Raw genomic sequence first — 45478 nt, forward strand, 5'->3', positions numbered from 1 at the left:
CCGTTCATCTTTCGGACTTTGCCGATTCCGGTTGCTGGTCCGGATTTGGCATCATTGGGGCATTGATCCGTCGACAGGGCATGAGGCCATGAAACGTTCCCGCACCACCGCGCTGCTGCTGATGAGCGCCGCGCCGCTGCTGTTCACCGCCTGCCAGAAGGAGCCGGAGGTGAAGGTGCAGGAAGGCCTGTACACCTCGGTCGAGGCCTGCACCGAGGCCACCGGCGATCCGTCGTCGTGCCGCAATGCCTTCGCCGAAGCGCAGAAGCAGGCCGCCGATGCGGCGCCGAAGTACGCCAGCAGGGAAGCCTGCGAGAAGGACTACAAGCCGGAGCAGTGCGTGCAGCAGCACACCTCGGCCGGAACCTCGTTCATCGGCCCGATGATGATGGGCTTCTTCATGTCGCAGATGCTGAGCAACCGCGGAGGCCTGGCACCGCAGGCACCGGCATCGGCGCCGGCCTACCAGGACAAGAATGCGGGTTGGGCGCGCCCGGCACCGGGTGGCACTGGTGGCCTGAACACCGCCAGCGGCATCGGCGCGGGCAAGGCCGGCCTGGCCCCGGTCACCAGCGAACCGAACCGTGCGGTCACTGCCAGCCGTGGTGGCTTCGGCAACACCAGCGCGCGCCGCAGCAGCAGCGGCAGCTACGGCGGCTGATCGACCCATGCAGCGCATCCGGATTGCCGAGCGTGCCCAATGGCGGGCGCGCGCGGAAGAGGCGGGTTTCCGCTTCCACACCATCGACGGCCAGCCGTACTGGGACGAAAGCGCGTACTACGCGTTCACCCTGCGCCAGATCGAGCAGGACATCGAAGACCCCAGCGCCGAGCTGCACCAGATGGCGCTGGACCTGGTCGGCGATGTCATCGCCAGCGAACGGCTGATGGACCAGCTGGCGATTCCGTCGCATTACCGCGACTGGATCGCCGACAGCTGGCGCCAGCGCCAGCCGCATCTGTACGGTCGCCTGGACCTGGCCTACGACGGTACTGGCCCGGCCAAGCTGTACGAACTGAACTACGACACGCCGACCTCGCTGTTCGAGGCCAGCTTCTTCCAATGGCAGTGGCTGGAAGACCAGCGCAACGCCGGTCGCCTGCCGCAGCACGCCGACCAGTTCAACGCGATTCACGAAGCGCTGGTCGAGCGTTTCGGCGAACTGGCCACGCAGCTGCCACCGCCGCTGTACTTCAGTGCCGTGGGCAGCTCCGAAGAAGACCGCGGCACCGTCGACTATCTGCGCGACTGTGCATCGCAGGCCGGCCTGCATGGCCAGGCCATCGCCATCGAGGACATTGGCCTGTCCGAGGACGGCCGCTTCACCGCGCTGGACGATTCGGTGATCGGCACGCTGTTCAAGCTGTACCCGCTGGAAGACCTCATGGCCGAGGAATTCGGCCGCGCGCTGCCCGGCTCGGGCGTGCAGCTGCTGGAGCCGGCGTGGAAGGCGGTGTTGAGCAACAAGGGCATCCTGCCGCTGCTGTGGCAGCGCAACGTGGGCCATCCGAACCTGCTGGAAGCGCATTTCGATGACGGCAGCACGCTGGCCTCGGGCTGGGTGCGCAAGCCGCTGTTCTCGCGCGAAGGCGCCAACATCGAGATGCACCTGGCCGATGGCAGCACCCAGCGCAGCGACGGCCCCTACGATGGCCCGGCGATCATCCAGCGCGCCCATCCGCTCACCCGCTTCGAAGGTGGTTACCCGCTGATCGGCAGCTGGGTGGTCGGCGACCACGCCTGTGGCATCGGCGTCCGCGAGGACGACAGCGCGATCACCCGCGACAGTGCGCGCTTCGTGCCGCACGCGATCGTCGATGAGGCGCCGACGCGGATCTACGTCTGATGTCTGTGCCGCCGCGGCGCCATTGCGATGATGGCCGTGCCCTGTTCCGCTATGCCGACCGGGTGGCGGTGCGCTGCCATCGCTGCGATACGCCGGGCTGGGTGACAGGCCCCTCCAACGCGCGGCGCTTCCGTTGTCTGGGGTGCAGCGAAGCCTTGGACGGCGGGTGTGGCTGTAACCGCTGTGGTGCCGGTGACTGGGTGGGGCCGGTGCGCTACAGCGGTTACCGGCCGTGTGGTTATCGCGGCCACCAGTGGGTACGCATCGAGGTGCGTCGTGCCCATGCCACGATGCCGTTGCGGACCATGGCTGCGGACTGCAGCCAATGTGGCCGTAGCAACGATGTGGAGGTCACACTGTCGCAATGGCATGGCAACGACGCTATCGACCCGAACTTCGGTCTGCCGTTGCGGCTGGTGGAAAAGACCGCTGCCGGTCTGCTGTGGGCATACAACGCCGAACACCTGCAGGCACTGCACGATTACGCCACGGCCACGCTGCGCGAGGGCAGCGGCCATCATCGTTCGATGTTCTCGTGCCTGCCGCAGTGGATGAAGCTGGCCCGCAACCGGGTGTTGCTGCAGCGCGCGGTGGAGCGGTTGCAGCGGCGATTGCTGCAGGGGTAGTGCCGGCCGCTGACCGGCAACCGTTTCTGGTAGATGCCGACCCTGGTCGGCGCTGTGGGTTTCGTGCCAACCAAGGTTGGCACCTACCAAAGCGATGCACCGGTTGTTGCAGGGGGTAGTGCCGGCCGCTGGCCGGCAATCGTTCCTGGTATCAGAGCAACCCTTCGCGCTTCACCGCCAGATAGCGCTCCACCAGTGCACCGGGCAGGGCGTCGGCGGTCACGTCCAGAACCATCACCTTCTCGCTGCGCAGCGCTTCATGCGCTTTCGCGCGCTGCTGCAGGTACAGCGCCGCGGCGCCGGCCTGGGCCGCGTCCTCCAGCGACTGCACCTCATCATCGAGGACAGCATCCAGTTCGCGCTCGCGCAGGCTGGCCACGCACACCAGGTGGCGTTTCTGCAGCAGGCGCACCGCCGCCAGCAGGTCTTCGATGTCCTCGTCGCGCACGTTGCTGACCAGCATCACCAGCGCACGCCGGCGCTGGCGCAGCGACACCTCGGTGGCGGCGGCCAGGTAGTCGGTGGCCACCGCGCGCGGCTGCAGGTCGTAGCTGGCACGCAGCAGGTGCTCGACCGTGCCCATGCCACGCTGCGGTGCCACCCAGCGGCGCTCGCCACCGGTGGCGAACAGGCCGGCAGCATCGCCCTGGCGCAGCGCCAGGTAGGCCACCACCAGCGAGGCATTCAATGCATGATCGAAGTGCGAGAGCCCGCCTTCGCTGGCCAGCATGCGGCGGCCACTGTCGAGCATCAGCAGCAGCTGCTGGTTCTTCTCGTCCTGGTACTCGCGCGAGACCAGCTTGCGCGCACGCGCGGTGGCCTTCCAGTCCAGCTGGCGCAGGCTGTCGCCGATGCGGTACTCGCGCATCTGGTGGAAGTCGGTGCCTTCACCGCGGCGGCGCTTCACGTGTGCACCGACCAACCGCGAGGCCTGGTCGGCACTGAACAGGGCGAAGCGGGTGAGCGGTACGAAGTTCGGATAGACCCGCACGTCCAGCGCGGGAGGCAGCGTGCGTTGCTGCCACCACAGCCGCCACGGCGAGCGCATGCGCAGGTGCACGCCGTCGAAGCGGAAGCGCCCGCGCTGCAGCGGCTGCAGGTGGTAGTGCAGGGTGGAGGCGCTGCCGGGCTTCAGGCGCACGCGCTGCGGCAGCGATTCCAGCGGCCAGCCGCCGGGGACCAGGTCGAACACCTGCACCGTCATCGATGCGTCCGCCTGCAGCCGCAGCGCGGCCTCGCGGCGCACGCCCAGTGCCAGCGCTTCGGGCAGCTCACGCTGGATCTGCGGCGATGGACGCCGCGTCTGCCGCCACAGATCCATCAACGCTGGCACGGCAATCGCCACCGCGGCCAGCGCCCAGCTCCAGCGCGGCAGCAGGCCGCCCAGCACCAGGCCACCCAGGGCGGCCCAGGCCAGCAGCAGCGCCAGCAGCAGCGGGGCCGGCCTCATCGGCGCGGTGCTTCCACCTTGGCCAGCAGTGCACCCAGCACGTCGTCGGCGTCCTGGCCTTCGATCTGCAGTTCCGGTGCCAGCGCGATGCGATGGCGCAGCGCGGGGCGCGCGATGTCGCGCACGTCGTCGGGGGTGACGAAGTCACGGCCGGCCAACACCGCCTGCGCGCGCGAGGCACGTACCAGCGCGATGCTGCCACGCGGGCCAGCGCCGACCGCGATACCCGGCCACTGCCTCGTGGCCGCCACAATCCGCACCGCGTAGTCGATCACTTCGTCATCGACGGTGATCGCCGCCGTGGCGCGCTGCAGTTCCAGCAGCTCACCGGCGCCGAGCACGCGCGGCACCTGGCTCAGGTCGAAATCGCTGGCGGCGCGGCCGCTGGTGATCGCGGTCACCATGCGCTTCTCGTCCTCCAGCTGCGGGTAGTCGATCAGCACCTTCAGCAGGAAGCGGTCCAGCTGCGCTTCCGGCAGCGGGTAGGTGCCTTCCTGTTCCAGCGGGTTCTGCGTGGCCAGCGCCATGAACGGCGGCGCCAGCGTGAAGGCCTTGCCTTCGATGGTCACCTGGCCTTCCTGCATCACTTCCAGCAGCGCCGACTGGGTCTTGGCCGGTGCGCGGTTGATCTCGTCGGCCAGCAGCAGGTTGGTGAACACCGGGCCGCGACGGATCTTGAAGCTCTCGCTCTTCGGGTCGTACACCGCGTGGCCGCTGACGTCGCTGGGCATCAGGTCGGGGGTGAACTGCACGCGGCCGTAATCCAGTTCCAGGGCCTGGGCCAGCGCGCGCACCAGCAGGGTCTTGCCCAGCCCGGGCACGCCCTCGATCAGCACGTGGCCACCGGCCAGCAGGGCCACCAGGATCTGGTCCAGCACATCAGCCTGGCCGATGAAGGCGTGGCCGACGGCATCGCGGATGGCATCGACGCGTTCGATCAGGCGGGCGTTGGCGGCCGCCGGCAGCTCGGGGACTTCGGTCATAGCAGGGATCTCATCTGGAGCAGCAAGCGGATGCGCTCGCGCAGGGCGGAGGAATCGTGCGGCGGAGGGGGCGTGAGCGCGCTGGCAACGCGGCCTTGCGGCCACTTCAGCAGCTCGGCGATGGCCTGATCGCGCGGCGCGCCATCGAGTGCGGCGGCAACCGGTGCGCGCAGGCGCAGGCGGTGCAGGAACAGGGCGAGTACGGCCTCGTACAGGCGCGCGCCGTGGCCGAAACGCAGCAGCAGTTCACCACTGGCGCGCACGTGCTCCAGCAGCGAACGGCGTTCCAGAACCGGCGACGGCAGCAGGCTGCCGAAGCGCTGCGAGCGGCCCCACAGCCAACCCAGCAGGGCCAGCAGCAACGGTGCCCACAGCGGCCAGCCCTGATAGAACATGCGCGACCACAGCGACGGCGGGCGGCTGGCATAGACCAGCCAGACCGCACCCTTGCCGTAGTTCGGATCGAGCAGGTAGCGGGTCAGGTCGCGATGCGACGCGTCGTGCAGGCCGTCGCTGGCCTTGCCCCCTGCGGAGGCCAGGCGCGCCGCAGGTGAGTCCACCTCGCTGCGCATGAACTCCATGTCGGCCAGCACGCTCACCTTGCCCTGGCCCTGGCGCAGGCGCGCGAACACCAGGTCGCGATCCGTGCCCCAGCGACGTTCGGCCTGCGCACTGGCGGCAAAACCCAGGGTGAAGCGGCGGCCACCGCAGAATTCGACGTGGCCAGGATCGTCGTCGACATGGAACGGCTGGCAGTCGCTGCGCTGGAACAGGCTGTCCACGCCCAGCCGGTCCAGCAAGGGGCCCTGCGTGCTGCCGGCATCGTCCTCGGCCGGCGGCGGTGTACGTACCAGCAGGTGGCCGCCACCGTCGACCCAGTCCAGCAGCGCGCTGGCAACGGGCGGCGGCAGTTCGCTGCTGTCCTGCAGCAGCACCACCGTATCGTTCGGCCCCAGTGCCATCTGCTGCAGTTCCAGCCGTGGCCGCGAGTGCACGTCAATGCCATCGGCGCGCAGCGCCTGGCCGAGTACGTACAGCGGGTTGTAGGTGGCTTCGCCCTGTGGCGGCAGCCGGATCGTCTCGGTCACCCGTTCGTGCGTGCGCAGGTAGAGGATGGTCAGCGGTACACCGAACAGCACCAATGCACCGAGCAGCAGCGACCAGAACAGGCGCGGACTCATGCCTGCCACCCGTACTGCTGGCGCAGGGTATCGACCAATGCATCGAAATCGGCGCGGCTGGGCAGGCGGCCACCGTAGGCGGCGTACTGCCACATGCGCACGATGCGCGCGAACAGGTCACGATCGGTGGCATCAGGCATGCGCCGCGACGCGCGCAGGCATTGCGCTTCGGTGGCACCGGGTGGAAGCGCGATACCGCTGCGCTCGCCCACCGTGCGCACACTGGCGCGGTACAGCAGGGCCAGCGCCTGCCGCGGCCGGCCCTGGTCCCAGAGCAGGCCAGCCTGGGTGGCCACGTCCGGCGGCAGCACCACCGGCAACTCCACCTGTTCCTCCAGCACCTCCGGTGCAGCGTCGGCCTTGCGCCGGCCACTGCCACGCAGCCATGGCAGCCACAGCCGCGCGGTCAGCAGCAGCACCAGCAGCAGGATGCCGAGCAGGCCCCACAGCCCCCATTCGGCCAGCCGTGCCAGCCAGGCGATGCCGTCCCTGCGCGCTTTGCGTTCACCTTTGCTGTTGGTGTCACGCTGCAGCTGCTTGTCTTCCTTCTTTTTTTCCTCGGCCTGCTCGATCGGCTTCCAGCGGGTGACCTCGCGGGTCGGGCGCTGCAGCGGGTCCTCATAGGCACGGTTAACCGCTTGACGGAAACCGGCGGTGTCCACCGGCGTGCCGCCGAAGATCGTTGCCGGCGTGTTGGCCGGGTCGATGGTCGGTGCTTCGTTGCCTTCCTCGGCGTCGATGCCATGGTCGTTGGGCTTGCCCATTGCGCGCCGGGGCTCGGCATCTGCGTCCTGCGCGTGCACCGGGGCGGAGACCAGTGGCAGTGCCAGGCACAGCAGCAGCGCCAGCGTCGATGCCGCCGGCAGCAGGCGATCGCGCAGGCGGCGCAGGGCGATTTCGACGTCCCAGGCTTCCATCTGCGTACGCCGGTTCAAGTACAGGCCAAAGCCCGCACCGACGAAGAACGGGCCGATCAGCGCCGAGGCCAGCCAGCAGGCCAGATTGAAACCGAAGCGTGCCCATGCCGGCGTGTCCTTGCCGATCATGTCCCACGCCGCACGCCAGGATTCGGACATCAGGTCCAGTGGCATGAACATGAACACTGCACCGATGGCACCAGATACCAGCACCGCTTCGAACGCCATGCAGGTCACAGTCAGCACTGTCGCCGCACCTGCGGCGCCGGCAGCCACCGCACGGCGGCGTGGACCGCGCTGACCCGGTGCGTTGCCTTCCAGCAGGTTCACCGGCAGGCACAGGCTGCGCAGCACGCTGAAGCGACGCCAGCCCAGGTAGCCCCAGGAACCAGTGTTGCCCCAGTGGCGCTGCGCACGCAGGGCCGAAAGTGTGCTGACCGGTTCGCCGAAGATGCCGCGCGACAGCACATACAGCGGCGCACGCTCGAACAGTGGCTTGCACCACCACATCGCCAGCCAGGCCCAGCCGAAGGCATCCAGCCACCATCCCAGCGCGTTGAAGATCACGAACAACGGAGCACTGGCCAGCAGCCAGCTGCCCCACACGGCGCGCGCATGGCGGCGGGCGAGGGCACTGCCCAGCTCCATCGCTTCCCAGCCGCTGCGTGCACGCAGCACCACGTCCAGACGGTCAATGCGCATGGCCGCCTCCACGCCCGCCACGCCACAGCCACAGCAGCACGCCGGCCCAGAGCACTCCGGCGACGCCGAACTTGGTCCATGCGGGGACTTCGGCGATCGACGACCAGAACGCTTCGATGAAGGCTGCGACCAGCAGCATGAACGCCACGCCCAGGCACAGCCGCGCACCGATGCGGCCACCGTCGACCAGCGCGTCCAGGCGGCTGCGCCGACCCGGTGCCAGCAGCTTCATGCCCAGCTGCAGGCCGGCACCGCCGGCGATCACGATCGCGGTCAGCTCGAACGCGCCATGGCCGGCCACGAAGCGCCAGAATGGTCCGCCGTGCCCGATGTGCTGCAGGTGGCCGGCCACCGCACCGATGGTGACGCCGTTGAACAGCAGCACCAGCAGCGTACCCAGCCCGGCCAGCAGGCCGCTGGCGAAGGTGCGCAGGGCAATGCTGATGTTGTTGAGGATGTAGTGGCCGAACATCATCCAGTCGGTACCGCTGTCGCGGCCCAGTCGTTCGGCGGCAGGGTCGTACATGCGCTCCATCGCGGCGATCTGGCGGTTGTCCATCAGCGTGTGGATCAGGTCCGGGTAGACCTGCACAAGCATGAAGCAGGCGATTGCCGGCAGCGCGAACATCGCCAGCGCCACCCACATGCTGCGTGCCTGGCTGCGCACGAGCAGCGGGAAGTCGGCCACCAGGAATTCCAGCGCGGCGCGCCAGCGCGTCGGCCGTGTGCGGTACAGCACGCTGTGGCCCTGCTGCATCAGCTGCTGCAGGCGCTGGACCAGCTGCGGGCTGTAACCGCGCTCGCGGGCCAGCGCCAGCTGCTGGCACAGGCGCCGGTAGCGCTGCGGGACGGCGGTATCGTCCAGTGCCAGGCCGCTGGCCTTGCGGCGCGCGCGGCGCGAGGCGCCGGCACGCAGCAGCAGCCACTGTTCCAGTTCCTGCCATTCCTGCTGGTAGCGGGCGACGAACTGTTCCTGTTTCATCGCCGCCCCAGCAGCCAGTTGGCCATGGCGTACAGGCGCAGCACGGCGACCTGGCCGTGGGTACCGGTCAGGGGCTCGGCAATGCCGGCCAGCTCCTGCTGGCGGGCCGCCGACAGCCGTGGCGCGCGCTCGGCGAAGGCCATCAGCGCGGCCTGTTCCTCCGGCCGCAGTGGCTGCGGCGGAGCCAGCACGCTGTCGATGGTAGGTGGCGGCGGCAGGTACAGCACAGGCGCGTGCACCACCACGGTGCCGGCCACCAGGTCGCCGAGGCGGCGGCCGTGCGGATCGAACAGGCTGCTGACCAGGCCCAGTGCATAGCCGAACGGCAGCATGTCCACCGTGCGCAGCAGGTTGCGGGTGATCGCCGCCATCCAGCCCACGGGCGCGCCATCGCGGGACAGCACGCGCAGGCCCAGCGCGCGCTTGCCCAGGGTACGGCCCCACAGCGCCTCGCACACGATCGGGTAGACCCAGTAGACCAGGAACATCAGCACCAGGTTGAGGCCGGAGCCGAATTCGTCCAGCACCGCCAGCGGAATCGCCATCAGCACCAGTACCGCGATGCGCACGCCAAGATCGACCAGCCAGGCCATGGCCCGCGGCAGCGGTCCGGCTACCGGCAACTGAAGCAGCACACCCTCCGGCGTCACCACCTCACGGTAGGTATCGAGCATCGGTGCGGCCATCAGCGCGGTGGCCTTCGTTGTGGGCGCCGGAGTCCTCTCCGGCTGGCAACCACAGGCATGGGGGTCTCGACAGGTCCTGGTCGGGCCCAGACTTTAGCAGAGCCGCGCGGCAGCGTTGGCTGCTCAGCCCCAGTATTCGTCCTTCAGCCGCACGTAGTGGTCGGCCGAGTAGTGCAGCGACTCGATCTCCTTGTCGCTCAGCGCGCGTGCCGGCCGGGCAGGGTTGCCGACCCACAGCTCGCCTTCGCCCACCACCTTGCCGGGGCCGATCACCGCACCGGCGCCGACGAAGCCATGGCGCTCCACGCGGGCACCGTCGAGGATGCAGGCGCCCATGCCGATCAGGCTGTAATCGCCGATCGTGCAGGCGTGGATGATGCAGCCGTGGCCGACGGTCACGCCTTCGCCGATCAGGGTCGGGTAGCCGGCCTTGTTGTACGGGCTGTGGTGGCTGACGTGGATGATGGTGCCGTCCTGCACGTTGGTGCGTGCACCGATGCGTACGTAATTGACGTCACCGCGGATGACCGTGCCCGGCCACACCGACACGTCGTCGCCCAGTTCCACGTCGCCGATGATCGTGCACGACGGGTCGATGTACACGCGCTCGCCGAGGATGGGCATCTTGTCGCGGAAGGGGCGCAGCGGGTTCATCGGGGTCTCCGGAAATCAGGGCGTTCGCGACGATGATACCCGTGTGGTAGTGCCGGCCGCTGGCCGGCAACCGCGCGGCACGCCTGGATTTCCGTGGTTGCCGGCCAGCGGCCGGCACTACCAGCGGCAGGTGCGGCTCTTCACGCAGGCGCGTGCTCGGCCAGCATCTGCCGGAACAGCTCATCCAGCCACGCAGCATCACCTCGTCCGGCGGGCAGCTGTGGCGCCTGCGCAGTCCGGATGGCCAGTTCACGATCGATGTAGTCGCTGATCGCCGCAATGCGTGGCCCGGCGGCGACCTCGGCGCTGGCCCGTTTGACCGCCAGCAAGGCATCGATGACTTCACGCACCGCACCGTCTGGCAGCAGCCGGTCCAGCAGATCCTCGAAGGCCATCGGCGGGGGTGTCTGTTCGTGCTCTATCCACTGGCAGGCCAGCAGTGGGCGCAGCACGTACAGGTACTTCTTGGTGCGCACCGTTTCGCCACGCAGGTAGCCGCGATGGTTCGAGCGCGCCATGTTGAAGTAGTGCCACCACGTGCCCAGCGGCGAATGGAACGCTTTCGCTGCTTCCCACAACTGTGACACCGCCGCCTGATCCTGCTGGTAGACGATCGGCGAGCGCAGCCACTCGATCAGGGTCGGATTGGATTTTGAAACCAGTCGCAGTGCCTTGCGCAGGTCCCAGCCGCTCACGTCGAGCTCATCGTCGATCGGCAGTTCGATCACATCGCGCTGCGCTTCGCCGGGACCGGTGCTCTCGTTGACGCTGAGATACCACGGCTGGCGATGCACGTAGATGAAGCGCGCGTCGTAGTCGCTGTCGGGCGAGGAAAAGCCCCAGCCGCGGCTGCCCGACTCGCAGGCCAGCAGCACGCGTACGTCGTAGCGCTGTTCGATGTCAGCCAGGGTGGAAAGGATGGCGGCGCGCTTGTCCGGCGCGATCGGGTGGATGTCGTCCATGCAGTTGTGTTCGTAATGTCGAGCGTGCTCGACTGTAACGCAAGTGCGCACCGGTAGTGCCGGCCGCTGGCCGGCAAGCTCACGGGCGCACTTGGAATTCTGCGGTTGCCGGCCAGCGGCCGGCACTACCGGCTAGGGCTCGTAGCTGTAGCCCATGCCGTACACCGAACGGATCGGCTCGCCTTCCATGCCGGCGTCGGCCAGCTTGCGGCGCAGGTTGCGCACATGGCTGTCGACGGTGCGGTCGACCACCACGCGATGGTCCAGGTACAGCCGGTCGAGCAGTTCATCGCGCGCCCAGATCCGGCCCGGGGTGGCCAGCAGCGTGCGCAGCAGGCGGTACTCCACCGGCGTCAGGTCCAGGCCCTTGCCGTTCCAGGTGGCGCGTGCGGCCGGCTCGTCGATGTGCAGGCCACCGTTGGCGCGCGCACCCGGGTCCGGGCGGTAGCGGCGCAGCACCGCCATCACCCGCGCGACCACTTCGCGCGGACTGAACGGCTTGCAGATGTAGTCGTCGGCGCCGATCTCCAGGCCCAGCAGGCGGTCGATCTCTTCCACCCGTGCGGTGACCATGATGACCGGTACATCGCTGCTGGCACGCAGTTCGCGGCACAGGTCCACGCCGTCGCGCTGCGGCAGCATCAGGTCCAGCAGCACCAGATCGGGCTGGTAGCGCACGAACGCGTCGATCACCTGGCCACCGTCGTCCACCCACTCGCTGGCCATGCCGGCGGCGGCCAGGTAGTCGCGCAGTACCGAGGCCAGGCGTGGCTCGTCCTCGACGATCAGGATCTTCGTGGACGTGGCGGGCGACGTGCTCATGCAGGCTCCGGCAGGGTGATGACCACGCGCAGCCCGCCCAGCGGCGAGGGCGCGGCGTGGATGACGCCGTGGTGGGCGAGGATGATGTTGTGGCTGATGGCCAGGCCCAGCCCGCTGCCGCCACTGGCGCGGTTGCGCGAACTTTCCACGCGGTAGAAACGTTCGAACAGCAGTGCACACTTGTCGGCCGGAACGCCCGGCGCGGTGTCTTCCACGACCAGCTGCACGCCGGCAGGCACGCGTGCTGCCTGCACGCGTACGCGGCCACCGGCATGGGTGTAGCGCAGTGCGTTTTCCAGCAGGTTGGCCAGCACCTGCTGCAGGCGCCGTTCGTCACCGGACACCTGCAACGGCGTGGCGGGCAGGTCTTCTTCCAACGCCAGGCCTGCATTGGCGAAGCGTACGCGCATGCCATTGAGTTCGCTGCGCAGCAGCGCCACCAGGTCCAGTGGCGCGAAGCGGTACGCCAGGCCACCGGACTGGGTCATCGACAGGTCGTGCAGGTCGTCGATCAGCTTGCCCAGCTGGCGGATCTCGCCCTGCAGGCCCACCAGGTTGGCCCGGTCCAGCGGACGGATGCCATCTTCGATCGCCTCCAGCTCGGCGCGCACCACGGCCAATGGCGTGCGCAGCTCATGCGAGATGTCGGCAATGAAGGCGCGGCGGTTGCGTTCGGTGTCGTCCAGCGCCTGCGCCATCCGGTTGAAGTCGTTGACCAGCGCGTCCAGCTCATCGTCACTGGTGCGCTCGATGCGGGTGGCGTAGTCACCGGCGGCCAACCGGTGGGTGGCAGCGGCCAGCTTGGCAAGGCGCTGGCGCAGCGCACGCGATACCAGCCAGGCCAGCAGTACCGTCACCAGCAGTAGCGCGATGCCGATCACCCACCAGGCGCGCACCTGGGTGTTGTAGAAATTCAGGTCGTTGGTGGCGATGACGGTCTGGAACGGCACCATGCCCAGCCAACCGACGGTCTGCCCGTCCACCTGCACCGCATGCGGCTCGTCATCGCTGGTGGCGTCGGGGTTGCCGGCCACGAAACGGTGCTGCGCGTCGAACAGGCCCAGGCGCGACGGCACGCCGGTCTGGTCGGACAGCGACGGCACCGGTCCTTCGTGCCCATGGGCCAGGTCCGGGCGCAGCAGCCGCGCCCAGCGGTCGCCATCACCGTGCAGATGCTCCCAGCCACCGTGCTCGCGGTACTCGCGCTGCAGGTGTGGCATCAGCCGCTGCATGCGCAGGTCGCCCTGGTCGTTGAGGTAGTCCAGGAAGCCGGTCTGGAAGGCCACGCGGCTGGCAATACCGTTCACTGCCAGCACCAGCAGGCAGGCGGTGAAGATCGCGAGGAAGGTCTTCGCGGTCAGGCCGAATTTGAGTTGGAACTTCGCCATCGCGAAGGCCATTAGCGGCGCATGCGGCGCCGAAAGCAAGCGCCAGCTGAGCCCGTCGCACAATCTCCATATTCTCTGCACAGTTTCACGGCAGCGTGCACGGGTCAACGCAAGGCCCCCACGCCCCCCCATGTCCTTCCTGCGCCCGCTGTCCCGTTCCCCGCGTCCCCTGCTGTTGCCCCTGCTGCTGGCCCTGGCGGCCTGTTCGGCGGGCAGGACCGATGCCCCGGCCATGCCCGAAGTGGGCGTCATCATCGCCAGCGCGCAGCCGCTGGCACTCCAGCAGACCTTGCCCGGCCGTGCCGTGCCGTTCGAGATCTCCGAGGTGCGGCCGCAGGTCGGCGGCCTGATCCGCCAGCGGTTGTTCACCGAAGGCCAGCAGGTCAAGGCAGGGCAGCTGCTGTACCAGGTCGACCCGGCACCGTACCAGGCGGCCTTCGATACCGCCCGCGGGCAGCTGGCGCAGGCCGAGGCCACCGTGTTGTCGGCACAGCCGAAGGCCGAGCGCACCCGCGCGCTGGTGAGCATGGATGCAGCCAGCAAGCAGGACGCCGACGATGCCACCTCGGCGTTGAAGCAGGCGCAGGCCAACGTGATTGCCGCGCGCGCTGCATTGCAGGCTGCCCGCATCAACCTCGACTACACCCGGGTGACCGCCCCCATCGACGGCCGCATCGGCACCTCCAGCGTCACCGCCGGCGCGCTGGTCGCGGCCGGCCAGGATACGGCGCTGACCACCATCCAGCGGCTGGACCCGGTGTACCTGGATGTCACCCAGTCCAGCACGCAGATGCTGGCGCTGCGCAAGCGGCTCGATGCGGGCCTGGTGAAGGCCATCGATGGCAAGGCACAGGTAAAGGTGCTGCTGGAGGACGGCAGCACCTACGCGCATGAAGGCACGTTGGAGTTCGTCGGCAGCGCAGTGGATCCGGGCACCGGCAACGTGAAGCTGCGCGCGGTCATTCCGAACCCGGACGGCCTGCTGTTGCCGGGCATGTACCTGAAGGCGGTGCTGCCGATGGCCACCGACGCGCGTGCCCTGCTGGTGCCGCAGAAGGCGGTGGTGCGCAACGAACGCGGCGAACCACTGCTGCGCCTGCTCGACGCCAAGGATCATGTGGTCGAGCGCCGCGTCAGCACCGGCCAGGTGGTCGGTAACCAGTGGCAGATCACCAGCGGCCTCAAGGCTGGCGAACGGGTGATCGTCAGCAACGGCAGCGCGGTATCGCTCGGCCAGCAGGTGAAAGCGGTGGCGGCCACGACGGCGCAGTTGGCGGCGATGCCGGCGGTCGATCCGAACGGCAACACCGACGAAAAGTCGCACTGAGGCCTGGCCCACATGGTTCGTTTCTTCATCGACCGGCCGATCTTCGCCTGGGTGATCGCCATCGCGGTCAGCCTGCTCGGCCTGCTCGCGATCCTGATCCTGCCGGTGGACCGCTACCCGCAGATCGCCCCGCCCACCATCACCATCCGCGCCACCTACACCGGCGCCTCGTCGCAGACCGTGGAAAACGCGGTCACCCAGGTCATCGAGCAGTCCCAGCAAAGCCTCGATCACCTGATGTACATGACCTCGACCAGTGCCTCCGACGGCTCGGCGCAGGTCAACCTGGTGTTCGCCACCGGTACCAATCCGGATACCGCGCAGGTGCAGGTGCAGAACCAGCTGCAGGCCGCCATGGCCACGCTGCCGCAGGCGGTGCAGCAGAACGGCCTGACCATCACCAAGTCCAGTGGTTCGATCTTCGAGGTGCTGTCGTTCACCAGCGAAGACGGCAGCATGGACAACTTCGATGTCGCCAACTTCATGGAAGCGCGCATCGATGACCAGATCAGCCGCGTCAGCGGTGTCGGCAACATCCAGCCGATCGGCCAGGAATACGCCATGCGCATCTGGCTGGATCCGGAGAAGATGCGCCAGTACGCGCTGATGCCCTCGGACATCGAGACCGCATTGCAGGCACAGAACACCGATGTCTCCGCCGGTGAGCTGGGTGGCCAGCCGGCGCTGAAGGGCCAGCAGCTCGACGCCACGGTCACCGCGCGCAGCCGCCTGCACACGCCCGAGCAGTTCGCGCAGGTGGTGCTCAAGGCCGATGCCAACGGCAGCGTGGTGCGTCTGGGCGACGTGGCGAAGATCGGCCTCGGGCCGGAAAGCTACGACAGCATCAGCACCTTCAATGGCAAGCCGTCGGCGTCGCTGGGCATTGAACTCAATGCCGGTGCCAACGCGATCGCCGTCTCCAAGGCCATCGATGCACGGCTTCAGCAGCTGCAGAAGTACTGGCCGCATGGCTACACCGCCCACGTGGCCTTCACCACCACGCCATTCGTGACCATCTCGCTGAAGGAAGTGGTGATCACCCTGATCGAGGCGATCATCCTGGTGGTGCTGGTGATGTACCTGTTCCTGCAGAACTGGCGCGCCACGCTGATCCCGACCATCGCGGTGCCGGTGGTGCTGCTGGGCACGTTCGGCGTGCTGGCTGCATTCGGGTATTCGATCAACACCCTGACCATGTTCGCACTGGTGCTGGCCATCGGCCTGCTGGTGGACGATGCCATCGTGGTGGTGGAGAACGTAGAGCGGGTGATGACCTTCGAAGGGCTGGCGCCGAAGCCGGCCACGCTGAAGGCGATGGGCCAGATCACCGGCGCGCTGGTCGGCATCGTGCTGGTGCTGACCGCGGTGTTCCTGCCGATGGCGTTCTTCAGCGGTGTAACCGGGGTGATCTATCGCCAGTTCTCGGTGACGATCGCCGCCGCGATGATCCTGTCGGTGCTGGTGGCGATGACCATCACCCCGGCACTGTGTGGCAGCATCCTGCACCAGATTCCCAAGGGCGGCCATCCGCATGGCGACCACGGTGGCGAGCCGAGCCTGCTGGGCAAGTTCTTCATCTGGTTCAACCACCGCTTCGAGCGCACCTCCAACGGCCTGCGTCACCGCGTGGATCGTTTCCTCGGCCGCCGCACGCTGGGCGTACTGTTCTACCTGGTGCTGAGCGTGGCCACCGGCCTGTTGCTGTGGCACCTGCCGGGCGCGTTCCTGCCCGATGAAGACCAGGGCATGCTCAACGCGCTGGTGAAGCTGCCGGCCGGCTCCACGCTGGAGCAGACGCGGGCGGTAATGGATCGTCTGAGTGCCGTCGCGGTGAAGGACGACGGCGTGCTCTCGATCCAGGCCACCGCCGGTTTCAGTGTTACCGGCAGCGGCCAGAACGTCGGCCAAGCCTTCATCCGGCTCAAGGATTGGGATGACCGCAAGGACGACGCCGATACCATCGCCGCACGCTTGACGCGGGCGATGGCCAGCGTGCCCGATGCGCAGGTGTTCATCACCTCGCCACCGGCCATCCTGGGCCTCGGCGATGCGGGTGGCTTCACTCTGGAACTGCAGGACGAAGGCGGTGCCGGCCATGCCGCCGCCGTGGCCGCGCGCAACACGCTGCTGAAGGAAGCCGCCAAGGACCCGAAGCTGGTCAACGTGCGCTACGCCAGCCTGGAAGACGCGCCGGTATACGCGGTGAAGGTGGACGACGCCAAGGCGCAGGCGATGGGCGTGAACCCGCAGGACGTCAATGACACCTTGAACGCGGCGTTGGGCGGCGACTTCGTCAACAACTTCATCTACAAGGGACGCATCAAGAAGGTGTTCATCCAGGGCACCGCCGAAGCACGCATGCAGCCGCAGGACATCGAGCGCTGGAGCGTGCGCAACCAGGCCGGGCAGATGGTGCCGCTGTCGTCGCTGATCAGCACGCATTGGACCAGTGCGCCGGCCGCACTGCAGCGCTACAACGGCATCTCGGCGATGGAAATCACCGGCCAGCCGGCACCGGGCGTCAGCTCCGGCGAGGCGATGGCCGAGATCGCGCGCCTGGCCGACACGCTGCCGGAAGGCTTCAGTCACGCCTGGTCGGACATGGCCTACCAGGAACAGCTGTCGGGCAACCAGGCGCCGATGCTGTACGCCATCTCGCTGCTGTTCGTGTTCCTGTGCCTGGCCGCGCTGTATGAAAGCTGGGCGGTGCCGTTCGCGGTGATGCTGGCGGTGCCGGTGGGCGTGTTCGGCGCCGTGCTGATGATGAACCTGCGTGGCCTCAACAACGACGTGTACTTCCAGGTCGGCCTGCTGACCACGATTGGTCTGGCAGCGAAGAACGGCATCCTGATCGTCGAGTTCGCGCGCATCCTCGAACAGCAGGGCAGGAGTACCCGCGACGCAATCCTGCAGGCGGTCTACCTGCGGCTGCGGCCGATCGTGATGACTTCGCTGGCGTTCCTGATGGGCGTGTTGCCGCTGGTATTTGCCACCGGCGCCGGTTCGGCTGCGCGCCGTTCGCTGGGTACCGGCGTGGCCGGTGGTACGGTGGCCTCGATGGTGCTGGGCATGTTCTTCGTGCCGTTGTTCTACCTGCTGGTGCGCCGCCTGTTCCCGGGCCGCGCGCCGGCCGACGCCACTGTCCCGGAGACAAGCCCATGAAGCCGATGCTGCTGCGCGCCCTGGCGGCCGCAACGATGACCGCCGTGCTCGGTGGCTGCGTGAGCATGGCCCCACACTACCAGCGTCCCGAGGCGCCGGTGCCGGCACAGTTCGGCAATGCCGGCACCGGCGAGGCCGAGCCGGCACTGGCGATGCCGGCCTGGCGCGAAGTGTTCCTGGAACCGCGCCTGCAGCAGGTCATCGCGCTGGCGCTGCAGAACAACCGCGACCTGCGCGTGGCGGTGCTGCAGGTGGAGAAGGAGCGCGCGCAGTACCGCATCCAGCGCGCGGCACTGCTGCCGTCGGTGGATGCCAGCGGCAGTGTCACCCGTTCGCGGGTGAGCGATGCCAACAGCGAGACCGGTGCCACCCAGGTGACCGAGTCCGACGCGGTGCAGGTCGGCATCAGCAGCTGGGAACTGGACCTGTTCGGGCGTATCCGCAGCCTGAAGAACGAGGCGCTGCAGAACTGGCTGGCCAGCGCCGAGAACCAGCGCGCCGCGCGCACCAGCCTGGTGGCTGAAGTGGCGACGGCGTGGCTGGCGCTGGCGGCCGACGAGCAGTCGCTGGCATTCGCGCAACAGACGCTGGACAGCCAGCAGCAGACCCTGCAGCGCACCGAGGCCCGCCATGCACAGGGGCTGGCCTCGGGCCTGGACCTGTCGCAGGTGCAGACCAGCGTGGAAGCCGCGCGCGGAGCGCTTGCGAAGCTGCAGACCCAGCAGGCGCAGGATCGCGATGCATTGCAGCTGTTGGTGGGGGCACCGCTGGATCCGGCCCTGCTGCCTACCGCGCAGGCGCTGGATGGCAGCGTCGCATTGGCGCCGCTGCCCGCCAACCTGCCGTCCAGCGTGTTGCTGCAGCGCCCGGACGTGCTGTCCGCCGAGCATGCATTGCAGGCAGCCAACGCCGATATCGGTGCCGCGCGCGCCGCATTCTTCCCAACACTGGCGTTGACCGCCAACTACGGCCACAGTTCCACCGCGTTGTCGACGCTGTTCTCGGCCGGCACCCGTGGCTGGTCGTTCGCGCCCAGCATCACCGCGCCGATCTTCCATGCCGGTGCACTGAAGGCCTCGCTGGATGCCTCGAAGATCGGCAAGGACATCGGCATCGCGCAGTACGAGAAGGCGATCCAGCAGGCCTTCAGTGAGGTGGCCGATGCGCTGGCCACGCGCGATCACCTGACCGCGCAGCTGGACGCGCAACGCGCGTTGGTGGCGGACAGCCAGCGCAGCTACACCTTGGCCGATGCGCGCTACCGCACCGGACTGGATGGCTACCTGCAGTCGTTGGATGCGCAGCGCAGCCTGTATGCCGCGCAGCAGGACCTGATCGCCCTGCAGCAGCAGGAGGCGGGCAACCGGGTGACGTTGTTCAAGGTGCTGGGTGGTGGCGCCGACGCGCGGTAACGCGCCCGCCAATGTGGGTGTGTCTTCCGCTCCGGTAGGTGCCGACCTTGGTCGGCACAAATGCATGCAGCATCGCGATCTGATGATTCGTGCCGACCAAGGTCGGCACCCACCAGGGCAGATTCATGTGCCGACCAAGGTCGGCACCCACCAGAAGCAGGTGCGACCGCTTATGCCACGCGGCCGCGGCGCGCCCGCTCCAGATGCACCAGCAGCAGCGAGATCGCTGCCGGGGTCATGCCCGGGATGCGCTGCGCCTGGCCGATGGTCTGCGGGCGCACGCGCTCCAGCTTCTGCAGCGCTTCGGCCGACAGCCCGCGTACCGTCGCATAATCGAAGGCTTCAGCGATCGGCGTGGCTTCGTGCCGCTGCTGCCGCTCGATCTCCTCGCGCTGGCGATCCAGGTAGCCGGCGTACTTCACGCCGATCTCCACCTGCTCGGCCACCTTGGCGTCGGCCACGGCCGGGCCCAGCGACGGCACCTGCATCAGCTGCGCGTAATCCAGCTCGGGGCGCTTGATCAGGTCCAGCACATTGGTTTCGCGGCTGACCATGACGCCCAGCGTATCCTGCACTTCGCGGCCGAGCGCATTGGCCGGCGTGGCCCACAGCGCACCCAGACGCGCACGCTCGGCGGCGACGGCGGCCTGCTTGGTCTCGAACGCGTTCCAGCGGCGGTCATCGACCAGGCCCATTTCGCGGCCAGCGGGGGTCAGGCGCTGGTCGGCATTGTCCTCGCGCAGCTGCAGGCGGTACTCGGCGCGGCTGGTGAACATGCGGTACGGCTCGTTGGTGCCGTGGGTGATCAGGTCATCCACCAGCACGCCCAGGTACGCCTCGTCGCGGCGCGGGCACCAGCCATCCAGTCCACGTACCTGGCGTGCGGCGTTGAGGCCGGCCAGCAGTCCCTGCGCGGCCGCTTCTTCATAGCCGGTGGTGCCGTTGATCTGGCCGGCGAAGAACAGGCCGTTGACCAGCTTGGTTTCCAGCGAGGCCTTCAGCCCGCGCGGATCGAAGAAGTCGTACTCGATCGCGTAGCCGGGGCGGGTGATGTGCGCGTTCTCGAAACCACGGATGCTGCGCACCATCTCCAGCTGCACGTCGAAGGGCAGCGAGGTGGAGATGCCGTTGGGATAGATCTCGACGATGCCCAGGCCTTCGGGTTCGACGAAGATCTGGTGGCTGGCCTTCTCGGCGAAGCGCACCACCTTGTCCTCGATGGACGGGCAGTAGCGCGGGCCGATGCCTTCGATCTGGCCGCTGTACAGCGGCGAGCGATGCAGCGCGTCGCGGATGATCTGGTGGGTCTGTTCGGTGGTGTGGGTGATCCAGCAGCTGACCTGCTGCGGATGCTCGTCCACCGAGCCGAGGAAGGACATCACCGGGCGCGGCGAATCACCGGGCTGTTCGTCCATCACGCTGTAGTCCAGCGAGCGGCCATCGATGCGCGGCGGCGTGCCGGTCTTCAGGCGGTCCACCTGGAACGGGCGCTCGCGCAGGCGCGCGGCCAGCGTGGTGGCCGGCGGGTCGCCCATGCGGCCGGCAGCGTACTGGGTCGGGCCGACATGGATCTTGCCGGCGAGGAAGGTACCGGCGGTCAGCACCACGGCCCCGGCGTCGAAACGCAGGCCGGTCTGGGTGATGACCCCGCGCACGGCGTCGCCTTCGATGACCAGATCGTCCACTGCGGCTTGGAACACGGTCAGGTTGGCCTGGCCTTCGACGATGGCGCGGATCGCCATGCGGTACAGGTTGCGATCGGCCTGGCAACGGGTGGCACGCACGGCCGGGCCCTTGGAGGCGTTCAACGTGCGCCACTGGATGCCGGCGCGGTCGGCGGCATGCGCCATCGCACCGCCCAGCGCGTCGATTTCCTTGACCAGATGGCCCTTGCCGATGCCGCCGATGGCCGGGTTGCAACTCATCGCGCCCACGGTTTCGATGTTGTGGGTCAGCAGCAGGGTGCGCACGCCGGTGCGGGCTGCGGCCAGCGCGGCTTCGGTGCCAGCGTGGCCACCGCCGATGACGATGACGTCGTAACGATGGAAGGACGGGTTCATGGGAGGCTGTTCAGCTGGGGGCGGGCGCGGCCGGGGGGCGGCGCCGGGGTGGCGATTTTAGCGCCATTCGGGGCCGGGACGCCGGTACCGGCCGGCCGGCGCCGAAATCAACCCTAAAGTTGGCAGGATTTTTGCAGATAACCCAATAGCACCCATCGTGGCTGGCGCCGCAGGCGCCCGTGACCGGAATTGGAACAGGGGCCGGTACAGGTGCATGGTGGGGGAGCAGAGGGCCGGCAGTCGGGGGACTGTCCGGCCCTGTTTTTTTGGGGTGCCGGGAAAGGCCCCGTCCACGCATGGCGTGGATCTACTGACGCTGGGGCTCTCGCCGGTTGGCGGCCCGGCAAAACAAACGGCCCCGCATTGCGGGGCCGTCTGCCTTCAGAGGTGCCGACATCCGACAGGGCCGGAACAGGGGGGATCCAGATGTTCCTGTCGGATATCGACGTAGAGCTTTTTGCGGCGGCCCGTGTCGTTTTTGTCACTTTGTGACGCGGGCCGTCACTGTCCGCGTAGATTGCGGCTTAGACCGTATGAAATGCAAGACGGTTCAGCGCTCAACTGTGCGCTGCGTCGCACGATCCATGTTGCGCCAGGGGGAACCGTTCATCCTCGGCGCACTCGGTGCCGGGGCCGGGCGGGCCTGCGGTGCGGGCGCCGGCGGCTGCATGTTCGACTGCGGCGGGCGACGCATCGAATCCATGTTCCGCCACGGGGAACCGCCGTTGTACGACGGCCTCGGCGGCGGCGGACGGTTCTCGCCACCGTTGCCGGGCGGGCGCGGCGGCGGGCGGTGGTTGTGCGGCGGGCGGTAGATCGGGCGCGAGTAGTACGGGTTGCCATAGCCGCCGTAATAGCCGCCATAGCCACCGTAGTACGGGTAGCCGTAGTTGTAGGGATAGCCGGCCGGGTAGCGGTACTCCACCGACGGCGCGCCGTGGTAGTAGCCGCCACCGCGGCCACCGCCTACATAGTCGTAGGTGGTGCAGCCAGTCAGGCCCAACAACAGGCCACCGGCAAGCAACAGGCGCATTTTCATGGTGGGTCCCCCCAGAGGACGGGTGTGCAGTCAGCTTCGTGCGCGGGCATTGAATCGGCCCTTAATCCGGCTGGCCAGGATGAATGGAGGCGTAGGCCCGCATGCTGGCATGACCTGTGCCCCGGTCGCCAGCGCGGGGGCATACGTTAATCTTGCGTCATGAGCGATTCACTGTTGCCCCGCGCCGATGATGTCCTGCTTGCTGCTGCGAGGATTGCCCCGCATGCCAGCGTGACCCCGGTGCTGCGCTCGCGCACGCTCGATGCGATGACCGGCGCACAGCTGGCGTTCAAGGCCGAGCACCTGCAGCGTGGTGGCGCATTCAAGTTCCGTGGTGCCTGCAATGCGGTGTGGTCGCTGGATGCCGATCGCGCCAGTGCTGGTGTGGTGACCCATTCCTCCGGCAACCACGGCGCCGCGCTGGCCTTGGCCGCACGCACCCGGGGCATCCCCTGCCATGTGGTGGTGCCGGAGGGGGCGGTGGCCGCCAAGCTGGCCAACATCGCCCGCCACGGCGCCACGCTCTGGCGCTGCCCGCCGACCATCGCCGACCGCGAGGCCACCTGCGCCAGGGTGCAGGCCGATACCGGCGCAACCCTAGTGCATCCCTATACGAACCCGGCGGTGATGGCCGGGCAGGGCACCGCGGCCCTGGAACTGCTGCACAGCGACGGCCCGTTCGACGCGCTGGTGGTGCCGGTGGGCGGCGGTGGCCTGGCCAGCGGTACCGCGCTGGCCCTGCAGCACGCCAGTCCGCAGACCCGGCTGATCCTGGCCGAGCCGGCCGGCGCCGATGACACCGCGCGCTCGCTGGCCATCGGCGAGCGCCAGGGCGCGTTCACCCCGGACACCATCTGCGATGGCCTGCGTACCCTGATCGGCGCGCCCAATTTCGAGTTGCTCCGCGCCGCCGGTGCCGAGGTGATCGTGGTCGATGACGCCGCGACGCTGGCGGCGATGCGCCTGCTGTGGGACGTGCTCAAGCAGGTGGTGGAACCCTCTTCGGCCACCGTGCTGGCTGCGGTGCTGGCGCAGCCGCAGCGCTTCGCCGGCCTGCGCGTGGGCCTGGTGTTGTCCGGCGGCAACGTCGACCTGCCAGCGCTGCGCTGGGGGGCGGCGTGAGCCGCGGGCGGCACCGCGAACGCACCGGCCTGCTGGGCTGGTTGTGGCGGCTGTTCGTGCTGCTGGTGATCTGGCTGCTGGGCGTGACCGCCTGGATCGTCTGGGTGGGTGAACGCGACCAGGCCGCCAAGGCCGACGCCATCATCGTGCTGGGTGCGGCCGCCTATGACGCCAAGCCGTCACCGGTGTTCGAAGAACGCATCCGCCACGGGCTGGATCTGTATGAAGCACGCTATGCGCCGCTGCTGATCTTCACCGGTGGCTATGGCGGCACCGGTGCGCGCTTCTCCGAGTCGCAGGTGGCGCGGCGCTACGCGCTGAAGCATGGCGTGCCGGACGATGCGATCCTGATCGAAACCGCTTCGCGCAATACCGTGCAGAACCTGGTTGAAGCCAAGCGGCTGATGGACCAGCGCGGCCTGCACCGCGTGATCGTCGTCAGCGATCCGCTGCACATGGCGCGCGCACTTCGCCTGAGCAAGGCGCTCGGCATCGATGCGCTGGCCTCGTCCACGCCCAGCACGCGCTTCCGCAGCTTCCACACCAGCTGGCGCTTCCTGGTGCAGGAAATCTATTTCTTCCACCGCGACCTGGTGCGCCCGCCGTTGAGTTCGCCGGCCAATACCTGAGGGCGGAAGCCTGCGTTGGGCGCGGCGTCGCATTGGGTAGTGCCGGCCGCTGGCCGGCAGATGGCCCCCATGGAATCGTGATGTTGCCGGCCAGCGGCCGGCACTACCAGACGATCAGGTCTGCTTGCGCCGGATTGGAATCGCCGACACCGCCCGAATTTGGTGGGTGCCGACCTTGGTCGGTACAACCTGTCAGATCGCGATGTCGCCGGCACTGTGCCGACCAAGGTCGGCACCCACCAGAGCGATTCGCCTATGGCGTCGCATTGGGTAGTGCCGGCCGCTGGCCGGCAGATGCCCATCATGGAATCGTGAGGTTGCCGGCCAGCGGCCGGCACTACCGGACGATCAGGTCTGTTTGCGGCGGATTGGAATCGCCGACACCGCCCGAGTTTGGTGGGTGCCGACCTTGGTCGGTACAACCTGTCAGATCGCGATGTCGCCGGCACTGTGCCGACCAGGTCGGCACCCACCAGAGCGATTCGCGTATGGCGTCGCATTTGGTAGTGCTGGCCGCTGGCCGGCAGATGCCCATCATGGAATCGTGAGGTTGCCGGCCAGCGGCCGGCACTACCAGACGATCAGGTCTGCTTGCGGCGGATTGGAATGGCCGACACCGCTCGGAATTGGTAGGTGCCAACCTTGGTTGGCACCATCTGTCAGATCGCGATGTCGCCGGCACTGTGCCGACCAAGTTCGGCACCCACCAGACCGATTCGCGTATGGCGTGGCACGCGGTAGTGCCGGCCGCTGGCCGGCAGATGGCCACCATGGAATCGTGAGGTTGCCGGCCAGCGGCCGGCACTACCAGACGATCAGGTCTGCTTGCGGCGGATCGGAATCGCCGACACCGCCCGAATTTTGTGGGTGCCGACCTTGGTCGATACAACCTGTCAGATCGCGATGCTGCCGGCACTGTGCCGACCAAGGTCGGCACCCACCAGAGCGATTCGCGTATGGCGTGGCATTTGGTAGTGCCGGCCGCTGGCCGGCAGATGGCCACCATGGAATCGTGAGGTTGCCGGCCAGCGGCCGGCACTACCAGACGATCAGGTCTGCTTGCGGCGGATCGGAATCGCCGACACCGGCACCGAGGCGACGTCATGCCCACCTTCGCGGATCGGCGCGCCCGGGTCCGGTGCCCAGGCGTGGGCGTAGATCACTTCCCAGCTGCTGGGCAGCTTGCCGTCGGCACGGCGCATCGGCTCGTATGCAGCGGCGGCAGCGGCGAAACGACCACGCCCGGTCAGCGTATGGCGGCGGTCCACCCGCGCGTTGGTCGCGCCCATCGCGCGCAGTTCGCGCATCAGCGAGGGCAGGTCGTCGTAGGTCAGGGTGAACAGATCGCGATCCAGCACCGGGTCGCGGAAGCCGGCCATCATCAGCGCGTCGCCGAACTGGGCGATCTGGGCGAAGCGGCTCACGTGCGGACGATCATCGGCGGCGGCGAACGCTTCGTTGAGTTCCACCAGGGTTTCCGGGCCGAAGGTCGAGCACAGCAGCAGGCCACCGGGCTTGAGCACGCGACGGAATCCGGCGAACACCGCCGGCAGGTCGTCCACCCACTGCAGGCACAGGTTGCTGAAGATCACATCCACGCTGTTGTCGGCCAGCGGCAGCGCGGCGGCATCGCCGCACAGGCGCTGGAACGGCTTCCACCAGCCGGCCTGGCGCTTGGCCTGGTCCAGCATCGGCAGCGCCACATCCAGCGCGATCACCTGCGCCTTCGGCCAGCGCTTCTTCATCAACGCGCTGGCATGGCCGGTACCCGCGCCGATGTCCAGCACCACCTCGGGCTTGCGTGCCTCCAGGTAGTCCAGCGATTCGATCAGTCGCGACTGCACCTCGCGCTGCAGGGCGGCGGCGGCGTCGTAGCTGCTGGCGGCACGCGCGAACGCGCGGCGGACGTGGCGGGCATCGAAGTGGGACGGCATTGCGAAAGTCTCTTAGAACGTACCGGGGTAGGCGCCGCCGTCGATCAGCAGGTTCTGCCCGGTGAGGTAACCGGCCTGCGCACTGCACAGGAAGGCGCAGGCGGCGCCGAACTCGTCCGGCGTGCCGAAGCGGCCGGCGGGAATCTGCTGGCGGCGACGTTCGGCCACTTCGCCAGCATCGCCGTCCTTGCCCGCACTGTGGGCGAAGTTGGCGCGCAGGCGGTCGGTGTCGAACTGGCCGGGCAGCAGGTTGTTGATGGTGACGTTGTGGGCCACGGTGCGGCGCGACAGGCCGGCGACGAAACCGGTCAGGCCGCTGCGCGCGCCGTTGGACAGTGCCAGGATGTCGATCGGGGCCTTCACCGCCGACGAGGTGATGTTGACGATGCGGCCGAAGCCACGCTCGATCATCGCGTCGACGGTGGCACGGATCAGCGCGATCGGCGCCAGCATGTTGGCGTCCAGCGCGGCGATCCAGTCGTCGCGCTCGAAACTGCGGAAATCACCGGGCGGCGGACCACCGGCGTTGTTGACCAGGATGTCCACCTGCGGGCATGCGGCCAGTGCCGCAGCACGGCCGCCCTCGGTGGTGACATCGGCGGCAACCGCGCGCACCTCGGCAGCGCCGGGCACGGCACGCAGTTCTTCAGCGGCGGCCTGCAGCGCAGCGTCACCACGGGCCACGATCACCACGTTGACGCCCTCGCGCACCAGCGCACGCGCGCAGCCCAGGCCCAACCCCTTGCTGGCGCCGCAGACCAGTGCCCAGCGGCCGTTGATACCCAGATCCATGCGTCAGTCCTGCGGAATTCGGAAGGTGCTCATTGTCCGCCATCAGCCGGCGACAGGGCGGCAACGAAGTGTTGCAGGGCGGCGGCCACTTCGTCGGCATGGCCAAGGAACGGCGCGTGGCCGCCGTGGGCGATGGTCAGCGCCTGCGCACCCGGGGCCAGTGCTGCGGCGGCCTGCATCGCCACCGGAGACACCAGCCGGTCACGCTGGCCGGCGATCCACAGGCTGGGCTTGCCCAGCGTTGGCAGTGCGCCGCGCAAGTCAGTGCTTTCGAGCAGGCGCAGGCCTTCCAGCAGGGCGCGTTCGGTGGGCGCACCGCGCTCGACCAGGCGCTGGCGCAGGGTGCGCAGCTCTTCGCGGGCGTGTGCCGAGCCCATTACGTCCAGCGCGAGGAAGCGTTCCAGCGTGCCGCCGAAGTCGGTCGCCAGCTCGCGGCCGAACTGCTCGAACACCGCCGGCTCCACCGCGTGCGGCCAGTCATCGCCTCGCACGAAGCGCGGCGTGGCGGCGATCATCGCCAGCCCGCGCACCTTTGGCAGCGTGGCCGCCGCGTGCAATGCGAACAGGCCGCCCAGTGACCAGCCGCACCACACCGCCGGCGGCGTAGCCGCGGCAATGGCACCGACCACGAACGGCAGGCGCAGCGGCGTGGTGTCCTCGCGGCTGTGACCATGGCCGGGCAGGTCGACCAGATGCAGGGTGAACTGGTCCGCCAGGCGCTGCACCAGCGGCGCGAACACACCGCCCTGCAGGGCCCAGCCGTGAATTACTACCAGGTCCGGCCCACGGCCGGTGACTTCAATATGCATGGGCAACGACGCGGAACTCAGGCGAATGCAGGCAGCGGCGGTGGCGCGGCTTCACGCACGGCCAGGGCCACGCGTTCACGCGCGCTGGTAATGGCCTCGACCAGGCCACGCACCTGTTCCGGAGTGTGCAGCGCGGACAGCGTCACCCGCAGGCGCGCCTTGCCTTCCGGCACGGTCGGCGGGCGGATCGCACCGACCAGCCAGCCGGCCTGTTCCAGCGCCGTGGACATGGCCACGGCGGTGTGGTCATCGCCGCACAGCAGCGGCTGGATCGGCGTGTCCGAAGCCATCAGGTCCAGCCCATGGCGGCGTGCTTCGCTGCGGAACAACGCGATCAGATCTGCCAGTTTGGAACGGCGCCAGTTGTCCCTGCGCGCCAGGCGCACCGCTTCAAGCGCAGCGGCGGCCATCGCTGGTGGCACGGCGGTGGTGTAGATGTATGGGCGTGCGGTCTCGGCCAGATGCTCGATCAGGTCGTCGCGGCCCAGCACCAGTGCACCGGAACCGCCCAGTGCCTTGCCCAGCGTGACCAGCTGCAGCGGCACATCGTCCACGCCCAGTCCGGCGGCGGCCACGGCACCACGGCCATCACCGACCACGCCTACACCGTGCGCATCATCCACATAGAACAGCGCCTGCTGCAGGCGTGCCACAAGCGACAATGCACGCAGCGGTGCGATGTCGCCATCCATGCTGAAAACACCATCGGTGGCCAGCATTGCCGCGCCATCGGGCGCATGCTTGAGCTGACGCATTGCGCCTTCCGCATCCAGATGCGGATAGCGGCGCAGGCGTGCACCGGCCAACCGGGTGGCATCGAGCAGGCTGGCGTGGTTGAGCTTGTCCTGTACGCAGACATCGTTCTCTTCGCTCAGCAGCGCCTGCTGCACCGCCAGGTTGGCGGAGAAGCCACTGCCGAACAGCAGCGCACGCGGATAGCCAAGCCATTCGGCCACCTCGCGTTCCAGCGCCTCATGCAGGGCATGATGGCCGCAGACCAGGTGCGAGGCACCGGCGCCAGCGCCTTCGCGTGCGGCGGCGTCCTGCAGCGCGTTGACCACGCTGAACTGCTGGGCCAGGCCGAGGTAGTCGTTGCTGCAGAAGCCGGTCAGCCACTGGCCGTCCACTTCCAGGCGCACGCCATCGCGACGGGTGACCGTGCGTCGCGGGCGGCGACGGCCTTGGGCATCGCGCAGGGCGCGCTGGGCGTGGAGGCGGGCGGTCAGGTCGGGGCGGGCCATGGTGGCTGAATGCGTCGACGGGGCGGCTAGGGTAGCGCGTTGCCGCGGCGCCTGCTTGCGGCCCGTCTCAGGCCGCCTGAGCGCAGCCACAGCCGGGCGTATCGGCACTGATATCGGCGTGCACGGTGCCGCCGTGGTCGTGGCCCTCGGCATCCACCTGCACCGCCATCGGCTGCAGGCCCAGCCGGGCGAACAAAGCCAGGTCGCGCTCGCTCTCCGGGTTGCCGGTGGTCAGCAGCTTGTCGCCATAGAAGATCGAATTGGCACCGGCAAGGAAACACAGCGCCTGCAGTTCGTCGCTCATGGCTTCGCGCCCGGCCGACAGCCGCACCATCGAGCGCGGCATGGCGATGCGCGCCACTGCAATCATGCGCACGAACTCGAACGGGTCCAGCTCGGCACTGCCATGCAGCGGCGTGCCTGCCACCTGCACCAGCTTGTTGATCGGCACCGAATCGGGATGTGCCGGCAGCGAGGCCAGCGCCAGCAGCAGGCCGACGCGCTGCGCGCGCGTCTCGCCCATGCCGACGATACCACCGCAGCAGGTCTTCAAGCCGGCATCGCGCACGTGCTCCAGCGTGTCCAGGCGGTCCTGGTACTGGCGCGTGTGGATGATCGAATCGTAGTAATCCGGCGCGGTGTCGAGGTTGTGGTTGTAGTAGTCCAGGCCCGCATCCTTCAGCGCACGCGCCTGCTCGCCACTGAGCATGCCCAGCGTGGCGCAGGTCTCCAGGCCCAGTGCCTTCACCCCGGCGATCATCGCCGCCACCTTCGGGATGTCGCGGTCCTTCGGCGATCGCCACGCGGCGCCCATGCAGAAGCGCGATGCACCGGCGGCCTTGGCCTGGCGTGCCTTGGCCAGCACCGCGTCGGTCTCCATCAGCTTCTGCGCGTTCACCCCGGTGCTGTAGCGCTGCGCCTGCGGGCAGTACGCGCAGTCTTCCGGGCAGCCTCCGGTCTTCACCGACAACAGCGTGGACACCTGCACCTGCGCCGGATCGAAGTGCTCGCGATGCACCGCGGCGGCGCGGAACAGCAGCTCGGGAAACGGCAGATCGAACAGCGCCTGCAGTTCGTCGTGTTGCCAGTCGTGGCGGATGGCAGCAGCCATGGCGGGACCTTGGATACGAGTGGAGCGAGGGCGGCAGTGTGGGTGGGCGCGGGGAGGCTGTCAACCATGTGGATTTTAATTTGGTTTACGGATCATCGGTGCAATAGAGCATCGAGCGAAGCGCCGCATTTCACCGCATGCTGCAAGGCGTCCAGCCACAGTGCCTGCTGCACAACGTAAGTGCTGGCGCGCAGACTCTTTCCCATGTTTGATCTTTACCGCCTTCGTGGCCGCATCACCGCGCTGGTCCTCAGCGAGGCCTGGCGCCGCCGCGCCGCGCTGTGGGGCGGCGCGGTGGCCGTGGCACTGGTGGCGATCCTGTTTGCCAAGGCCAGCGATGCGGCCTTCCATCTGTTCCAGCGCATCACCTCGCACTCGCCGTGGTGGGCCCTGCTGCTCACGCCGGGCATCTTCGCGCTGCTGGCCTGGCTCACTTCCGGCGTGCTGAAGCCCACGCGGGGCAGCGGCATTCCGCAGGTCATCGCTGCGCTGGACAAGGCCGATGAGCCGTTCCGGAAAACCAACCTTTCCCCAGCGGTTTCGGCCGGCAAGCTGCTGCTGACCTCGCTGTCGCTGCTGGGGGGCGCATCGGTCGGGCGCGAGGGGCCCACCGTGCACGTAGGCGCAAGCCTGATGTATCTGTTCGGTCGCTGGTTCGGCTTCAAGGATCCCCGCGAGCTCTCGCATTTCCTGTTGGCCGGTGGCGCTGCTGGTATTGCGGCGGCGTTCAACACGCCGCTGGCCGGCATCGTCTTCGCCATCGAGGAGCTCAGCGGCCGCTTCGAGCATCGCTTCTCAGGCACATTGCTGACTGCGGTGATCGTCGGTGGCGTGGTGTCGCTGGGCCTGCTGGGCAACTACACCTACTTCGGCCATGTGAGCGCACGCCTGCCGCTCGGCCAGGGCTGGCTGGCCATCCTGCTGTGCGGCGTGGTGGCGGGCTTGCTGGGAGGCCTGTTCGCACGCGCGGTATTGGCCAGTGCGGCGGGCCGCCCGCGCTGGCTCGGGGAACTGCGGCAGCGGCATCCGGTTCTGTTGGCCGCAGGCTGCGGCCTGGTGGTGGTACTGCTCGCCCTGGTCTTCGGTGAAGGCGCGTTCGGCACCGGCTACGAGCAGGCGCGCAGTCTGGTGCAGGGGCAGGCGATGGTCGGCCACGAATTCGGGCTGATGAAGCTGCTGGCCAACCTGGCCTCGTACGTGGCGGGCATTCCCGGTGGCCTGTTCTCACCTGCGTTGGCGGTCGGCGCGGGACTCGGCCACAACCTGTCAGTGCTGATGCCGGGCGTGGACCCGCGCGCGTTCGTCTTGCTGGGCATGTGCGCCTACCTGACCGGTGTGACCCAGGCGCCACTGACCTCGGCGGTGATCTCGCTGGAGCTGACCGACAGCGGCGATCTGCTGCTGCCGATTCTGGCCACGGTGCTTATCGCGCGTGGTGTGTCCGGGCTGGTGTGCAGGGTACCGATCTACCGCGGGTTGGCGGAGTTGTTGATGGCGCCGAAAACGGCTGAAGATGTGGCTGTCGAGGCGCCTGCTGTGCGAACCTCCCGCACCCGCGAAAATGGAGATGACTAGGAGCAATGCAGCCTGGAGCAGCAATTCTCCTCCCAGAGGAGGTGTTGGCGACGTTACGGTGCTACTTCGTGACCGATGATGGCTCGCTTCCGGAAGTGGAGCTCGCGTACCGTGAGGCCGCCGGAACGGCCGATGCGTTCGCCTATCTGTTTGCCTGCGGTGCCCGCGTCGCGGGTTCTGGAAGTGTGCAGCTCTGGCACCGTGCGGAAGATCTTGGTCAGCCGTTCATGGGACCGGGCGACGCGCGACGCGTTCTCCAGGACGAAGTGGAACCCTTCCATGTCGGCCTTGCAGACATTGCCTGCGGCGGCGTTCTTCTGCCAGAACTGGGTGTGCTCGTCATGCGCCATGGGTTGACGCTCGATTACCGCATGGGAGCGTCATGGGGCCAGCGGGAGGTCCAGGCCTTCCTGCTCCTTCTGCACCAGTTGCAGCGGCGGGGTGGCGTGATGACCGTTCCCTGGTGGGGTGAAGAGGGCCAGCACAGGTTCGAAACCGCGTTGGCAGCCGTTGAGATTTCTTGAGCGGGTATGCCGCAAGGCAGGCACGCAACGGATAGACAACGATCATTGCTTCAATCAACGCGATCAATCAGCCCTCCATCTTCACTCCAGCAGTGAAGCTGATTCCGCGCTGCACCGTCTACCCGATGCCACGCGCGGCACAGAAGATGCGTCCACGCCGGGGCTGCACCCGGTCCTGCATCGAGAGCGCGACCATGATCAACTGCCGTATCCGCCGCCTGGCGGCTGCCGTCCTGGCCCTGGCCAGTTCCCCCGCGCTGGCGATGTCCGGCGCGCCCCTGCTGCCCAGCGAGCGCAGCATCGGCACCCTCGAACCGGTGGCGCGTTTCGAAGGTGCCATGCCCACCAGCGTGGCGGTATCTGAAACCGGGCGGATCTTCGTCAACTTCCCGCGCTGGGGCGATGAGGTGGCCTACAGCGTGGCCGAATGGCGCGACGGCCGCGCCGTTCCCTATCCGGATGCGCGCATCAACCGCAAGGACGGTCCCGATCCGGCGGCCCATTTCATCAGCGTGCAGAGCGTGGTGGCCGATGGCCAGGGTCGCCTCTGGGTGCTGGATACCGCCGCGCCCGGGTTCTCTGCGCCACAGGCCGGCGGTGCCAAACTGGTGGCGATCGACCTTGCCACCAACACCGTGGCCAGGACGCTGGTGTTCCCGGCCAACGTCATCGACGCGCGCACCTATGTCAACGATGTGCGCTTCGATTTCCGTGTTGGCCGCGAGGGCGTGGCCTACGTGACCGACTCGTCGCTGAGCGGTATCGGCGGCATCATCGTGATCGACCTCACCACTGGCGCCGCGTCCAAGCGCCTGGTCGGCCACGTGTCCACCTCGGCCGATCCCGCCTTCGTGCCGATCGTGGAAGGGCGGCAGATGCGGCTGCGTAACGCCGACGGTTCGTCGGCGCCGTTCACCGTGGCCGCCGATGGCATCGCCCTGTCGCCCGATGGCGGCACCCTGTTCTACACACCCTTGTCCAGCCGTCATCTGTACAGCGTGCCGACCGCGCTGCTGCGCGACCCGAAGCTGAGTGAAGCGGAACTGGCGGCAGCGGTGGTCGACCTGGGCGACAAGGGCGCCTCCGATGGCATGGAGATGGACGCCAACGGGCGGCTGTATGCCAGCGACTACGAGCACAACGCCATCCATGCCCGCGACGCGCAGGGGCGATGGACGACGGTGGTGCACGACCCGCGCATCCTGTGGCCGGATACGCTGTCGATGGGGCCGGACGGCTATCTGTATTTCACCGCCAACCAGCTGCATCGACAGGCCGGCTTCAATGGTGGCGTGGATCGCCGGCAGACGCCGTACATGGTGTATCGCACCCGGGTGGATGCGAGGCCTGCGCCAACGCGGTGAAGTGCTCCGTAAACGGGTAAAGATGCCTACAGGTCAAGGAGCGTGCGTCTGATGGCCTCGGGGCAGCGGCGCGGTCACGCTGTAGCGCATGCCGGCCCTGTTCAAGTCCACTCGCCTCCTGCAGGCGGCACTTCGCGTGGTGCTACCGCTGCGCTGCCTGGTCTGTGGCGAGCCGGGCCACGATGAACTTGACCTGTGCCGCGCCTGCTTTGCCGAACTGCCCTGGGCTGGTCGTGCCTGCCTGCGCTGCGCACTCCCGCTACCCGGGAACGCCCTGATCGTCTGCGGGATCTGTCGTGAGGAGGTGCCGCCGCAGGCCGCCACACATGCCAGCCTGCTGTACCTTCCACCCGTCGATCAGCTGCTGGTGCGCTACAAGTTCCATCAGGATCTGGCGGCAGGTCGCCTGCTTGCGCAGCTGATGCAGCGCGCACCACCACCCTGGTCGTGCGCGCCGCTGGTGCCGGTGCCGCTGCATGGGCGGCGCCTGCGCCAGCGCGGCTACAACCAGGCCGCCGAACTGTGCCGGTTGCTGCCGATGCCGGTCTGGCAGGGCCTCTACCGGCGCCGCCACACCGCGCCGCAGTCCGAGCGCAGCGCAGAACAGCGCAGGGACAACCTCTTTGACGCATTCGCCACGCGCTTGTCGCCGCCGACACGGCTGACCGTGGTGGACGATGTGATGACCACCGGCAGCACAGTGATGGAAATCGCCGAGACGTTGCGGCTGGCCGGTGCCAGGGACGTGCGGGTATGGGTGTGCGCACGGGTGCCGTAACGGCCGCAGCAATTGACGACGTATGACGGCTGCTGAAGGATGCCCATCCTTCAGCGTGTGGTGCTCGACTGCGTCGCCGCAATGGGTACACGGATGCAAAGACCCTAAAGTTCCGCGCAATCCCGCCGATAGCGGTTGGCGGTCGAGTCGGTGCTGGCCGCATGTTCTCTCTGCACGATGTCTGCTCACAGCCCCAGGTCTGTACCAATGCTGGACAAGGAAGTCGTTGATGGGTAACAGAAAAGCAGGATGCAGCGTGCGTGCCGTTCTGGGCACCGCGGGACTGTTGTGGATCGGCGTCGTGCATGCACAGTCGGCCAGTCCCTCGTTCGCCGAGCAGCAGGAACTGCGCGAACGCGCCGAGCGCGAGGCGCGCGAGCGTGAGCAGCGGCAGGCATTGCCGGATGTATCACGCGAACAGCCGGCCGCCGCCACCGATCTGCATTCGCTGGAACTGCCGGACGAAGAACCGTGCTTCACCCTGCAGCAGCTGCAGCTTGACGGCGCGCATCTGGGGCAGTTCGCGTTCCTGCAGCGCTATCTCGACCGCTACCGTGGCCGCTGCGTGGGCCAGCAGGGCATCGCGCTGATCGTGCGGCGTGCTTCGGATCTGGCGCTGGCCAAGGGCTACGTGACCACCCGCATCGGCCTGCCCGAGCAGAGCCTGGGCAGCGGAACCCTGCGCCTGCAGCTGGTACCGGGCGTGATCCGGCAGATCCGCTTCAACGCGGAAGAGGTACCCGATTCGATGTGGAAGAGTGCGTTTCCCGCGCGGCCGGGGGACGTACTCAATCTGCGCGCGTTGGAACAGGGCCTGGAGCAGCTCAAGCGCGTTCCGTCGCAGGACGTGAACATGGAGCTGGTGCCGGGCGAGGCGCCCGGCGAGTCGGACGTGGTCATCAGCATCCGCCACGGCAAGCGATGGCGTGCCTCGGTGTCGCTGGATGATGCCGGCAGCCGTGCGACCGGAAAGCAGCAGGTCGGCGCGACCGCGTGGGTAGACAACCTGGCTCGCGTCAACGACCTGCTCAGCATTGGCGTCAGCAGCGACGGCAGTGCCGACAAGGGCCGGGGTACCCACGGCTTCAATGCATCGTGGTCGGTGCCGCTGGGCAACTGGCGTTTCAGCACCAGCACCTACAGCTCGCGCTACAAGCAGACCATCGCCAGCAACGCCGACACGTTCGCCAGCACCGGCACCTCCAGCAACGTCGACCTGGCCGTGGAACGGCTGCTGGTGCGTGGCCAGAGCTACCGCAGCGGCATCGAGCTGCGCGTGGCGCAACGGTCGTCGCACAGCTACGTGGAAGGCGTGGAGATCGAAGGCCAGCGCCGGCGTACCACCTCGGTCGAGCTGGCGCTGCTGCACCGCCAGTACCTGGGGCGGGTCCAGGCAGATATCCGCCTGGCGCACCGCCGCGGCGTGCCGTGGCTGGGAGGCGATGATGACGCCGTGGGCCGTGATGACCTGGCGCCGACGTTCCGCTATGGGCTGACCACGCTGGATATCGGCGCCGGTGGCGCCCTGACATCCGGGCCGCGTCCGCTGGCATGGAACACCGCGCTCCGCTACCAGTGGAGCAAGGACACGCTGTACGGCTCGGAGTTCATCAGCGTCGGTGGCCGCTATACCGTCAACGGCTTCGACGGCGAGGTGCCACTCGGCGGCAGCCGTGGCGGCTACTGGCGCAACAGCATCAGCTGGATGGCACATCGCGCCATCGCGCCCTATGCGGGCATCGATATCGGCCACATCGAGCGCGACGACCGCCAGGGTATCGGCGGCGGAACCCTCAGCGGCGCCCACCTGGGTGCACGTGGCGAGCTGGGCGGATTGGCGTGGGATGGCTTCGTCGGCGTACCGATGAGCCGCCCGGCGTGGCTCAAGCATGAGGCACGCGGTCACGTGATCGGATTCCGCGCGTCCTGGCAGTTCTGATTCGACTGGAAGCACCGTCGCCACGTGGCGACGTGATCGGGTTGTTGTGTGTGCAGTTCCCCCCTGGGTTGATGGAAGCACCTGGCATGAAGAACGTATTCCGCAGTCTGTCCCTGTCCGCTTCGGGCGCCGGTTGGGCCACGCGCCTGCGCACCGCGATGGCGAGCGCCACCCTGGCATTGGCGTTCCTGGCCCCGGGCAGCTCGTTTGCCCAGGTGCAGGTACAGGCCGGCGAGCAGGCGCGGGCCGACCAGGCGGCGAACGGCGTGCCGGTCATCCAGATCAACCGGCCCAACGCGGGCGGCGTATCGCACAACCGCTTCCAGGACTACAACGTCGGGCGCGAGGGGCAGATCCTCAACAACAGCGCGAGCACCGTGCAGACCCAACTGGGTGGCTACATCCAGGGCAACGGCAACCTGCAGCCGGGCCAGTCGGCACGATTGATCCTCAATGAGGTGACATCCACCAATGCATCGCGCCTGCAGGGCCACATCGAGGTGGCGGGGCGCTCGGCGGCGGTGATCGTCGCCAACCCCAATGGCATCACCTGCGATGGCTGCGGCTTCATCAATACCACCCGTGGCACGCTGACCACCGGCACCCCGGTGTTCGGCAACGATGGCAGCCTGTCTGCGTTCCGGGTGTCGCGCGGAACGATCCGCCTGGAAGGCAACGGCCTGGATGCCGGCAACCTGGAAGGCGTCGACCTGCTGGCCCGCGCGGTGCAGCTCAACGCGGGCCTTTGGGCGCGCCAGGTGAACGTGGTCACCGGCGCCAACCAGATCGATGCCCAGACCCTGGCGACGCAGGCGATCACCGGAGAAGGCGAACGCCCGCAGTTCGGCCTGGATGTTGCCGCCCTCGGGGGCATGTATGCAGGCAAGATCCGGTTGGTCGGTACCGAGGCCGGCGTGGGCGTGCGCAGCACGGGCCAGATGGTGGCCGACGCAGGCGACTTCATCCTGACCCAGGCCGGCGATGTCCGCCTGAGCGGACGCACGGCGGCCGCAGGCCGCCTGCAGATCGAAACCGACGGTGACCTGAAGGCCGACGGCACCCAGTACGCGCAGGGAGATCTTCAGATCCGTGCCCGGCAGGCGTCGCTTGCCGGTTCGACGTCGGCGGGCGCTGCGTTGGCCGTACGCGCCAACCAGAATCTGGACCTGGCCGGCAGCGCGCAGGCCGCACAGATGCAGCTGGACGCCGGTGGCACGCTGACCCTGGCTGACACGGTGAAGAGCGCGGGCAGCATCGCGCTGGCTGCCGCGCAGGTGCAGAACCGTGCACAGGTGACCGCAGGTGCCGGGCTTGCCGTGCGCGCCGACACGCTGGCGCAGGACAAGGGCGCGCGCCTGGGCGCACAGGTGCTGGACGTGCAGGCCCGCCAGGTGGACAACGCCGGCCTGCTGCTGGGCAACCAGGGCGTACGGATGCAGGCCGCGCAGCTGCACAACGCCGGCCAGCTGTACAGCGACGCCGACGTCGAACTCGATGCGGCCAGCATCGACAACGAGGGCATCATCGGTGCCGGTGCCAACCTGCGTGCAGCGGCCGACCGCATCACCCAGCTGAAGGGTGCCGAGCTGTCTGCGGGCGGGCTGCTGAAGGTCCAGGCGCGCCAGCAGCTGGACAACGCCGGACGCATCCTCTCCGAGCGGGCGCTGGAACTGTCTGCCGGCGGCGTGGACAACCAAGGCACCCTTGAGGCCCGCCAGGCCACGCTGACGGTCGATCGTCTGCGCAACAGCGGCACGCTGCAGGCGGTGGACCTGCTGGCATTGAAGTCCAACGCACGCATCGACAATGACACCACCGGCAGCATCCAGGGGGGCAAGGGCCTGCAGGTCGACGCCGATGTGCTGGACAACGCCGGCATCATCGGCAGCGCAGCCGATGCCCGCCTGTCCGTTGCCACGCTCGACAACCGCAACCGGCTTGAAGCCGGCGGCACCCTGACCCTGCAGGGCGGCGTTCTGCGGCAGCAGGCGGCCGCCACGGCGCTGGCACGCGTGGTGGCCGTGGACGTGCAGAAGGTCATCAACGACGGTCGCCTGCATGGCCAGCAGGCAATGGATCTGCGCGCCACTGAGCTGAGCAACAGTGGTGTGATCTACGGTCGCGACCGCTCACAGCTGCGCACCACCACATTGGACAATGCCGGCGTGATCGCCAGCGATGGCGCGCTTGACGCGCGTACCGACGCGCTGCACAACCGCGCCGGCGGCAACCTGTCCAGTGCGCAGTCGCTGCAGCTGGATGCGGTGACGCTGGACAACGCCGGCAACGTGTTCGCCAAGGGAGCACTGACGGCCAAGGCCGATGTGATCGACAACCGTGGCGACCTCTATGGCGCCGGCGATGTCGATGTCACCGTGCGCGATTCGCTGGACAACCAGGGCAGCCTGGTGGCCGGCCAGACGTTGCAGGTGCGGGGCCGGACCCTGCGCAGCGAGGGTGAACTGGGCAGCGAGCGCGGCAACGTGCAGCTCAGCAGTGACCAGGCCCTGGTGCTGGGCGGGCGCACGTTGGCTGCCGGCACACTGACCGCGCACGCGGGCGGCAGCCTGGAGCAGTCGGGCAAGGTCTTTGCGCAGCAGGGCGTCGTGCTGTCCGCCGATGCCGGCGTGACGCTGAAGGGAACGATCGACAGCGCCGCTGATCTGCAGGTGCGCAGCGATGGCGACCTGGACAACCAGGCGGCGTTGTTCGCCAGCGGCGCGCTGTCGCTGCAGGCTGCGCAGGCACTGCGCACTGCGGCCGACGTTCAGGCGCGCACGGTCACGCTGCAGGCCGCCCAGGCCAGCAATCGCGGGCGCGTGCTGGCCTCGGGTGACATCGAATTGCGGGCGGGGCAGATCGACAACAGCGGCGTGATCGTGGCGGGCCTGCTGGCCGACGGCAAGGTCGGCAGCACCGGCAGCGTCACCCTTGATGCGCGTCAGCAGCTGCGCAACGCCGGCCAGATCAACGCCGGCCAGCAGGTTCACCTGCTGGGCGACAGCCTGCTGCTGGAGGGTGGCCAGGTCTGGTCCGGTGGCACCCTGCTGGCGCAGGCGCGCAGCGGTGAGTGGCGCAATATCGGCGGCAGCCTGACCGCCATCGGTCTGCTCGACCTGCGTGCCACCGACCTGCTGCGCAATGCGGGCAGCCTGCAGGGTACGCGCATCGGCCTGTTGGCGGCCGCGCTGGACAACAGCGCCGGCGAACTGCTGCAGACCGGCACCGATCCCTTTGAACTTGGCCTGACAGGTGCCCTGCGCAACACCGGCGGGCGCATCGCCGCCAATGCTGGCAGTGTCCACCTGAAGGCTGCGCAGCTGCTGAACCAGGGTGGCCGCATCGAGCATGCGGGCACGGGTGTGCTGAAGATCGAGACCGGCACACTGGACAACAGCAATGCCGGCCTGATCGTCGGCAACGGCGAGGCGGACGTGGCCGTTGCCGGGCGCCTCGACAACAGCGGCGGTACGCTCACCGCAGGCAGCGGGGCACGCGTAACCGGCACGGAGATCGTCAACACCGGTGGCAGGCTCGATGCTGGCGGCAACCTTACCGTGGACGCTGCCGGGGCGTTGGACAACCGCACTGGCACCATCGTGCAGCGCGGCTCCGGCCAGCTGCAGGTGCTGGCCTCCCAGCTGGACAACAGCAATGGCCTGCTGGGGGCCGAGGGCAATGCGCGCGTGACCAGCCGCACGGGCGACCTGCGCAACGTGGATGGCAACCTGTACGCCCGCCAGCAACTCGCGCTCGACGTGGCCGGTGCGCTGGCCAACCAGCGTGGCCTGGTCCACGGCGGCACCTCGCTGGATCTGCAGATCCGCCAGGCACTGGACAACAGCCAGGGCAACATCGAAGCACAGGGCGCTGCGAACATCCGCGCTGCCTCAGTGGGCAATCGTGGCGGCCGCATCGTGGCCAACGGCACCGGGCAGCTGTCGCTGGAATCGGCCGCTGCGCTGGACAACCGTGGCGGCACCCTGGGCAGCACCGGTGGTGCGCTGACGCTGACCGCAGGCAGCGTGGACAACCGCGCCGAAGGCGGCCAGGCCAAGCTGGTGGCCGGAACCGACCTGCGCCTGCAGACCGCATCGCTGGACAACGCAGGCAGCATGGTCCACGCCGCCAATACCCTGTACCTGGAGCGCGCCGGCGCACAGGTATTCAACGTTGGTGGCCAGCTCAGCGCAGGCAACCTGCTGCGCCTGGATCTTGCCGCGCTGGACAACAGCAACGGCCGGCTGCTCAGTCGCCAGAGCCAGCTGACGCTGGGCAGCCTGGCCAATGGTGGCGGCGAAATCAGCGCCTATGAAGCACTCGGCGCACGCCTGCAGGCCTTCAGCGGCATCGGCCGCCTGTTCGGCGGCAGCGAGCTGCGCCTGACGCTGGCGGGCGATTACGTGCATGGCAATGGCCAGCGCCTGGAGAGCAACGGGCTGCTGAAGCTGGACGTGGCCGGCGCACTGGTCAACCAGGGGCGCCTGGAGAGCAAGGGCACGCTTGAAGTCTCGGCGGCGCGGATCGAGAACACCGCTGGCGGGCAGTTCAACGCCACGGCAGGCAATGGCAGTGGTCGCGTCGCGCTGAGTACGGCCGGCGATTTCAGCAATGCCGGTCGCGTGGACGGCGATACGGTGGAGGTGTCGGCTGCCAACATCACCAACACCGGCACCGTGATGGGCAACGCGCTGGAACTGCGCGCCTCGCGCATCACCAACGGCCGCGACCTGGGCAACACGCTGGTCGCACGCGATTACAACGAAGGGCTGATGGCGGCCACCGGCCGCATCAACCTGTATGCCAACTACATCGACAACCTCGACGGCGAGCTCTTCAGCCTGGGCGACATCCGCCTGCAGGGCTGGAACGGCGGCAACGCCCAGCAGATCCGCAACCGTTCCGGGCGCATCCAGGCCGAGAACGATCTGATCCTGGCTGCACTGGGCGTGGCCAACGAGCGTCGTGTGCTGGTCACCCAGCACAAGGTCTACAGCGGCAACGAAGGCGCTGCCGACCCGGACAGCGGGACGTTCAGGGTCGACGGCATCGACGGCCCGGTGCCGCCGGGCAAGCTGTGCCCGGGCGACTGTGCCGTGCTGGAAGTCTGGACCGAGCACAAGGACCTGGTGCTGGAAGGCACCACCGTCATCGCCGCCAGCGCGGCATCGCAGCTGATTTCCGGTCGCGACATGCAGATGTCCGGCGGCTCGGTCGACAACCGGAGCTCGGCCATCGCCGCCGGTCGCAACCTCTCGATCAACGGCCGCGGCTCATCCAACAGCGAAGACCCCAACGACTGGGCCGGCGTGGTCAACAACGAGGCGCTGGCCGGCTACAAGGTGGTCCAGCGCACGTCGACGATCGACTACACCTACCGCCCTTGCCCCAGCCGCTGCGACTTCGAGATCTATGGCGGCAGCCGCGCGCTGGGCACCAGCACGGTCACCAAGCAGGTCACGCTGGCCGGCGGCAATGCCAGCATCACCGCCGGCCGCAAGGTGCAGATCGAAGCGCGCGAGGTCAACAACGCCGTGGTCACCGCGCACAGCGGTGGCACACCGCTGGACGTTGCCGGTTGGCAGGGCAACAACGCCTACGCACCCGAACTGGGCCAGCAGCAGGGCGCCGGCGCGGTCGGCGGCAATGCTGGCGCACCGGGTGCACAGCAGGGCGTGGCCACCGGGCCTGCCAGCGCGCAGGCGCAGGGTGCGGGCACGGCCGGTGATACCGGCTCCCCGGGCCCTGGCCGTGTCACCACGGTGCCGCCGCCGCAGGTGGTGGGCAGCCCGCAGAATCCGCTGCCGGGCCTGTCGCTGCCCAGTGGCGGCCTGTACACGGTCAATCCGGGCAACCAGCGCTGGCTGGTGGAAACCGATCCGCGCTTCGCCAACTTCGGGCAGTGGATCGGCTCGGACTACATGTTCCAGCGCCTGAACCTGGACCCCGACAAGCAGCTGCGTCGGATGGGTGACGACTTCTACGAGCAGCGCCTGGTGATGGAACAGATCACCGGCCTGACCGGGCGTCGCTACCTGGATGCCGACCAGGGCGATGGCATGGGCCAGTACCGCGCCATGATGGATGCCGGCGTGACCGAAGCCGCGCGCCAGCAGCTGAGCGTGGGCGTGGCGCTGTCGGCCGAACAGGTGGCCGCGCTCAACGAAGACATCGTGTGGATGGTCGCCCAGGAAGTGGACGGCCAGAAGGTGCTGGTGCCGGTGGTGTACCTGTCCCAGGCCACCGCCAACCGCCTGCAGCTGGGGGGCGCCGCCATCGCTGGCGAGTCGGTGGAGATCCGCGCCGGCAATGTGTCCAACCAGGGCATGATCCGCGCCGATGATCGATTGACCATCGATACCGGCAGCCTGCTCAACGATCGCGGTGGCATTTCCGCGGGCGGCAATGCCCGCATCACCGCCGTGGAGGACATCCTCAACAACAGCGGCCTGATCCAGGGTGGCAACGTGGCCCTGGTGGCCGGCCGCGACCTGAAGAGTGTCAGCGGCATCGACGTGGCCAGCATCCGCAGCGGCGGCAGCCTGGCGCTGGAAGCCGGACGTGACCTGGCACTGGTCGGTTCGCAGACCCGTGCCCGCGGCAACGCGGCGCTGGAGGCCGGCCGCGACCTCAATCTCACCACGCAGATGCAGGGTGATGGCAGCCTGCGTCGCACCACGCTGGACGTGGGCGGCAGCCTGTCGCTGGACGCCGGCCACGATCTGAACCTGACGGCGGTGACCGCCAAAGCCGGCGGCAGCGTCCATGCCACGGCCGGCAACGACATCAACCTCAACGCACTGACCACCACCGAACAGGGCGGCTGGGGCAGCAACCGCTACACGCGCGAAACCCTCAACGCCAGCGGCATCGAGGCCGGTGGCTCGCTGGGCATGCAGGCCGGGCAGGACGTGAACCTGCAGGCCGCGCAGCTGAAGGCCGGCGACGGCCTGGCCGTGGTGGCCGGGCGTGATCTCAACCTGCAGGCCGAAACCACCACCAACACCAGCCAGCAGCAGAGCCGTGGCAAGCGTTTCTCGCAGACCACGCAGAGCATGGACGAGACCGTGCACGGCACTTCGCTGCAGGCCGGCGGTGACATTGCGCTGGTGGCCGGGCGCGATGCCAACCTCACTGCCACGCAGGTCGGCAGCACCGACGGCGGCATCAGCATTGCCGCTACGCGCGACGTGAACCTGCTGGCGGCACAGGAGGACCACAGCTGGGAGCAGGAAACCACGCGCAGGAAGAAGGGCCTGCTGTCGAGCAAGACCACCACCACTTACGACGCGACCCGGGACAGCCTGGTGGTGGGCACCACGCTCAGCGGCGAGACGGTGACCATCGGCGCCGGACGTGACGTCGTCGCGCAGGCGGCGCAGGTGGCTGCCACCGGTGATGTGGTGGTGGCCGCCACCCGCGACCTCACCATCGGCACGGCCACCTCCACGCACAGCGAAGAGCATGACAAGACCGTCAAGCGCTCGGGCGTGTTCGGCGGTGGTGGCTTCAACCTGACCATCGGCCAGAGCAAGCTGGAAAAGGGCCTGGAGATCGAGCAGAGCGCGCCACAGGGCAGCCTGATCGGCTCAACCGATGGCCGGGTCAACCTGAGCGCAGGCAACACGCTGCACATCACCGGTTCGGACGTGCTGTCGAAGACAGGTACGCAGCTGGTGGGCGGGCAGGTGGTGATCGACGCGGCACAGGGCACCACTGACGTACACCAGAGCACCAAGCAGAAGAGTGCCGGTATCAACGTCGGCCTGACCGGCGGTGTGGTGGATGCCGCCCTGGCCGCCTACGGTGCGGCCAAGGCGGCCGGCAATGCGCAGGATGACCGCCTGAAGGCGCTGTACGCGGTGCAGGCGGCCAATGCCGCCGCTGGCGTCGGCGGCGCCATGCAGCAAGGCGCTTCCGGCGCTACTGACGGCGTGAGCCTGCGCATCGGCATTGGCGCCTCCAGTTCCAGTGCCAGCCAGACCAGCCACGACCAGTCGGCGGTGGGCAGTACCATCCGCAGCCAGGGCGACGTCAGCATCGTGGCCACCGCCGGTGACCTGAGCATCATCGGCAGCCAGGTGAAGGGTGACAACGTGGCGCTGGCCGCGCGGGACAACATCACCCTGCGCAGCGAAGCGGAAGACCACACGCAGTCGTCGAAGAACAAGAGCGGCAGCGGTGAGATCGGCTTCAGCATCGGTGCGCAGACCGGCTGGTACGTATCGGCCAGCACCGCCAAGGGCATCGGCATTGGCGCCTCCAGTTCCAGTGCCAGCCAGACCAGCCACGACCAGTCGGCGGTGGGCAGTACCATCCGCAGCCAGGGCGACGTCAGCATCGTGGCCACCGCCGGTGACCTGAGCATCATCGGCAGCCAGGTGAAGGGTGACAACGTGGCGCTGGCCGCGCGGGACAACATCACCCTGCGCAGCGAAGCGGAAGACCACACGCAGTCGTCGAAGAACAAGAGCGGCAGCGGTGAGATCGGCTTCAGCATCGGTGCGCAGACCGGCTGGTACGTATCGGCCAGCACCGCCAAGGGCAAGGGCAGCGGCAACGGCACCACGCACGTCGAAACCGTGGTGGACGCCGACCGCAACCTGACCGTGATCAGTGGCAAGGACACCACGCTGCAGGGTGCCCAGCTGAGTGGCGACAAGGTGGTGGCCAGCATCGGCGGCAACCTGTCCATCATCAGCGAGCAGGACACCGACGACTACGCCAGCAAGCAGACCCAGGCTGGCGGCACCTTCGTGTATGGCAGCGGCGGCACCGTCAACATCGGCCAGCAGAAGGTCGAGAGCCACCTGCGCAGCGTGCAGGAACAGAGTGGCATCGTTGCCGGCAACGGTGGCTTCGACATCACCGTGGGTGGCAACACGCACCTGGAAGGCGGCGTGATCGGCAGTACTGCCGATGCGTCGAAGAACCGCCTGGATACCGGCAGCCTGACCGTTGTCGACATCGAGAACGAATCCCGCGCCAAGACCAGTGGCGGTGGCATCGGCACCGGGATGAGCAGCGGTGGTGGCATCAGCAACCCGCTGGGGAGCGCGGCCGGCGCGGGGCTGAGCCTGCTGGGCGGCACCAAGAAGAACGACAGCAGCACCACGCGCTCGGACATCGCCGCCGGCACCGTGGTGGTGCGCGATGGCAATGAGAGCGCTTTGGCCGGTCTTGATCGCACGGCCACCGGCTTTGATACCGACAGCGCACTGTCGGCCGTTGACCTGCGCAAGATGCAGGAGCGCGCCGAGGTGATGCAGCTGGGTGGGCAGCTGCTGTTCAAGGGTGTCGGCGACCTGGGCGGCTACCTGAGCCAGAAGGCGGAGACCGAAGAAGGCAAGGCGTTCTGGGCCGACGGCGGCAATGGCCGCGCGCTGCTGCACGGCATGGCCGGTGCAGCGATGGCCGCATTGGGTGGTGCGGATGCGCTGAACGGCGCGGTGAGTGCTGC

31 protein-coding genes are annotated in these 45478 nt (G+C 68.2%); 14 read left to right on the top strand and 17 right to left on the bottom strand.

Features of this window, described 5'->3' with window-relative positions:
* Positions 1–88: 88 nt before the first annotated feature.
* The 3 genes from JLDANKMP_RS16680 to JLDANKMP_RS16690 are packed head-to-tail and all read left to right on the top strand — an operon-like array spanning position 89 to position 2473.
* Entirely contained in the window at positions 89–661 is a 573-nt protein-coding gene (locus tag JLDANKMP_RS16680; RefSeq protein WP_005411539.1) for a DUF1190 domain-containing protein, read from the top strand.
* A 7-nt stretch (positions 662–668) separates the two neighbouring features.
* Positions 669–1847: a glutathionylspermidine synthase family protein gene (locus JLDANKMP_RS16685; protein ID WP_212561672.1), complete on the top strand. Its 1179-nt coding sequence runs from the start codon at positions 669–671 to the stop codon at positions 1845–1847.
* The gene (locus tag JLDANKMP_RS16690; RefSeq protein ID WP_249336972.1) at positions 1847–2473 is read left to right on the top strand and encodes a hypothetical protein; all 627 of its coding nucleotides are present in this window, start codon (positions 1847–1849) and stop codon (positions 2471–2473) included. Before JLDANKMP_RS16685 ends, JLDANKMP_RS16690 begins: the two co-directional genes overlap by 1 nt.
* Positions 2474–2624: 151 nt before the next feature.
* On the opposite strand, the gene JLDANKMP_RS16695 is transcribed toward JLDANKMP_RS16690, so the two are convergent.
* From JLDANKMP_RS16695 to baeS, 10 genes are all read right to left on the bottom strand, one after another.
* A complete protein-coding gene (locus tag JLDANKMP_RS16695; RefSeq protein WP_212561673.1) occupies positions 2625–3923 on the bottom strand; it encodes a DUF58 domain-containing protein in 1299 nt (432 codons plus the stop codon).
* The gene (locus tag JLDANKMP_RS16700) at positions 3920–4906 is read right to left on the bottom strand and encodes a MoxR family ATPase (protein ID WP_005411535.1); all 987 of its coding nucleotides are present in this window, start codon (positions 4904–4906) and stop codon (positions 3920–3922) included. Before JLDANKMP_RS16700 ends, JLDANKMP_RS16695 begins: the two co-directional genes overlap by 4 nt.
* Positions 4903–6087, bottom strand: coding sequence for a DUF4350 domain-containing protein (locus JLDANKMP_RS16705; RefSeq protein WP_212561674.1), 1185 nt, complete (start codon positions 6085–6087; stop codon positions 4903–4905). Before JLDANKMP_RS16705 ends, JLDANKMP_RS16700 begins: the two co-directional genes overlap by 4 nt.
* Positions 6084–7706 (bottom strand): DUF4129 domain-containing protein, encoded by a 1623-nt coding sequence (locus JLDANKMP_RS16710; RefSeq protein WP_212561675.1) that lies wholly within the window; start codon positions 7704–7706, stop codon positions 6084–6086. The genes JLDANKMP_RS16705 and JLDANKMP_RS16710 overlap by 4 nt, the downstream gene beginning before the upstream one ends.
* Positions 7696–8688 carry a stage II sporulation protein M gene (locus JLDANKMP_RS16715; protein WP_212561676.1) on the bottom strand — a complete coding sequence of 331 codons (993 nt, stop codon included), beginning with the start codon at positions 8686–8688 and terminating at the stop codon, positions 7696–7698. Before JLDANKMP_RS16715 ends, JLDANKMP_RS16710 begins: the two co-directional genes overlap by 11 nt.
* The gene (locus tag JLDANKMP_RS16720) at positions 8685–9374 is read right to left on the bottom strand and encodes an RDD family protein (protein ID WP_005414811.1); all 690 of its coding nucleotides are present in this window, start codon (positions 9372–9374) and stop codon (positions 8685–8687) included. The genes JLDANKMP_RS16715 and JLDANKMP_RS16720 overlap by 4 nt, the downstream gene beginning before the upstream one ends.
* 123 nt (positions 9375–9497) lie before the next feature.
* Entirely contained in the window at positions 9498–10028 is a 531-nt protein-coding gene (locus tag JLDANKMP_RS16725; RefSeq protein ID WP_212561677.1) for a gamma carbonic anhydrase family protein, read from the bottom strand.
* Between the two features lie 140 nt (positions 10029–10168).
* Positions 10169–10990: a nucleotidyltransferase domain-containing protein gene (locus tag JLDANKMP_RS16730; protein ID WP_005411529.1), complete on the bottom strand. Its 822-nt coding sequence runs from the start codon at positions 10988–10990 to the stop codon at positions 10169–10171.
* 132 nt (positions 10991–11122) lie between these two features.
* Positions 11123–11812, bottom strand: a complete 690-nt coding sequence (locus JLDANKMP_RS16735; protein ID WP_005411528.1) for a response regulator — start codon at positions 11810–11812, stop codon at positions 11123–11125.
* On the bottom strand, positions 11809–13212 hold the full coding sequence (gene baeS, locus JLDANKMP_RS16740) for a sensor histidine kinase efflux regulator BaeS (RefSeq protein WP_005411527.1): 1404 nt from the start codon (positions 13210–13212) through the stop codon (positions 11809–11811). The genes JLDANKMP_RS16735 and baeS overlap by 4 nt, the downstream gene beginning before the upstream one ends.
* A 118-nt stretch (positions 13213–13330) precedes the next feature.
* On the opposite strand from baeS, the gene smeA reads away from it, so the two are divergent.
* From smeA to smeC, 3 genes are read left to right on the top strand one after another with little or no spacing between them, the layout of a single operon-like run.
* Entirely contained in the window at positions 13331–14527 is a 1197-nt protein-coding gene (gene smeA / locus JLDANKMP_RS16745; RefSeq protein ID WP_111687813.1) for a multidrug efflux RND transporter periplasmic adaptor subunit SmeA, read from the top strand.
* Positions 14528–14539: 12 nt separating this feature from the next.
* Positions 14540–17689, top strand: a complete 3150-nt coding sequence (smeB, locus tag JLDANKMP_RS16750) for a multidrug efflux RND transporter permease subunit SmeB (RefSeq protein WP_212561678.1) — start codon at positions 14540–14542, stop codon at positions 17687–17689.
* Positions 17686–19101: a multidrug efflux transporter outer membrane subunit SmeC gene (gene smeC / locus JLDANKMP_RS16755; RefSeq protein ID WP_212561679.1), complete on the top strand. Its 1416-nt coding sequence runs from the start codon at positions 17686–17688 to the stop codon at positions 19099–19101. Before smeB ends, smeC begins: the two co-directional genes overlap by 4 nt.
* Before the next feature lie 170 nt (positions 19102–19271).
* Here the strand turns inward: smeC and mnmG are convergent, their stop codons facing one another.
* Positions 19272–21161 (bottom strand): tRNA uridine-5-carboxymethylaminomethyl(34) synthesis enzyme MnmG, encoded by a 1890-nt coding sequence (mnmG, locus tag JLDANKMP_RS16760; protein WP_062605418.1) that lies wholly within the window; start codon positions 21159–21161, stop codon positions 19272–19274.
* A gap of 550 nt (positions 21162–21711) precedes the next feature.
* Positions 21712–22200: a hypothetical protein gene (locus tag JLDANKMP_RS16765; RefSeq protein ID WP_024958802.1), complete on the bottom strand. Its 489-nt coding sequence runs from the start codon at positions 22198–22200 to the stop codon at positions 21712–21714.
* Positions 22201–22359: 159 nt separating this feature from the next.
* Between JLDANKMP_RS16765 and JLDANKMP_RS16770 the strand changes: the two genes are divergently transcribed.
* Both JLDANKMP_RS16770 and JLDANKMP_RS16775 read left to right on the top strand, forming a co-directional pair.
* A complete protein-coding gene (locus tag JLDANKMP_RS16770; protein WP_065183411.1) occupies positions 22360–23322 on the top strand; it encodes a pyridoxal-phosphate dependent enzyme in 963 nt (320 codons plus the stop codon).
* Complete coding sequence (locus tag JLDANKMP_RS16775; protein ID WP_024958800.1) at positions 23307–23951, top strand: YdcF family protein; 645 nt, start codon at positions 23307–23309, stop codon at positions 23949–23951. Before JLDANKMP_RS16770 ends, JLDANKMP_RS16775 begins: the two co-directional genes overlap by 16 nt.
* Positions 23952–25000: 1049 nt before the next feature.
* Here the strand turns inward: JLDANKMP_RS16775 and bioC are convergent.
* The 5 genes from bioC to bioB form a co-directional block, all read right to left on the bottom strand.
* Positions 25001–25885, bottom strand: coding sequence for a malonyl-ACP O-methyltransferase BioC (gene bioC, locus JLDANKMP_RS16780; RefSeq protein WP_005414800.1), 885 nt, complete (start codon positions 25883–25885; stop codon positions 25001–25003).
* Between the two features lie 12 nt (positions 25886–25897).
* A complete protein-coding gene (locus tag JLDANKMP_RS16785) occupies positions 25898–26677 on the bottom strand; it encodes an SDR family oxidoreductase (protein ID WP_212561680.1) in 780 nt (259 codons plus the stop codon).
* A 29-nt stretch (positions 26678–26706) separates the two neighbouring features.
* Positions 26707–27486 carry a pimeloyl-ACP methyl ester esterase BioH gene (bioH, locus tag JLDANKMP_RS16790; RefSeq protein WP_212561681.1) on the bottom strand — a complete coding sequence of 260 codons (780 nt, stop codon included), beginning with the start codon at positions 27484–27486 and terminating at the stop codon, positions 26707–26709.
* A 17-nt stretch (positions 27487–27503) separates the two neighbouring features.
* Positions 27504–28727: an 8-amino-7-oxononanoate synthase gene (gene bioF / locus JLDANKMP_RS16795; protein ID WP_212561682.1), complete on the bottom strand. Its 1224-nt coding sequence runs from the start codon at positions 28725–28727 to the stop codon at positions 27504–27506.
* Between the two features lie 67 nt (positions 28728–28794).
* Complete coding sequence (bioB, locus tag JLDANKMP_RS16800) at positions 28795–29838, bottom strand: biotin synthase BioB (protein ID WP_212561683.1); 1044 nt, start codon at positions 29836–29838, stop codon at positions 28795–28797.
* A gap of 204 nt (positions 29839–30042) precedes the next feature.
* Between bioB and JLDANKMP_RS16805 the strand changes: the two genes are divergently transcribed.
* The 6 genes from JLDANKMP_RS16805 to JLDANKMP_RS16830 form a co-directional block, all read left to right on the top strand.
* Complete coding sequence (locus JLDANKMP_RS16805; protein ID WP_212561684.1) at positions 30043–31413, top strand: chloride channel protein; 1371 nt, start codon at positions 30043–30045, stop codon at positions 31411–31413.
* Positions 31414–31481: 68 nt separating this feature from the next.
* Positions 31482–31937, top strand: coding sequence for a hypothetical protein (locus tag JLDANKMP_RS16810; protein ID WP_032964538.1), 456 nt, complete (start codon positions 31482–31484; stop codon positions 31935–31937).
* A 194-nt stretch (positions 31938–32131) separates the two neighbouring features.
* Positions 32132–33301, top strand: coding sequence for an L-dopachrome tautomerase-related protein (locus tag JLDANKMP_RS16815; RefSeq protein WP_212561685.1), 1170 nt, complete (start codon positions 32132–32134; stop codon positions 33299–33301).
* Between the two features lie 88 nt (positions 33302–33389).
* Positions 33390–34079, top strand: coding sequence for a ComF family protein (locus JLDANKMP_RS16820; protein ID WP_212561686.1), 690 nt, complete (start codon positions 33390–33392; stop codon positions 34077–34079).
* A 256-nt stretch (positions 34080–34335) separates the two neighbouring features.
* Positions 34336–36018 carry a ShlB/FhaC/HecB family hemolysin secretion/activation protein gene (locus tag JLDANKMP_RS16825; RefSeq protein ID WP_005414791.1) on the top strand — a complete coding sequence of 561 codons (1683 nt, stop codon included), beginning with the start codon at positions 34336–34338 and terminating at the stop codon, positions 36016–36018.
* Positions 36019–36104: 86 nt separating this feature from the next.
* On the top strand, positions 36105–45478 hold a 9374-nt coding region (locus JLDANKMP_RS16830; RefSeq protein ID WP_249336973.1), incomplete at its 3' end, for a hemagglutinin repeat-containing protein.

Origin of the sequence: Stenotrophomonas sp. PE591 (assembly GCF_018320795.1) — a bacterium.
In the GTDB taxonomy this organism is placed as follows: Bacteria; Pseudomonadota; Gammaproteobacteria; order Xanthomonadales; family Xanthomonadaceae; genus Stenotrophomonas; species Stenotrophomonas maltophilia.

Coding starts and splice junctions, on each gene's coding strand:
- JLDANKMP_RS16770 (WP_065183411.1), top strand. CDS start 22,360: ATGAGCGATTCACTGTTGCCCCGCGCCGATGATGTCCTGCTTGCTGCT.
- JLDANKMP_RS16720 (WP_005414811.1), bottom strand. CDS start 9,374: ATGGCCGCACCGATGCTCGATACCTACCGTGAGGTGGTGACGCCGGAG.
- baeS (WP_005411527.1), bottom strand. CDS start 13,212: ATGGCCTTCGCGATGGCGAAGTTCCAACTCAAATTCGGCCTGACCGCG.
- JLDANKMP_RS16730 (WP_005411529.1), bottom strand. CDS start 10,990: ATGGACGACATCCACCCGATCGCGCCGGACAAGCGCGCCGCCATCCTT.
- smeA (WP_111687813.1), top strand. CDS start 13,331: ATGTCCTTCCTGCGCCCGCTGTCCCGTTCCCCGCGTCCCCTGCTGTTG.
- bioC (WP_005414800.1), bottom strand. CDS start 25,885: ATGCCGTCCCACTTCGATGCCCGCCACGTCCGCCGCGCGTTCGCGCGT.
- JLDANKMP_RS16695 (WP_212561673.1), bottom strand. CDS start 3,923: ATGAGGCCGGCCCCGCTGCTGCTGGCGCTGCTGCTGGCCTGGGCCGCC.
- bioF (WP_212561682.1), bottom strand. CDS start 28,727: ATGGCCCGCCCCGACCTGACCGCCCGCCTCCACGCCCAGCGCGCCCTG.
- JLDANKMP_RS16680 (WP_005411539.1), top strand. CDS start 89: ATGAAACGTTCCCGCACCACCGCGCTGCTGCTGATGAGCGCCGCGCCG.
- JLDANKMP_RS16715 (WP_212561676.1), bottom strand. CDS start 8,688: ATGAAACAGGAACAGTTCGTCGCCCGCTACCAGCAGGAATGGCAGGAA.
- mnmG (WP_062605418.1), bottom strand. CDS start 21,161: ATGAACCCGTCCTTCCATCGTTACGACGTCATCGTCATCGGCGGTGGC.
- JLDANKMP_RS16710 (WP_212561675.1), bottom strand. CDS start 7,706: ATGCGCATTGACCGTCTGGACGTGGTGCTGCGTGCACGCAGCGGCTGG.
- JLDANKMP_RS16700 (WP_005411535.1), bottom strand. CDS start 4,906: ATGACCGAAGTCCCCGAGCTGCCGGCGGCCGCCAACGCCCGCCTGATC.
- bioH (WP_212561681.1), bottom strand. CDS start 27,486: ATGCATATTGAAGTCACCGGCCGTGGGCCGGACCTGGTAGTAATTCAC.
- JLDANKMP_RS16805 (WP_212561684.1), top strand. CDS start 30,043: ATGTTTGATCTTTACCGCCTTCGTGGCCGCATCACCGCGCTGGTCCTC.
- JLDANKMP_RS16685 (WP_212561672.1), top strand. CDS start 669: ATGCAGCGCATCCGGATTGCCGAGCGTGCCCAATGGCGGGCGCGCGCG.
- JLDANKMP_RS16725 (WP_212561677.1), bottom strand. CDS start 10,028: ATGAACCCGCTGCGCCCCTTCCGCGACAAGATGCCCATCCTCGGCGAG.
- JLDANKMP_RS16765 (WP_024958802.1), bottom strand. CDS start 22,200: ATGAAAATGCGCCTGTTGCTTGCCGGTGGCCTGTTGTTGGGCCTGACT.
- JLDANKMP_RS16705 (WP_212561674.1), bottom strand. CDS start 6,087: ATGAGTCCGCGCCTGTTCTGGTCGCTGCTGCTCGGTGCATTGGTGCTG.
- JLDANKMP_RS16820 (WP_212561686.1), top strand. CDS start 33,390: ATGCCGGCCCTGTTCAAGTCCACTCGCCTCCTGCAGGCGGCACTTCGC.
- JLDANKMP_RS16815 (WP_212561685.1), top strand. CDS start 32,132: ATGATCAACTGCCGTATCCGCCGCCTGGCGGCTGCCGTCCTGGCCCTG.
- smeB (WP_212561678.1), top strand. CDS start 14,540: ATGGTTCGTTTCTTCATCGACCGGCCGATCTTCGCCTGGGTGATCGCC.
- JLDANKMP_RS16735 (WP_005411528.1), bottom strand. CDS start 11,812: ATGAGCACGTCGCCCGCCACGTCCACGAAGATCCTGATCGTCGAGGAC.
- JLDANKMP_RS16690 (WP_249336972.1), top strand. CDS start 1,847: ATGTCTGTGCCGCCGCGGCGCCATTGCGATGATGGCCGTGCCCTGTTC.
- smeC (WP_212561679.1), top strand. CDS start 17,686: ATGAAGCCGATGCTGCTGCGCGCCCTGGCGGCCGCAACGATGACCGCC.
- bioB (WP_212561683.1), bottom strand. CDS start 29,838: ATGGCTGCTGCCATCCGCCACGACTGGCAACACGACGAACTGCAGGCG.
- JLDANKMP_RS16785 (WP_212561680.1), bottom strand. CDS start 26,677: ATGGATCTGGGTATCAACGGCCGCTGGGCACTGGTCTGCGGCGCCAGC.